Origin of the sequence: Nocardia mexicana NBRC 108244, assembly GCF_001613165.1 — a bacterium.
Taxonomy (GTDB): Bacteria; Actinomycetota; Actinomycetes; order Mycobacteriales; family Mycobacteriaceae; genus Nocardia; species Nocardia mexicana.
Genome location: NZ_BDBV01000100.1, coordinates 1 through 56,921, shown reverse-complemented (window position 1 = coordinate 56,921; position 56,921 = coordinate 1). Strand labels below are relative to the sequence as shown.

The 56,921-nt window shown below is 68.8% G+C and carries 41 protein-coding genes and 1 pseudogene; 21 read left to right on the top strand and 21 right to left on the bottom strand.

Features of this window, described 5'->3' with window-relative positions:
• Nucleotides 1-12 precede the first annotated feature (12 nt).
• Nucleotides 13-501, top strand: a complete 489-nt coding sequence (locus NM1_RS33590; protein WP_068029513.1) for a DUF488 domain-containing protein — start codon at nucleotides 13-15, stop codon at nucleotides 499-501.
• 162 nt (nucleotides 502-663) lie between these two features.
• A complete protein-coding gene (locus NM1_RS33585; RefSeq protein WP_068029510.1) occupies nucleotides 664-1,455 on the top strand; it encodes an IclR family transcriptional regulator in 792 nt (263 codons plus the stop codon).
• Between the two features lie 52 nt (nucleotides 1,456-1,507).
• Here the strand turns inward: NM1_RS33585 and NM1_RS33580 are convergent, their stop codons facing one another.
• Nucleotides 1,508-2,338 (bottom strand): helix-turn-helix transcriptional regulator, encoded by an 831-nt coding sequence (locus NM1_RS33580; protein ID WP_068029507.1) that lies wholly within the window; start codon nucleotides 2,336-2,338, stop codon nucleotides 1,508-1,510.
• A gap of 101 nt (nucleotides 2,339-2,439) precedes the next feature.
• On the opposite strand from NM1_RS33580, the gene NM1_RS33575 reads away from it, so the two are divergent.
• From NM1_RS33575 to NM1_RS33565, 3 genes are read left to right on the top strand one after another with little or no spacing between them, the layout of a single operon-like run.
• Nucleotides 2,440-3,162: an SDR family oxidoreductase gene (locus NM1_RS33575; RefSeq protein ID WP_068029504.1), complete on the top strand. Its 723-nt coding sequence runs from the start codon at nucleotides 2,440-2,442 to the stop codon at nucleotides 3,160-3,162.
• 20 nt (nucleotides 3,163-3,182) lie between these two features.
• Entirely contained in the window at nucleotides 3,183-3,956 is a 774-nt protein-coding gene (locus NM1_RS33570; RefSeq protein ID WP_246011613.1) for an SDR family NAD(P)-dependent oxidoreductase, read from the top strand.
• Nucleotides 3,953-4,738, top strand: a complete 786-nt coding sequence (locus NM1_RS33565; RefSeq protein ID WP_246011614.1) for an SDR family NAD(P)-dependent oxidoreductase — start codon at nucleotides 3,953-3,955, stop codon at nucleotides 4,736-4,738. Before NM1_RS33570 ends, NM1_RS33565 begins: the two co-directional genes overlap by 4 nt.
• A 10-nt stretch (nucleotides 4,739-4,748) precedes the next feature.
• Here the strand turns inward: NM1_RS33565 and NM1_RS33560 are convergent, their stop codons facing one another.
• The 3 genes from NM1_RS33560 to NM1_RS33550 all read right to left on the bottom strand — a co-directional run bounded on the left by NM1_RS33560 (nucleotide 4,749) and on the right by NM1_RS33550 (nucleotide 7,977).
• On the bottom strand, nucleotides 4,749-6,188 hold the full coding sequence (locus NM1_RS33560) for a short-chain fatty acid transporter (RefSeq protein ID WP_068029516.1): 1,440 nt from the start codon (nucleotides 6,186-6,188) through the stop codon (nucleotides 4,749-4,751).
• 147 nt (nucleotides 6,189-6,335) lie between these two features.
• Nucleotides 6,336-7,538: a lipid-transfer protein gene (locus tag NM1_RS33555; RefSeq protein WP_068029496.1), complete on the bottom strand. Its 1,203-nt coding sequence runs from the start codon at nucleotides 7,536-7,538 to the stop codon at nucleotides 6,336-6,338.
• The gene (locus NM1_RS33550; RefSeq protein WP_425454318.1) at nucleotides 7,531-7,977 is read right to left on the bottom strand and encodes a Zn-ribbon domain-containing OB-fold protein; all 447 of its coding nucleotides are present in this window, start codon (nucleotides 7,975-7,977) and stop codon (nucleotides 7,531-7,533) included. Before NM1_RS33550 ends, NM1_RS33555 begins: the two co-directional genes overlap by 8 nt.
• Nucleotides 7,978-8,109: 132 nt before the next feature.
• Between NM1_RS33550 and NM1_RS33545 the strand changes: the two genes are divergently transcribed.
• Nucleotides 8,110-8,886 (top strand): hypothetical protein, encoded by a 777-nt coding sequence (locus NM1_RS33545; RefSeq protein ID WP_068029490.1) that lies wholly within the window; start codon nucleotides 8,110-8,112, stop codon nucleotides 8,884-8,886.
• A 127-nt stretch (nucleotides 8,887-9,013) separates the two neighbouring features.
• Complete coding sequence (locus tag NM1_RS33540; RefSeq protein ID WP_068029487.1) at nucleotides 9,014-9,433, top strand: anti-sigma factor antagonist; 420 nt, start codon at nucleotides 9,014-9,016, stop codon at nucleotides 9,431-9,433.
• 7 nt (nucleotides 9,434-9,440) lie between these two features.
• On the opposite strand, the gene NM1_RS33535 is transcribed toward NM1_RS33540, so the two are convergent.
• Complete coding sequence (locus tag NM1_RS33535) at nucleotides 9,441-9,989, bottom strand: hemerythrin domain-containing protein (protein WP_068029484.1); 549 nt, start codon at nucleotides 9,987-9,989, stop codon at nucleotides 9,441-9,443.
• Between the two features lie 175 nt (nucleotides 9,990-10,164).
• Between NM1_RS33535 and NM1_RS33530 the strand changes: the two genes are divergently transcribed.
• Nucleotides 10,165-10,383: an EF-hand domain-containing protein gene (locus NM1_RS33530; protein WP_068029480.1), complete on the top strand. Its 219-nt coding sequence runs from the start codon at nucleotides 10,165-10,167 to the stop codon at nucleotides 10,381-10,383.
• Between the two features lie 13 nt (nucleotides 10,384-10,396).
• On the opposite strand, the gene NM1_RS33525 is transcribed toward NM1_RS33530, so the two are convergent.
• The gene (locus NM1_RS33525; RefSeq protein WP_068029477.1) at nucleotides 10,397-11,695 is read right to left on the bottom strand and encodes a 2-hydroxycarboxylate transporter family protein; all 1,299 of its coding nucleotides are present in this window, start codon (nucleotides 11,693-11,695) and stop codon (nucleotides 10,397-10,399) included.
• Between the two features lies 1 nt (nucleotide 11,696).
• Nucleotides 11,697-12,782, bottom strand: coding sequence for a tartrate dehydrogenase (locus tag NM1_RS33520; RefSeq protein WP_068029473.1), 1,086 nt, complete (start codon nucleotides 12,780-12,782; stop codon nucleotides 11,697-11,699).
• Nucleotides 12,783-12,916: 134 nt separating this feature from the next.
• Between NM1_RS33520 and NM1_RS33515 the strand changes: the two genes are divergently transcribed.
• Nucleotides 12,917-13,825 (top strand): LysR family transcriptional regulator, encoded by a 909-nt coding sequence (locus NM1_RS33515; RefSeq protein ID WP_068029471.1) that lies wholly within the window; start codon nucleotides 12,917-12,919, stop codon nucleotides 13,823-13,825.
• Nucleotides 13,826-13,841: 16 nt separating this feature from the next.
• Here NM1_RS33515 and NM1_RS44730 read toward each other — a convergent pair whose 3' ends face one another.
• Nucleotides 13,842-14,645, bottom strand: a complete 804-nt coding sequence (locus NM1_RS44730; protein ID WP_246011619.1) for an MSCRAMM family protein — start codon at nucleotides 14,643-14,645, stop codon at nucleotides 13,842-13,844.
• A gap of 144 nt (nucleotides 14,646-14,789) precedes the next feature.
• Nucleotides 14,790-17,102: pseudogene (locus NM1_RS33510) on the bottom strand (MMPL family transporter); the annotation flags it as partial.
• 218 nt (nucleotides 17,103-17,320) lie between these two features.
• Here NM1_RS33510 and NM1_RS33505 point away from each other — a divergent pair.
• The gene (locus NM1_RS33505; protein WP_068029464.1) at nucleotides 17,321-18,109 is read left to right on the top strand and encodes a helix-turn-helix transcriptional regulator; all 789 of its coding nucleotides are present in this window, start codon (nucleotides 17,321-17,323) and stop codon (nucleotides 18,107-18,109) included.
• Between the two features lie 182 nt (nucleotides 18,110-18,291).
• Nucleotides 18,292-19,479, top strand: coding sequence for a 4-hydroxybenzoate 3-monooxygenase (locus NM1_RS33500; RefSeq protein ID WP_068029462.1), 1,188 nt, complete (start codon nucleotides 18,292-18,294; stop codon nucleotides 19,477-19,479).
• On the opposite strand, the gene NM1_RS33495 is transcribed toward NM1_RS33500, so the two are convergent.
• Nucleotides 19,440-21,035: an MFS transporter gene (locus tag NM1_RS33495; protein WP_068029459.1), complete on the bottom strand. Its 1,596-nt coding sequence runs from the start codon at nucleotides 21,033-21,035 to the stop codon at nucleotides 19,440-19,442. The two genes, NM1_RS33500 and NM1_RS33495, sit on opposite strands and share 40 nt — an antisense overlap.
• A gap of 256 nt (nucleotides 21,036-21,291) precedes the next feature.
• Nucleotides 21,292-22,284 (bottom strand): NAD(P)/FAD-dependent oxidoreductase, encoded by a 993-nt coding sequence (locus NM1_RS33490; RefSeq protein ID WP_068029456.1) that lies wholly within the window; start codon nucleotides 22,282-22,284, stop codon nucleotides 21,292-21,294.
• A 92-nt stretch (nucleotides 22,285-22,376) separates the two neighbouring features.
• Between NM1_RS33490 and NM1_RS33485 the strand changes: the two genes are divergently transcribed.
• Nucleotides 22,377-22,973 (top strand): helix-turn-helix domain-containing protein, encoded by a 597-nt coding sequence (locus NM1_RS33485; protein WP_068029452.1) that lies wholly within the window; start codon nucleotides 22,377-22,379, stop codon nucleotides 22,971-22,973.
• Between the two features lie 814 nt (nucleotides 22,974-23,787).
• Here the strand turns inward: NM1_RS33485 and NM1_RS33480 are convergent.
• Both NM1_RS33480 and NM1_RS33475 read right to left on the bottom strand, forming a co-directional pair.
• Entirely contained in the window at nucleotides 23,788-24,909 is a 1,122-nt protein-coding gene (locus NM1_RS33480; protein WP_068029449.1) for a hypothetical protein, read from the bottom strand.
• Nucleotides 24,910-25,269: 360 nt separating this feature from the next.
• A complete protein-coding gene (locus tag NM1_RS33475; RefSeq protein WP_169814363.1) occupies nucleotides 25,270-25,848 on the bottom strand; it encodes a response regulator transcription factor in 579 nt (192 codons plus the stop codon).
• A gap of 211 nt (nucleotides 25,849-26,059) precedes the next feature.
• Between NM1_RS33475 and NM1_RS33470 the strand changes: the two genes are divergently transcribed.
• Entirely contained in the window at nucleotides 26,060-26,917 is an 858-nt protein-coding gene (locus NM1_RS33470) for a hypothetical protein (protein ID WP_068029443.1), read from the top strand.
• Nucleotides 26,918-26,927: 10 nt separating this feature from the next.
• On the opposite strand, the gene NM1_RS33465 is transcribed toward NM1_RS33470, so the two are convergent.
• The 8 genes from NM1_RS33465 to NM1_RS33430 form a co-directional block, all read right to left on the bottom strand.
• A complete protein-coding gene (locus tag NM1_RS33465; RefSeq protein WP_068029440.1) occupies nucleotides 26,928-28,250 on the bottom strand; it encodes a cation:proton antiporter in 1,323 nt (440 codons plus the stop codon).
• 6 nt (nucleotides 28,251-28,256) lie between these two features.
• Complete coding sequence (locus NM1_RS33460; RefSeq protein ID WP_068029437.1) at nucleotides 28,257-29,213, bottom strand: UbiA prenyltransferase family protein; 957 nt, start codon at nucleotides 29,211-29,213, stop codon at nucleotides 28,257-28,259.
• Complete coding sequence (locus NM1_RS33455; RefSeq protein ID WP_068029434.1) at nucleotides 29,210-31,444, bottom strand: MMPL family transporter; 2,235 nt, start codon at nucleotides 31,442-31,444, stop codon at nucleotides 29,210-29,212. The genes NM1_RS33460 and NM1_RS33455 overlap by 4 nt, the downstream gene beginning before the upstream one ends.
• Nucleotides 31,445-31,464: 20 nt before the next feature.
• Nucleotides 31,465-32,316, bottom strand: a complete 852-nt coding sequence (locus NM1_RS33450) for an MBL fold metallo-hydrolase (protein WP_068029432.1) — start codon at nucleotides 32,314-32,316, stop codon at nucleotides 31,465-31,467.
• Nucleotides 32,313-33,998, bottom strand: coding sequence for a fatty acyl-AMP ligase (locus tag NM1_RS33445; protein ID WP_068029428.1), 1,686 nt, complete (start codon nucleotides 33,996-33,998; stop codon nucleotides 32,313-32,315). The genes NM1_RS33450 and NM1_RS33445 overlap by 4 nt, the downstream gene beginning before the upstream one ends.
• Nucleotides 33,995-39,823 carry an aminotransferase class III-fold pyridoxal phosphate-dependent enzyme gene (locus NM1_RS33440; protein ID WP_068029424.1) on the bottom strand — a complete coding sequence of 1,943 codons (5,829 nt, stop codon included), beginning with the start codon at nucleotides 39,821-39,823 and terminating at the stop codon, nucleotides 33,995-33,997. Before NM1_RS33440 ends, NM1_RS33445 begins: the two co-directional genes overlap by 4 nt.
• Before the next feature lie 212 nt (nucleotides 39,824-40,035).
• Nucleotides 40,036-40,284 (bottom strand): phosphopantetheine-binding protein, encoded by a 249-nt coding sequence (locus NM1_RS33435; protein ID WP_147289112.1) that lies wholly within the window; start codon nucleotides 40,282-40,284, stop codon nucleotides 40,036-40,038.
• Entirely contained in the window at nucleotides 40,269-42,989 is a 2,721-nt protein-coding gene (locus tag NM1_RS33430) for a phosphoenolpyruvate synthase (RefSeq protein WP_068029417.1), read from the bottom strand. Before NM1_RS33430 ends, NM1_RS33435 begins: the two co-directional genes overlap by 16 nt.
• Before the next feature lie 548 nt (nucleotides 42,990-43,537).
• Here NM1_RS33430 and NM1_RS33425 point away from each other — a divergent pair.
• The 8 genes from NM1_RS33425 to NM1_RS33390 form a co-directional block, all read left to right on the top strand.
• On the top strand, nucleotides 43,538-46,921 hold the full coding sequence (locus NM1_RS33425; protein WP_068029416.1) for an AMP-binding protein: 3,384 nt from the start codon (nucleotides 43,538-43,540) through the stop codon (nucleotides 46,919-46,921).
• Nucleotides 46,922-46,926: 5 nt separating this feature from the next.
• The gene (locus NM1_RS33420) at nucleotides 46,927-47,196 is read left to right on the top strand and encodes an acyl carrier protein (RefSeq protein ID WP_084520290.1); all 270 of its coding nucleotides are present in this window, start codon (nucleotides 46,927-46,929) and stop codon (nucleotides 47,194-47,196) included.
• The gene (locus NM1_RS33415; RefSeq protein WP_068029410.1) at nucleotides 47,193-48,284 is read left to right on the top strand and encodes an SDR family oxidoreductase; all 1,092 of its coding nucleotides are present in this window, start codon (nucleotides 47,193-47,195) and stop codon (nucleotides 48,282-48,284) included. The genes NM1_RS33420 and NM1_RS33415 overlap by 4 nt, the downstream gene beginning before the upstream one ends.
• Nucleotides 48,285-48,306: 22 nt before the next feature.
• Entirely contained in the window at nucleotides 48,307-49,461 is a 1,155-nt protein-coding gene (locus NM1_RS33410; RefSeq protein WP_068029408.1) for an acyl-CoA dehydrogenase family protein, read from the top strand.
• 15 nt (nucleotides 49,462-49,476) lie between these two features.
• The gene (locus NM1_RS33405; RefSeq protein ID WP_068029406.1) at nucleotides 49,477-50,979 is read left to right on the top strand and encodes a flavin-containing monooxygenase; all 1,503 of its coding nucleotides are present in this window, start codon (nucleotides 49,477-49,479) and stop codon (nucleotides 50,977-50,979) included.
• 299 nt (nucleotides 50,980-51,278) lie between these two features.
• Nucleotides 51,279-52,520 carry an oxygenase MpaB family protein gene (locus tag NM1_RS33400; protein ID WP_068029403.1) on the top strand — a complete coding sequence of 414 codons (1,242 nt, stop codon included), beginning with the start codon at nucleotides 51,279-51,281 and terminating at the stop codon, nucleotides 52,518-52,520.
• A 113-nt stretch (nucleotides 52,521-52,633) separates the two neighbouring features.
• Complete coding sequence (locus NM1_RS33395; RefSeq protein WP_068029400.1) at nucleotides 52,634-54,592, top strand: GMC family oxidoreductase N-terminal domain-containing protein; 1,959 nt, start codon at nucleotides 52,634-52,636, stop codon at nucleotides 54,590-54,592.
• A gap of 105 nt (nucleotides 54,593-54,697) precedes the next feature.
• On the top strand, nucleotides 54,698-56,921 hold a 2,224-nt coding region (locus tag NM1_RS33390; protein ID WP_068029397.1), incomplete at its 3' end, for a sensor histidine kinase.

The window sequence follows — 56,921 nt, the reverse complement described above, 5'->3', positions numbered from 1 at the left end:
TGTGGAGGTGCCGTGACGAGGCGCATCGCGACGATCGGCGTGTACGGCTTCACGGCCGACGCGTTCGTCGAGAAGCTCACCGGCGAGGGCGTGGGGCTGCTGCTCGATCTCCGTCAGCGCCGCGGCGTCCGGGGCCCCGACTACTCCTGGGCGAACTCGGCGCGGCTCCAGCGCACACTCGCCGCGGCGGACATCGGCTACCTGCACGTGAAGGAACTCGCCCCGACCACGGAACTGCGCCAACTGCAGTACCGCGAGGACGATCGCCAGGGCGTCGGCAAGCGCAACCGCATCGCGCTCGCACCCGAGTACACGGACCGCTACACCCGAGAGATCCTCTCCCCCTTCAACCTTCGCGCTCTCGCCGCCAACCTCCCGACCGACTCGGCCACCGCCCTCTTCTGCGTCGAACGCGACCCGCAGGCCTGCCACCGCTCCCTCGTAGCCACCCACCTCCACACCGAACACGGCCTGCCGCTCACCCACCTCCGCCCGCACTGACGCAGACACCGATGCACCGGTCGAATCGATCAGTACGGCACATACCCAGTCGTGGGTTAGGCGATGCGGTCGCCTATGTCCAGAAAGTGGAGGCTGAGCAGCCGCGGCTTGCTGCGGAGATGGAGGCCAGATTCAAGGAAGGGCGGTCCTAGACTGTCCTGTGTGACAGGACAGAAAGCCCAGAATTCGGCGGGGTATCGGGAGCGGAACTCCACCGCCGACCGGGCGCTCGACATCCTGCAATTGTTCTCCGAGGACAGGCTGGTGCTCAGCGGGGCGGAGATCTCGCAGCACCTCGGGGTCGCCCGGTCTACGGCGTACCGCTATCTGCAGACGCTGGTCAGCAGCGGGTTCATGGAGGATGCGCCGGGCGGGTTCCGGTTGGGGCCGCGCATCTTTCACCTCGCCCGGCTGGCCCGCGCCGGGATCGGGCTGTCGGAGATCTCGCTGCCGGTGATGCGCGACCTCGCCGCGCAGACCGGGGAGACGGTGCTGCTCACCCGCCGGTCCGGGCACGTCGTGGTGTGCCTGGAGCGGGTCGAGGCGAGTCAGCCGGTGCGGCTGTCCTACGACCGCGGCCAGGTGCTGCCCATCAATGCGGGCGCGGCGGCGGAGGTGCTGCTCGCCTGGGCGTCGTCGGAGGAGATCGATGCGGTGCTCGCCGAAGCGCCGCTGCGGCGGTTCACCCCGAAGACGCTGGTCGATCCGAAGCGCTTGAAGAAACGCCTCGCGGAGATCCGCAAGGACGGATTCGCGGTCTCCCGTTCGGAACTCGACGAGAATGTGGTCGGCGTCGCCGCGCCCATCCGCGATTCCGCCGGCGCCGTCCGCGCCGCGGTCAGCATCGCGGCACTGTCGGCCCGGCTGCCGGTCGAGGACACCGGCCTGACCGCCGAAAGGGTATGCGCGGCCGCCACGGAGATCGGCTCCCAACTGTCGCTGATCGAGGGCTGAGTGGCGCCCAGTATGACCAGCTCGGCCTGTGGTTTCCGAAAATAGGTTTCGCTCAGGGGTTTTCGCGTGCGGTAGCGGCCAGGGAGCCGAGCAGGGCGAGGGCTTCCGCGCTGCTCGAGCCGGGTTCGGCGTGGTAGACGACGAGTGCCTGACCGGGGCGGGAGCGGACGTCGAGCGTCTGCATGGTCAGGGTCAGTCGGCCCACGGCACGATGGTCGAACCGCTTGCGTTCCAAGGTTTTTCCGCGCGCGTCGTGATTGGTCCAGAGGTCGGCGAAGGCGGGGCTGCGGTCGAGTAGTTCGGAGAGCACCTGGCGGATCCGGGGGTCTTCGGGGGACTCGCCGTACCCGATCCGGAAGCCCGCCACGGAATTGCGAGCGACTTCGTGCCAGTCGACGTAGAAGGTGCGCGCCGCCGGGTCACCGAATACGACGTGCATGAGGTTGCGCGAGTGGGTCCAGTCGTGGAACAGCGCGTCGGCGATCGCATTGGAGGCGAGCACGTCGTAGGCGCGGTTGTAGACGATGGCGGGGTTGTCGGGCCAGGCGTCCATGAGCTGCAGCAGGCTCGGGTCGACGTGTTCGCGCACGGCGGCCGCACGCGCCCGCGGGGCGAGCCCGGCCAGCCGGAAAAGGTGCTGCCGACCGTCCTCGTCCAGGCGCAGCGCGGTAGCCAGGGCATCGACCACCTGAGCCGAGGGCCCACGTTCGCGCCCCTGTTCCAGCCGCACGTAGTAGTCGACGCTGACCCCGACCAGCAGGGCCACCTCCTCGCGTCGCAGCCCCGGAACCCGGCGGCGCCCGGTATCCGGCAGGCCGACCTCGTCCGGCCGGAGCCGCGCACGGCGGGCCCGCAGGTATTCGCCGAGTTCGGAAGGTGCCATACCGGCATGGTAGGCCGCCGCCGGCGCGACATCCTGGGTGCGTTACTCCCACGAGAACGGCGGCCTCCCGCCCCGGCGTTGTCCCGGACATCGTGGTCGGCATGGACAACACACCGAAGACGGTGCTCGTGACCGGAGCCAGCAGCGGAATCGGCGAGGCCGTCGCCGCTCGCCTGGCCGGAGCGGGACATCACGTCGTCGCGGGCGCGCGGCGCACCGACCGGCTGCACGCCCTCGCCGAACGCACCCCCGGCAACCTGCACCCGATCCGGCTCGACGTCACCGACCCGGCCGACATGACCGCGTTCGTCGAGGCCGCGCACGACCGGACCGGACGCGTCGACGTCCTCGTGAACAACGCCGGGGTCATGCCGCTGTCCCGGCTGGATTCGCTGCTGATCGACGAATGGAACCGGATGATAGACGTGAACATTCGCGGCCTGCTGCACGGAATCGCCTCGGCCCTACCGTATTTCACCCGGCAGCAATCCGGTCACTTCGTCACGATCGCCAGCGTCGGCGCCCACCAGGTGGTTCCGACCGGCGCGGTGTACTGCGGCACCAAGTACGCCGCCTGGGCGATCACCGAAGGACTGCGGCAGGAGTGCCACCCCTCGATCCGGGTCACCACCATCTCCCCCGGCGTGGTCACCTCCGAACTCGCCGACTCCATCACCGAACCCGGTGCGGCCCAGGCAATGCGCACCTACCGAGCCCACGCCATCGCCCCGGACGCCATAGCCGCGGCCGTCACCTACGCCATCGACCAGCCCGCCGACGTCGACGTGAACGAGATCGTCGTCCGCCCGGCCCGGCAACGCTGATGATCATCGAAAGGAGCATCGTGACCACTTCGAACACAACCGTCCCCGAGTCCTGGGACCTGACCGGTCGCGTCGCCGTCGTCACCGGGGCCGCGCGCGGCATCGGCCGCGCGACCGCCGTCCTGCTGCGTGCGCGCGGCGCCCGGCTGGTCGTCACCGATCGCCGGAATTCCGTGGAGGAGCTCGCGGCCGACGATCCGGACCACATCGCCGCACTCGTCGGCGACGTCGCCGACGAGGAAATGGCAAGCACTACAATGCAATCGGCCATCGATCGCTTCGGCCGCCTCGACATTCTCGTGAACAACGCCGGACGCACCCTGAACAAGCCGATCACCGACACCGGCGCCGAGGAATTCGACGAGATCGCGCGGATCAACGCGCGCGGCAATTTCCTGCAGGCCCGCGAGGCGTTTCGCGTGATGCAATCCCAGGGGGGTGGGGTAATCGTCTCGGTCGCATCGGTCTCGTCCGTCGTCGCCTTCCCGACCCAAACCGCCTACGCCGCGTCGAAAGGCGCACTGGCGCAGATCAGCCGCGTGCTCGCGGTCGAGGGTGGTCCACACGGGATCCGTTCCAACGCCGTGCTTCCCGGCGTGATCGACACCGACATCATGGAGGGCGTGGTCGACAACGGCCGCGAGATGCTCGCCTCCTTCGGCACCGCCCACCCGATCGGCCGCATCGGGCGCCCCGAAGAGGTCGCCGAGGCCGTCGCCTTCCTGTGCTGCGACGCCGCGAGCTTCATCACCGGCGCGCTGGTCGCCGTCGACGGCGGATGGACCGCGCAGTGAACACACGTGTCGGCGCGGGAGCGCAAATCAACGGACGGCTCACCGGCAAGGTCGCGCTGATCACCGGCGCGACCGGCGGTATCGGGCTCGCCACCGCCGAACTCTTCGCCCGCGAGGGCGCGCGGCTGGTCGTCGCCGACATCGACGGCGGCGCAGTCGACGTGCTCGCGGCGCGACTGCGGGCCGACGGCGCCGAGATCATGGGCGCGGAGCTGGATGTTTCCGCGGCCGACCAGTGGGCGCGAGTCGTCGAATCGACGCAGCGGAGATTCGGGGGTCTCGACATTCTGATCAATATCGCGGGAGTGGTGGACTGGGGCGGGATCGAGGACGCCGAGCGGGAACAGTGGGATCGCGTGATCGCGGTCAACCAGACCGGTACGTGGCTCGGCATGAAAACGGCCATGCCGCTGCTGCGCCGGTCGGGTTCCGCCTCGATCGTCAATACCTCGTCGGTCCTGGGCATCATCGGCAGTGGCGCGGCCGCCGCGTATCAAGCGTCCAAGGGAGCGGTACGGCTGCTGACCAAGACCGCGGCCGTCGAGTACGCCACCAGGGGCGTACGGGTCAATTCCGTGCACCCGGGGGTCATAGCGACACCGATGATCCGGGAGATCCTCGACGAACAGGGCGATCGACAGCCGGATATCGTGCGCACGCCCATGCGCCGCGCGGGTCTCGCGGGCGAAGTCGCGTACGCCATGCTGTTCCTCGCCAGCGCCGAATCCTCCTATGTGACAGGCGCGGAACTCGTCGTCGACGGCGGCCTCACCGCACACTGATCATCCGATGTCACGGGGCGGCGGGCAGGATCGGGGGCACGTAGTCGAAGGTCATGCCGAGCAACCAGACCAGCAGCAGGACCACCGGCAGGTGGAACAGGAACTGCAGGAACGTGAATCCGACCAGGTCGCGGGCCCGCAGCCGCAGCACCGCGAGCAGCGGGAGCATGAAGAACGGGTTGATGAGGTTCGGCAGCGCCTCGGCCACGTTGTAGATCTGGACCGTCCAGCCGAGATTCATCTGGACGTCGGTGGACGCCTGCATGACGTAGGGGGCCTCCACCAGCCATTTGCCACCGCCGGAGGGGACGAAGACACCCAGCACGACGGTGTAGAGGGCGATCACGACGGCGAACGCCCCGCCTCCGCCGATGCTGGTGAAGAACTCCGCCAGATGTTCGGAGACGGTATGCCCGCCAACACCTTTCGCCTTCGTCAGAATCGCGGCCATGGCGGCGTACAGCGGGAACTGGACGAGGATCCCGGCCGTGGCGGGCACCGCGAGGGAGACCGCCTGCAGGAACTTGCGCGGGGTGCCGTGCAGCACCAGACCCAGCATCAGGAAGACGAGCAGATAGCCGTTCAGATTGCTGGCCACGGTGAGCACGGGCTTGGCCGCGAGCTGAGATATCAACCAGCCCAACGTCATCAACCCGGCCAGGATCGGCAGGATCCGGCTGTACTCGAGCCACTCCCCCGGCCGGGACCGCGGCGCCGCCTCCGCCGGCTGGTCGTCCAGATCGACGTCCAGGTCCTGGGCGGTCTTGACCGCAGCATCCTTGGGCGCCGAGAAGTGCGCGATCACAACCGTCAAAGCCATGATGATCGCGCACATGAGCAGCGACTGCCACGTGAAGATCGTGGTCCCGAAATCGAGCACGCCGGTGATCTTCAGCAGCGCCGCGGGCAGCGACGAGGCGGTGGCCTGCAGCTGCGCGGCCGAGGACGAAATCCCCAGCGCCCACACCGCACCCAGCCCCATGAACGCCGCCGCACCCAGCGCCCGGTAGTCCACGCGCAGATCGGTGCGCCGGGCGATCGCGCGGGCCAGCAGGCCGCCGAACACCAGACTGAGCCCCCAGTTCAGGAACGAGATCGACATCGACAGGAACGCAACGAAACTCACCGCACTGCTCGCGCTGCGCGGCACGGTCGCCAGCCGGTCGATGAGCCGCGCGACGGGCGGCGAGGTCGCGATGACGTATCCGGTGAGCACCACCATCGCCATCTGCAGCGTGAAGGCGGTCAGATCCCAGAAGCCGTCGCCGAACACGGTCACGACCGTGCGCGGCGACGACCCGTTGGCCAGCGCCGCGACCGCCACCAGCACGACACCCGCCAGCGCCACGACATAGGCGTCCGGAAACCACTTCTCGGTCCACCGCGCGAGCGACTGCGCAACCCGCGCCAGGCCCTTCTCGGAGCTGCCTTCTTCGATCATGGACGTCATGTAGTTGTTCCTCATCCCTCATGCATCGCCGCGACGCTATGTGACGCGTCACACATGCCTGATCGGTGAGGTTAGATGCCCGGACAGGGACGGGCAATGACGAAGTCCGCAGGTACCGTCTGCAACAATGCAGATACCGGGTCCCGGTCAGCGGGTGGCGATCACCGCCGAGCCGTGACCGAACAGACCCTGGTTCACCGCGATACCCGCACGGGCGCCGTCGACCTGACGGCCGTCGGCCTGACCGCGCAACTGCCACGTGAGTTCGCAGATCTGCGCGATCGCCTGCGCGGGAATCGCCTCACCGAAACAAGCCAGCCCGCCACTCGGATTCACCGGCACGCGTCCACCCAATGTCGTTGCGCCGCTGCGCAACAGCTCCTCCGCACCGCCCGTCTCACAGAGCCCGATATCTTCGTACCAGTCCAGCTCCAGTGCGGTGGACAGGTCGTAGACCTCCGCGAAGGAAAGGTCGGCGGGCCCGATTCCGGCCTCCTCGTACGCGGCATGCGCGATGGCGGAACGGAATACGCGCGGTGGCGCCTCCACCGCCACGGCGGAATCCGTCGCGAAATCGGGGAGGTCGAGCACGGTCTTCGGGAATGTCGGCGTAACCGTCGACAGCGCCCGGATGCGCACCGGATCGGCGATGCCGCGGCGTTTCGCGTACTCCGTCGACGTCAGCACCAGAGCCGCACCGCCGTCGCTGGTGGCGCAGATGTCCAACAGCCGCAACGGATCCGACACGATCGCCGACGCCGCGACCTCCTCCGCCGAGACCTCCTTGCGGTAGCGGGCATACGGATTGTTCAGCCCGTGCTTGGCGTTCTTCACCTTGACCGCGGCGAAATCGTCCAGCGTCGCACCGTGCAGCGCCATCCGGCGGCGGGCGTACAGCGCGAAATAGATCGGGTTGGTGGCGCCGAGCAGATGGAAGCGCAACCAGTCCGGATCGTCGCGGCGTTCACCGCCGACCGGCTGGAAGAAACCCTTCGGGGTGGCATCCGCGCCGACCACCAGCGCCACGTCGGTCAGCCCGGCCAGGATCTGGGCGCGGGCGTTGGCGATGGCCTGCGCACCCGAGGCGCAGGCGGCGTAGCTGCTCGAGATCCGCGCCCCCGACCAGCCCAGCGCCTGGGCGAACGTCGCGCCCGAGACGAAACCGGGGTATCCGTTGCGGATCGTGTCCGCTCCGGCGATGTACCCGACGTCGCGGTGGTCCACCCCGGCATCTGCCAGCGCCGCACGCGCCGCGACCAGCCCGTACTCGACGAAATTGCGGCCCCACTTGCCCCACTGGTGCATACCCGCACCGAGGACCGCGATGTCACGTTCGTTCGCGTCAGGCATCGACGGGCCTCCACATCCACACCGTGTGCTCCGCTTCCTCGTCCTCGTAGAGCACGCCGAGGGTCAGCTCGACCGGCATGCCGACGGCCAGGTCGTCGACCGTGAGGCCGCGCACCACCTGCCCGAGAATCACCATCTGCTCGACCTCGAGTTCCACCGCCGCAACGACATACGGCTCGAACGGATCGGGCGAGACGTAGGGCGGGGGCGGCTTGTACCGGGCATCCGCGTACGACCAGATCCGGCCGCGCGTCGAGAACAGGTACTCGGCCAGCTCGGAGCCGTCCTTCGCGCTCGCACACTGCGGGTTGCGGCAGGCCAGCGTGTTCCGCGGGAAATACGGTGTGCCGCACACGTCGCAGCGGCTCCCCACGAGACGTACCGCGCCGTCGTCCGCGGTGAACCAACCGGCCACGGCGGGGCGTTGTTCTTTCTGCACGCACCCGACCGTATAGGAACACGTTCTATTTTGGGGCGGAAATCCGGTCCGGCGATGCGCGTGCGGAGGTACGGTGGGTGCGGATCGAGGCCACGACGACGCCTCGAGTCGACCTGGAGTACCGCAACGCCGATGGGCACCGAAACCATTGACCCGCAGTCGATCCGCAATGTCACGATCATCGGGGACCCCGACGAGACGACAGGCGTCGCACACCGGCTGCTTCGCTTCGCCGGGCCCGGTTCCGGCGCCGCGACCACGGTCCGCTGGGCGACGGGACGGGTCGATCACACGATTCGCATTGCGGAGTTGTCGACCCACGCTCCCCTCGCGGACCTGCAGCGGCGCATCCGCGTGGCCGACGGAGTGATCGCGGTCGCGAACGCCGCCGTGCCGAGCGCCCCGCTCGCGACGACACTGCGGGTGGCCGACGACCACCAGGTCGCGCGAATGTGCCTGGTGACCGGGCTGGATCAGCCCGCCGCCGACTTCGACCGCTGTGTCCGGGCGATCGCCGATACGCGGGGCGCGGTGCCGCTGACGCTGCAGCTACCGCTCGGCACCGGCCCCGAGTTCGGCGATGTCATCGACCTGCTCACGATGTGGGCGCTCGAACCGATGGCCGAGCAGTTCTACGGAAACCGCTGGCAGGACGCCGAGCGTCGGTACCGCGAGCTGGTGGCCGCGGTGACGGAGGACCCCGCCGCGTCGAATCTCGAACCGCGAGCGATCCCGCCCGAGCAGTTACACCACCGCATCCGCCGTCTCACACACCTCGGCGAGGCGGTGCCCGTCCTGTGCGACGCGACGCCGACGCGTGACGACGTCGCCCCGCTCCTGGATGCCATCGTCCGGTATCTGCCATCCCCCATGCATGTCTGCCAACCGGAACACGCCCTCGACTATTGACCGGCGACCCCCTGTACGGAACCGGCGTGTCCATGTTACGAAGGTTGTACGGGCCGATCTCGAAACCCGCCGGGATCGACTCCCGTCGCTCGGCGGAACCGAGCGCCGCGACAATCGGGAGCGCACCATGCGCACTACTGTCGACCATTTCCTGACCCGCCCGCGTACCACGATCCCGTTCACGCACGAACCACCCGACGCCCGGACCAGGCTGCACGCCACCACCCGGCGCCGCGGCCGGGCCACCATCGTGTGCCCCCGTGGCGCGGCCGACGCCTACACGCTGCTGACCTGGAAGCATATGTTGCGCGAGGCCGCCGACACGACCGATCCGCCGGGCCCGCTCGTGATCGACACCGACCGGCTGGAATTTCTCAGCTGCCGCGCGCTGGGAGTGCTTGCGGACGAAGCCGATCGGTGCCGCCGCCACTGCATCGACCTGCGCCTGGCCGGGTCCCAACCGGCGGTCGCGCGCCTGGTGGAAGCCGCGGGCCTGCATGTGCGGCTGCCCGTGTTTGAGGAAGTCGACGCGGCCGCACCGCGGTGACGGCGGGTCAACGCGCGCGGCGGTGCACCGCGTCGCGGAGGCGGTCGGTCAGACCCAGCACCGGGGCGACGAGACCGCGCGCCAGTGGCGTTCGCCGCGCGCTCGGGTGCGGGCGGGTGGGCGCCATGCGTTCCGCCTCCAGCACCGATCGCCCCAGCTCCGTCCGGGTCTCGGCGGGGAGCGCCAGGAACCCCGGGTACTCCTGCTGTTCCTCCTGCGCGCAGTGCAGCAGGGCCGCGCTCGCGAAATCACCGAAGTCCAGGTCGAATCGCGGATCGTCGACGCCGCGCTCGTACAGCATCGCGAGATCGCGCTCGAGCCCGTTCTCCTGCAGCATCAGCTGGTCCACCACATCGGCGGGGACGCCGTGACCGCGCGCGGCCGGATGCGCCACCTGATGTTCGGAGAACTCGTGGGCGGCGAAGGCGCGCACCAGATCGTCGAACTGGGCGCGCCTGTCGCCCTCGCCGCACCGAATCCGGTCCAGCAGTTGCTTGATTCGGGCGTGCCGCGTGGTCAACAGGCCGACGATATCGGATTCGATCTCTGGATACATTGTCCCTCAACAGCTCTCGCGTCATTCGAGTACGGGCGGGCGCTGTTCGGCTACCCGTGGAGGGCCCGGGCAAACACCCGCACCGGACGCGGCTCACGGCCCGGCGAGTTCCGGTACGGCAGGGGTGGGATACTCCTGTGGCCGGTTCGGTCGTAGCAGAGTGAAGGAGTAGGTCGTGGGTGCGTTTACCGTGGCGGAGGCGAAGGCGGTATTCCAGAAGGTCGATGTCAGCGGAGACGGCTACATCACCCTCGAGGAGTACGCGAAAGCTGTTGAGGCATACGGGTTCTCGTCCGAGTCGGCCAAGGAGTCCGCGCTCGCGATTCTGGCACGGACCGATCTGGACGGCGACAAGCGGATCAGCCTCGAGGAGTTCCTCACGCTGGTGAGCTGATCGGCCGCCCGGCTCAGTGGACGAGGCGGATCAGCCACGCCGCCGAGATCACCGTGGACACTCCGCCGATCCGGGTGGAGATCTGGGCGAACGGCATGAGGTTCATGCGATTCGACGCGGACAGGATCGCCACGTCACCGGTCCCGCCGAGGCCGCTGTGGCACACGGTGACCAGCGCGGCGTCGATCGGGTACATGGCAATGAACCGCCCGACCACGAACCCGGTCACCGCCATGGCCAGGACCACGGCCGCACAGGCGAGCACATAGCCCGGGGACAGCACCCCGAGGACATTGGCCAGCGGCAGGTACAGCATGCCGAGACCGACCATCGTCGGATAGATGAAGTACCGCGAGATGATCGCGTAGACGGCCCGCGCGTCGGTCTCCACCGCGGCCGGGAAGACGTCGAACAGCTTGCACAGCACCGAGAGAATGATCACCAGGATCGGGGCGGGCAGGTGCACGACCCGCTCGAGCAGCGTCGCCAGCACGAACAGCCCGGTGATGGTCAGCACGCCGAATGCGTAATTCGGCTCCCGCGTGGGTGTTTCGGCGGGCGCGCTCGCCAGCGCCGGATCCGGCGACCTGACCAGTTGCCCGCCGCCGTCCAGATTCGGACGGCGCTCGCCGAGCCTGCGGAGCATGCCCGCGGTGACGATGGCGACGATATTGCCGATGATCGCGGCCGGAATCAGTTCGGCCAGATAGCTTCCCGGCTCGCCACCGAGGGCCGAGGCATACGCCGAGGACAGCGGAATGACACCCTCGCCGATCCCGCCACCGATGATCGGCACCACGATGTAGAACAGCGCCCGGTGGAACTCGTATCCGAATGCCATCGCCGTGCCGAGCCCCGCGGCCACGGCGACCACGGTACCGGCGATCAGCGGTGGGAATATCCGAATCAGCCCGCCGATCATCAGCCTTCGGCTCATTCCCAGGATGCTGCCGACCACCAGGGTGCTGATCACGAAGTACAGGAAGTTCGCTTGCTTCATCAGTACCGTGACGGCCTCGAGGGTGTTCTGCTCGAAGGCGCCGAGATACACCAGGATCGACGGCCCCATCAGGCAGATGAGCGCTCCGCCACCGATTTTCGAGACGATCGGCAGCCGGTTGCCGAGCGGCCCCAGCAGCGAACCGAGGCCCACGATCACCGCCAGCCCGCCGATCATGTTCTCCGGCACCGCGTCGAAGTAGCCCGCGGCCAGCACGGCGGCGGTCAGCCCGACCGGCACGATCAGCGGCACCCCGTCCAGCCGCGGTACACCGCGTCGCAGGGTCTGCCCGGTCTTGTCCTTCAGGCTCATGTCAACTCGCCGCGTTCCCGAGCTGGGCGGATACGGCCTTGCCAAGCGATGCGGTGGTGCCCACGCCGCCCAGATCGGGCGTCAGCGCCGTAATGCCGTCCACCAGAACGGATTCCACCGCGTCGAGTACGGCCGCGGCGGCATCGTGCTCGCCGAAATGGTCGAGCATCATGGCGCCACTCCAGATCTGGCCGATGGGGTTCGCGATGCCCTGCCCGGCGATATCGGGTGCGGAGCCGTGCACCGGCTCGAACAGGCTCGGAAAACGCTTCTCCGGGTTGATATTTCCGCTCGGCGCGATGCCGATGGTCCCGGCGCACGCCGGTCCCAGGTCGGACAGTATGTCCCCGAACAGATTGCTCGCCACCACCACGTCGAACCAGTCGGGGTGCAGGACGAAATTCGCTGTGAGGATATCGATATGGAATTTGTCGGTTCGCACCTCGGGGAACTCGGCCGCCACGGCGACCACCCGTTCGTCCCAGTAGGGCATCGATATGGAGATGCCATTGCTCTTGGTCGCCGATGTCAGATGCCGCTTCGGCCTGCGGCGCGCAAGTTCGAAGGCGTACTTCAGGATTCGGTCGACACCCGTGCGGGTCATGACCGTCTCCTGAACGACCGTCTCCCGCTCGGTGCCCTCGAAAATCCGGCCGCCTATGCTGGAATACTCGCCCTCCGTATTCTCGCGCACGACGTAGAAGTCGATATCCCCCGGCACCCGCCCCGCCAGCGGGCCGGTGATACCGGGTAGCAGCCGCACCGGCCGCAGGCTCACATACTGATCGAAGTGCCGCCGGAATTGCAGCAGGCTCCCCCACAGCGAGATGTGGTCCGGCACCACATCGGGCCATCCGACGGCACCGAAGAAGATCGCGTCGAATCGCCCCAGTTCCTCGAACCAGCCGTCCGGCAGCATCTTTCCGGTAGCGACATAGTGATCCGCGCACGCGTAGTCGAACTGCTCGAATTCGAGCGCGAAATCGAATTCGGCGGCCGCGGCCCGCAGCGCGCGCAGCCCCTCCGGAACGACCTCCTTACCTATTCCGTCGCCGGGAACGACCGCGATCCGATACGTTGCGCCCATCGTGGTGAATCTCCTTCGCTCGGATGGAATTTCGTTTGTGCGATGGATCACAACGGTAGGCTGCGATATCCAGGCGGCGATAGCGCAGAACGCGCAAGAGAGTTTTTCCGATTCGGAAACAACGAGGAGGTCCGGTGCGAGGCGGGCACAGCGACGACATCCTGTTCTTCGACATTCTGGCCCGATGCCGCAGCCTCACCGAGGCGGCGCGGGAGCTCGGCGTCTCGGTCTCGGCGGTCAGTAAGAGGCTGGCCCAGATCGAGGCTCGACTGGGGGTACCGCTGATCCAGCGCACCACCCGGCGGCTCGTCCTCACCCCCGAGGGCCGCCGCTACGCGACCGGAGCGGCGGTGATCGCCGGCCAACTGGAGGAACTCGAGGACTCGATCTCCGAGCAGCACGACGAGCTACGCGGCCGGGTACACGTGCGCTCCACCATCGGCCTGGGCCGCGCGCATATCGCCGCGCTGGTCGCCGAATTCGTCACCGCGCACCCCGGAATCCACATCGATCTCGAACTGTCCGCGATGCCGCTCAACATCGCGGGCACCGGATTCGATATCGACATCCACGTCGGCGCCCTGCACGATTCCCGTCTCACCACCACGCGACTGTGCCGCAACCGCCGAGTCGTCTGTGCCGCACCGGATTACGTCCGCCGCCACGGACTGCCCGGCGACCTCACCGATCTGGAACGCCACAACTGCCTCGTGCTGAAGGAGAACGACAGCGACTATTCCCTGTGGCGATTCGCACCCGGGGGAAACGACACCGCCGTCCGGGTCACCGGCAACCTCGTCAGCAACGACGGCGGCGTCATCACGCGCTGGTGCCTGGAGGGACGCGGGCTCGTCATGCGTTCGCTGTGGCATGTCGGGCCGCTGCTGCGCGACGGCACCCTGATCAACGCCCTGCCCGACATCCCGACGCCCAGTGCCGACATCTACGCGGTGTACGCGGCGTCAGCGGCGCTCCCCCGCCGCACCCGCGCCGTCATCGATCATCTGAAACACGGTCTGCAAGAACGGATCCCGTTCACCTAGGCGTGGGTGAATCGGCTCACGACAACCCCGCGTGTTCCTCGGCGTCGAAGCCCAGCCGCACGTCGTGGTCGATCTCGCCGGCGGTGACGGTCACCCGCCCGGTGACCGGAGGATAACCGCGGGCCACGACCGTGTACTCGCCCTCGGGCAGGTCGGCCACCGCGTAGCGGCCGTCCATATCGGTGCGGGCGGTACCGACGGCCGCGCCGGACCGGTCGAGCACCGTGACCTCGGCGTCGTACACCGAGCCGCCGTCGGCGCGCACCGTTCCGGACAGCATCGCCATGGGAGCCAGCTCGACATCGAAACGCAAGCGGCCGCTGGCGGGCACGGTCAGCGTCGTCGCGGTGGGCCGTGCCCCCGCGGCGACCGCCACGAGAGTGTAGGTCCCCGCCACGACGCCATGGCAGGCGTATTCGCCGTCCGCCGCCGACACGGCGGCGCCGACCACCTCGCCCCGCAGGTCGGTCACGGTGACCGTGGCTCCGGACACCGGTTCGCGCACGGATGTGCGCACCACACCGGACAATTCGCCGGACCCCTGCAGCGTGAGGTCGATACGCTGGGCGCCGTCCACGGTGGTGACGTTGACCGCGGCCGGTTGATGCCCGTTCGCCGAGACGATCAGGACGTAGGCGCCCGGCGCGGGCGGCTCGATGGTGTAGGAGCCCCCGCTGTCGCCGGTCGCTCGCGAAACCTGGTGTCCGCGTGGGTCGATCAGCGTCAGCGCCGCATCCGGCACCGGCTGCCCGTCCTCACGGTGAACGCGGCCACCGATCGCTCGGCCGTTGGCCGAGGCGACTACCTGCCCGGTGGCCATATCCGAAACCCGATGCGCCCCACCATCGTCCGGTGCCGCATGCCGACCGCCGAGCACCGGCTCACGCTCCACGAGGGCCGACGCCGAGACCGCAGGCTCGGGCATCGCCCCGGCCTCGGCGACCGGCGCCGACTCGGCGTGATCGGGCGCGCCGGCGACGTCCTGGTCGCGCTGCTGCAGCGCCCGCAGCTTCGTCCCCTCGACATCGATATCCGGCAGGATGCGGTCGAACCACTTCGGAATCCACCAGGACCATTTGCCCATGATCACCAGCAGGGCCGGGACCAGCACCATGCGCACCAGGAAGGCGTCGACGGCGACACCGGCGGCCAGCGCGAAGCCCATCGACTTGGCGGTGGCGTCGGATTCCAGCAGGAACGACCCGAACACCGAGATCATGATGATCGCCGCCGAGGTGACCACGCGGGCGCCGTGGTGGTATCCGGCGATCATGGCGTCCTTCGGCGATTTGCCGTGCACGAACTCCTCGCGCATCCGGGTCACCAGGAATACCTGATAGTCCATGGCGAGCCCGAATACCAAGCCGATCAACATGATCGGCAGGAAGCTGACGATCGGCTGCGGATCGGAGATCAGGCCGAAGGCGCCCTCCTGGAAGATCAGCACCGTGGCGCCGAAGGTCGCCGCCATGGAGAGCAGGAAGCCCAGAGCCGCGGTGAACGGGACCAGGATCGACCGGAATACCAGGATCAGCAGCACGAAGGCGGCTCCGGCCACGATCGCCAGGTAGGGGACGATCTTGCCGAGCAGGACGTGGTCCATATCGGCATAGATGGCGGTGGTGCCGGTGATGCCGTATTCGATGCCGTACTGCGCCGTGAGCTGACCTTCGGCATCGCGCGCATCGCGCACGAGATCCTTGGTGCCCTGGTCGTTCGGCCCCGCCTTCGGAACGCCGGTGAGCATCGCGCCCAGCCCGTTCTCGCTGAGCCGCGGCGCGGTGACGTAGTCCATCTCCGGGAAGGCCGCCAGCCGGTCGCGCAGCGCGGTGACGGCCGCTTCGCGCTGTCCCGCAGGGACATTCGCCAGATCGGCGGCCACCATCAGCTTGCCGTTGCTGCCCTCGCCGAAGCCCTCGGTGCGGATGTCGTAGGCCTGCCGGACCGTCGAGTCGGTCGGGAAGCTGTCCTCGCCCGGCAGACCCAGCTGCAAATTCAGCGCGGGAGTGGCCAATGCGGCCAGCGCCGCCACGGCGATCGCCAGCGCGACCCACGGCGCCTTGCCGATCAGTCGCCCGACCCGCATGCCGTTGGTGACCGAGGTGTTGTCCTCGGGGTCGTGCCGGGCGACCAGCGGCAGTTTCGGCTTGAACAGGAAGCGGCCGAACGCGCCCAGCAGGGCGGGCATCAGAGTGACGGCCGTGAGCACGGCGAAGACGGCCGCGATGGCCCCGCCGAGGCCCATGAAGGTCAGGAACTTCACGCCGACGACGCCGAGCGCGCTCAGCGCGATGATCACGGTGAGACCGGCGAACACCACCGCCGAACCCGCGGTGCCGACCGCGGTCCCGGCCGCCTCCTCCGGGGTGTCGGCGACGTTCAACTCGTGTTTGTATCGCGAGACGATGAACAGCGCGTAGTCGATGGACAGCGCGATACCGATCATCGACGCCAAAAACGTTGTGAAGCTGGGCACCTCGATGACCGCCGTCCCCAGCATGATCACCGCGGTGGCGGCGCCCAGGCCGACGATGGCGGTGATGATCGGGACGAACGCGGCCACGATGGCGCCGAAGGCGATCACCATGACGACCAGCGCCACGCCCATGCCGATCATCTCGGCCTGGCCGCTGGGCTGCTCCTGCTTCTGCGCAATGGCGCCGCCCAGCTCGACGGTCAGCCCCTGCTCGCGGGCGGGCCCGGCCACCTTGTACGCGGCCTCGCGCTCGGCATCGGTGATATCCATGGCCGACTCGATGTCGAACGGCACCGAGAGCACGGCGACGGTGGCGGGCGCCTCGGAGTTCAGCACATTGAGCGGGGCGCCGGAGCATACGGCGGGGTCGGCGGTCTTCAGGCAGCCCATTCGCTCGGCCGCGTCGACCGGATTCATCAGCGTCGCAGCGTCTTTGTCGGTGACGAGCCGATGGCTGTCCGCACCGTCGCCGATCGACAGCGTCTTCAGATCGGCGATCAACCTGTCGATGGCGGCGCGGTTGCCCGGGTCGGTCAGCTTCGTCCCCTCCGGCGCCCGGATGACGTAGTCGCCGCCGACGGCGTCGATGCTGAACTGTTCGGACATGCCGGGGAACTGCTTGTCCAGGATCTCCGTAGCGCGTTCCGACGGCAGCGACGGCATGCTGAACTCATCGCTCATCGGCTTGCTCACCCCGAAGCCGAAGCCGGAGAGCAGCACGAAGAGCACCAGCCACACGGGCAGAACTATCCACTTGCGGCGGAAGGCGAACTTCCCCCATCGGTACAGATAGACGGACACGAGTGGATGCTCCTCAAGCTGATCGGATTGCGCTGGGGTAAGGCCGTAGACAGCACCCGCCGCGGCCGCTCAACACGCGAACCGCCTCCACCGGACACCCTCTACCTACCGTGCGGCAGGTAGCCTACAGAGTCATAAGCGGAGGAGCAACCTCTACTTCCGAGCAGAGTAACAACCCATCAGACCCGCGAGCCTGACCACCGGCAGACTGGTACCTGATGCCGAAAACTCGCCAGGCCACTTCCCGGCATTCGATACCCGAGGCCATGCCCAGCGGGGCCGGGTGGCTGCCGCACGGCTACCGTCTCGAACCCCATACCCACGTCGAGGGGCAGCTGGTCTACGCGGCGGCCGGGACGATGGCGACCACGACCGAGCGCGGCACCTGGGTCGCACCGGCGAACCGCGTGACGTGGACGCCGCCCGGCTTCGCCCATTCCCATCGCTTCTACGGACGCACGGACGCCCGCATCCTGACCATTCCTATCGACCTGTGCGGCGAACTCGTGGACCACCCCAGCGTTTTCGCCGTCGGTCCGCTGCTGCGCGAGGCCGTCTTGACGCTGACCGACGACCGGCCGGAGACCCGCCCCGGCGCCCACCGACGACTGCTCACCGTGGTGATCGATGAACTCTGCGACACCGCCGAGCAATCGCTGCACCTGCCCGAACCCGGCGACGACCGCCTGCGCGCCGTCACCGACCTCCTGCACGCCGATCCCGCGCGCCCCGAGACGCTCGCCGAACTGGGGCACGCCGCCGGAGCCAGCGCACGCACGCTGAGCCGCCTGTTCCACACCGAGCTCGGCATGAGCTTCCACCGGTGGCGCACCACCCTGCGCATCCACCACGCCCTGGCCCACCTCACCGGCGGCATGTCGGTCACCGACACGGCCATGGCGTGCGGGTGGTCGAACCCCTCCGGTTTCATCGACGCCTTCGCCGAGGTCGTCGGGCAGACTCCCGGAAGTTATCAGGCCGAGCTGCGCAACGGCCCCACGCCGTAGCGACCGGCTCGAGGAACCCGGCGCGAGTTTGGCGAGTTTTCGGTATCGGCTGTCCATTTGCCGGTTGGGCGCGGGTGCGGGCGAGACGACAGTGGTCGGTACGCCGCACCATCCGGGTGGGGCACGGGCGTTCACGCTTGCGCGCGTTCCGCCCGCCGTCTCTGTAAGGAGCTCGAAAACCCATGGCCAACAAGGGCAAAGACACAACCGTCGTCATCGTCGGAGCCGGAGTCGCCGGGCTGGCACTCGGTAATTTCCTGCTGCGCAAGGGCATTGCGTGCATCGTGCTGGAAAAGCACACTCGCGAATACGTCGAGCAGCGGCAGCGGGCCGGATCCCTCGACGCCGGCGGCGTTCGCCGACTGCGTGATCGGGGGCTGGGCGAGGTCGTGGAGGGCCACAGCCACGATGCTGCCGCTTCCGGTGTGCCGCTGCTGATCGAGGGAGAGCAGCGGCAGTGGAGGATGGGCGACTCGGAGGACGCCGACGGTGCCTTCTGTCCGCAGCAGATCCTCGTCCGCAACCTCATCGAGGTCTTCCTCCGCGACGGTGGGGACCTGCGCTTCGGCGCCGACGACGTATCGCTGCACGACGTCGACACCGAGCGCCCGCTGGTTCGCTACCGCGACGCCGACGGCGTGACGAAGACCGTCGGCTGTGACTTCGTCGCGGGCAGCGACGGGTTCCACGGCGTCACCCGGACGGCCGTTCCCGCCGACGTCCTCACCTGTGCCACGCACGTGTTCGGGTACGCCTGGCTCACGGTCATGACGGAGGTGCCCGCGGATCCCCCGGCGGTGCTTGCGGTGCACTCCCGCGGCTTCGCCGCACGAATCACCCGCGGCCCGAATGCGAGTCGCGTCTACCTGCAGTGCCCGCTCACCGACACCGTCGAGCGGTGGCCGGACGAGCGCGTCTGGAGCGAACTGGCGGCCCGCTTCGGCGAGCCGGTCGTCGCAGGGCCGATCGTGAGCAAGGAGGTCGTGCCGCTGCGCGGAGTGGTGTTCAGCCCCATGAGTTACGGCAACCTGTACCTGCTCGGCGACGCGGCGCACCTCATCTCGCCGATGAGCGCGGAGGGCATGAGTCTCGCCCTGCACGACGCCGACGTGTTCGCCCGCGCCGTCACCCACCTGGTGGAGAACCACGATTCCAGCCTGCTCGAGGGCTACTCCGACACCTGCCTGGACCACACGTGGCAGCGGCAGGCCTCGGCGGTCCGGGTGACCGAGATGATGCACGACTCCGGCGACCCGTCCTACGAAGGGGAATTCCGTCGGCAGATCGCCCGGAAGAACCTGGAAGCCATCCTGGAGCCGGTCGCGGCGAGTCATCGGGCGGACACTGCCGCGGCGGCCTCCGTGTCGTAATCGTCTGTAGGAGTACGGTTCTCGGGGCCGCGGGCGACGATATAGAGGAACAGGACGCCCATGACGACCACGCCCGCCCACATCGCCTGCTGCCAGCCGTCGACGAAGGACTGCTGGGCCGCGTCCACGATAACCTGCCCGTGAGTGCCTGCGCCGCTGGCGGTTTCGATCGCATGGGCAACGCCTCCGCGTGCGGAGTCCGCCGCATCCCGAGGGATGCCGTCGAGCCTGTCGTCGATGGCGCCGCGGTAACCGGCGGACAGGAGCGCACCCAGCAGCGCTACTCCGAGTGCCGTACCGAATTCGCGAGTGACGTCGTTGACCGCGGAGGCCACGCCCTGCTTCGCGCGTGGCAGGGAACCGGTGATCGCCTCCGTGGCGGGCGTCATCGCGAGGCCCATGCCGAGGCCGATGGCAATCATGCCGGGGAGGATGGACAGGTACCCGCCCTGCACCGAAACGAGCACGGCCATGAGCGCAAGTCCGATGCCTGCCAACGCGATTCCGATGGCCATGGTGGCACGGGAACCGATGCGGGCGGCCAGTTTCGGGGCGAGGCCGGAGGTCATCATCATCAGGACGGCCATGGGCATCTGGGCGAGCGTGGACAGCAGGCCCGACCAGCCCAGCACGGCCTGGAAGTACGGGAACAGGACCACGGCGATGCCCGCCTGGACGCCGAAGACAGTCAGCAGGGTGATCGAGCCGCCCGCCAGGCCGCGCTCGCGGAACAGGCGCACATCCAGCAGGGAAGCGTTGCGGCGGCGCAGTTCCCAGGCCACGAACGCGACCGTGGCGACGAGACCGACGGCGAGGCCGGTCAGGGTGACGAGGTCGCTCCAGCCGCGCTCCGGTCCCTCCTGGAGGACGAAGACGAGCCCGACCACGGCCACGCCGGAGGTCAGCGCACCGAACAGGTCGAACGCGTGGCCGGAATGCTCGCGGGAGTCGGGAACCGACCGCAGCGTCATGACCAGGGCCACGATGGTCAGGGCCACGGGCAGCACGAACAGCCAGCGCCAGGTCGCGACGTCGGCGAGCAGCGCGGAAAGGAACATGCCGAGGATGCCGCCGCCGCCCGCGACGCCGGTCCACACGCCGATCGCCTTGCCGCGCTCCTCCTCGGGAAAAGTGGAGGTGATCACGGCCAGGGTGATCGGCATGATCATCGCCGCGCCCACGCCGCTGAGAGTCCTTGCGACAAGCATGATTTCGGCGTTCGGGGCCAGGCCCGCCGCGACGTTCGCGATGCCGAAGACACCCAGCCCCGCGACGAGCACGGGCTTGCGGCCCAGCCGGTCGCCGAGCGCCCCGAGCGGGAGCAGCAGCGCGGCCAGGACGAGGGTGTAGATGTTGATGATCCACAGGACGGTGGTCTGCGAGGCGCCGAAATCGACGGCCAGATGGGTCTGGACCACGTTCAGGCCCGAGACCGAGGCGATGACGGCCATCAGCGCGACGGAGACGGCGACCAGGATTGCGCGCAGTCGACGCGCGTCCGGCACTCCGCTGTCCTCGAATTCGCTTGGCGTGGGCGCGGATTGGTGCTTACTCATGCGGGTCCTCTCGAGATGACATGTGGGATCGACGGCGGACCGAGCTCGGTCGCCGGGCTTTCGGCCTGGGCGGTCACAAATCGTTGCGACACGGCAATTTCCGTCGCGAACACTCGGACGGTGTCCGTCCAGACCGGAGGTCAGTCCCCCGACGGAGCGAACTCGGTCGCCCGGGCCGGACCGCGACGCGGTCGCGCAGTGCACCGTGCGGGAGCACGGCGGCCGGGAGCACGGCGCGTGGGTCAGGCTGTGGCGGTTACGTTTTCGCCGCGACGACGGCCGCGTCGGTGTCGGCCGTGGCCAGCAGGGCGTTGATGTGCGAGCCTGCCAGCGCACCGGCCGCGGCGGAGGCGCCCACCTGGGCGGTCAGGTCGGTGGCGTTGCCGACCACCCATACGCCGGGGACGTCGGTGGCCCCGGCCATACCGGAGGCGAAGCGGCGGCCCATGCCCTCGGGCAGGTCCTCCATGGGCAGGCCGAGGCCGTCCAGTCCCTCGGTGCGGGCCTCCATTCCGGCGACGACCGCCAGCACTCGGCGTTCGATCAGCCGACCGTCCGCCAGACGGATCCCGGCGATGCGGCCGTCGAGGTCGTCGACGACTGCGGCGACCGGGGTGTCGACGACGCGGATTCCGCGCGCCGCGAATCGTGCACGGGTGTCCGCATCCAGGACGGTGTCGCGGGTGAAGTACACGAGATCGTCGGTCAACTGCCGGAACAGCAGGGCGTGGTGGATCGAGGCGGGCCCGACGGCGAGGATCCCGATCGGCTCGTCACGTACCTCCCAGCCGTGGCAGTACGGGCAGTGGATCACGCTGCGGCCCCAGTGCTTTGCCAATCCGGGCACCTCCGGCAACACGTCTCGCAGTCCGGTGGCCACCAGCAGCCGGCGCGCCGACACCGTCCGGCCGTCCCGCAGCGTGACAGTGAACCGCAGGTCGTCGGACGGAGCGGCAGGCTCGGCCGAGACGACCTCGCCGAAGACCACCAGACCCCCGTAGGAGCGGACCTGCCGCCGCCCGTTCTCCAGAAGTTCGAGCGGCGGAGTGCCGTCCAGACCGATGAAGCCGTGCATGGCCTCGGCGGGTGCGTTGCGGGGCGTGCCGCTGTCGACCACCACCACGGTGCGGCGGGAGCGGGCGAGCATCAGTGCGCCGTTGAGGCCGGCCGCGCCGCCGCCGATCACCACGGTGTCGACGGTCTCGCCCGGCAGGGTGTCGCTCGCATACTCGGCAGTCGTGGCAGCCATGACCTCACCCTTTCCCGGTGCTCCAGCCGGCTGTTCCGGGCCGCTACCGAAACGCTAACCCCGCTTTGCACTGCAGGCATACACTTTTGCCTATGACGCAAGAGGACGGTGAGCTGGACAGCCTCGTGCGCAAACGCATCCGCGCGCTGCGGGTGGCGCAGGGCTGGTCGCTGGAGGAATTGGCCACCCGCGCCAACGTCAGCCAGTCCACGCTGTCCCGCATCGAGAACGGTCAGCGCCGCCTCGCGCTCGATCAGCTGGTCACCCTGGCCCGTGCTCTCGACACATCACTGGACCAGTTGGTGGAGACGGCCTCCGACGATGTGGTCATCAGTCCGATGATCGACGGTGCGCACGGGCTGATGCGCTGGCCCATCAAGGGCGATCCGGGCATGACGGTCATGCGCCAGCGGATGACCGAACCACCGCCGGACAACCCCGCCCGCATGCGCGCCCACCCCGGCCGCGAATGGCTCGTCGTCCTCTCCGGCACCGCGATCCTCATGCTGGGCCACCGCCGCTTCCGCGTCGAGACCAACCAGGCCGCCGAGTTCCCCACCATGCTCCCGCACGCCATCGGCACCGCGGGCGGCCCCTGCGAGATCCTGGGCATCTTCGACCGCGACGCCCGCCGCGGACACCAGCGCGACAACACCACCCCGCGCACCGACGGCGGAGAGCCCGCCTGATCCGCACCCTGTGGGACAAATCGACCGTGAGATCGCCTGGCCGCAGCCACAATTGGGTTTCCGAGAGTTGCCACCGAGAGGAGCGGCGGTCAGCAGATCGCTCGGTTGCGTCCGTTAGCCGACTTCCCGCACGTCGCGACGGAGGCACGCGGGCCGACACACGCATTGCACCGATAATGCCGGTCCGTGCGACAGCACTGCGGTTAGATGCGTCTCGAGATGATGACCTATGACGCTCTTCATCATGCGATGCGGGACGGATCTGCGGACGCCCTGGCACAGGTGCTGCTCACCGAGATCGCCTGTGGGCGTCTGCATGCGCCCGCGCTTCGGCATCCGCTGGGATTCATCTGCATAAAGTTGGTCCGGGACGCGAATCGCGGTGCGTGCGTGCATGTCTGGGACAACGCATTTCCCCGGTCCGCACCGACGACCTCGGAGATTCATTCACACAGCTGGGACCTGCTGAGCCGCGTGCTCTATGGCTCGGTCCGAAACAACGTGTTCGAGGTCGCCGTCGCCGAGGCGGACGCGACCCATCGGGTCGCGGAAATTCACAGCAGAGGGCACGTCGACCGGATCAGTCCGACCGCGCGGGCGGTGACGGCGACCGAGGGGACATCGGAACTTCATCCGCACGGCGCAACATACAGGCTGGAAGCCGGTCGTTTTCACACCACCGTGGTCGAAGGCAGCGCCGCGACATTGGCCCTGGGCGAAGGAGTCCCCGGGCTGACCGATCTGTCGCTGATCGCATTGAGCGGTCCCACGCTGTCGACGCACACGGTCACCAGAGAATTGTGCGACCGATCGCTCACCCGACGGGTTGCTCGGCAGGTGTTGCAGCACCTCCGGGACGCCTCGTGCCCCGGTGGCGATCGGGTCGCGCATCATCGCCCGCACCACGCTGCGAACGATTCCTGTCGCGCAGAGCCTTCTCGATGATGGTCTCGACATCGTTGTCGGTATAGTCTTCGGGCAAGTCGAGCTCCAGGCATCGGAACAATCTTCTCGCCGCCTCGACGCAGGGTTCGGGTGTCAGCGAAATATCATGAGCCCTTTCCAGACGCACCCGCCTGCATTCGCTGAAGCTCGCACGCAACTCGATGTCCCAGGAGTGGTAGAAGGTTCTGCCCTTCTCGAAAATCATCGCCGGGAACCGAGGCCCCTGGTGTGTCACTATGAGGCAGCTCGAGGACAGATCGAATCGAAATATGGACACCGAAGACGTCAGCGCAATCTCGATATCGAGAATGTGGTCCCTCCGCTGCTTGTACCAGCAGGCCGCCAGTATGGTCGAGTAGAGCTCGATCTGAGTACCCCGGACATCCCAGGTGAGCGCGTCGTCGTCGGCTCCGTCGGCCAGGGAACGATAAAGGCGCGCATACCGTTTGCATGCCTCGATATCGGCGGGATCCAGAATCTCCATCCGCACATGCAATGACCTTCCCCGGTCGGCGGCCTGCTGGCAGCAGTCGGGCAGGGTCACAACGCGCGTGTGCGCGCCGGTGCCGCCCTTGAAGTACCAGTAATCGGTGTTCTTCCGTGCCTGCGCCAGCGCCTCGGTCAGCTCCGCACCCGCCGCGAACCGCACCTCCGCCAGGCCGTCGAGCGTCTGTTGCGTACTGGTCAGCAATCCGTCCATCGCGCTGACACGGTCGAATCTGTCGTTCAACCGATTCAAACTACCGGCGGTCTCGACAATGGCGTCGTGCATTACCCCCGCGGCCGTCTCCTGACGCCAGCGGTCACGCAACATCGCGAACGACACGACACCGAGAGTGAGCGGAATGACCTTGCTCACGAGGTCGGCGGGAATCAGGTCGACGATCCCCAGCACGCTCATGGTTACCGCGAGTACGAGGGCGACTGTGCCCTCCGCGTTGTTCTTGACCCACAGCAGGTCCGCGTGCACCTTCGCCGAAAACCGCCCCATCTGTTCTCACCTTCACGCCGGGCCGACGTTGCTGATTTCAGAATAGCCGCCGGACAGGTTGAAGTATCCAATCCCTTTCCGGCGCAATGGGTTACCGTCGCGCAGCGGGATTTTTCCACACCGGAATGGCAAACGCCGTGTAGCAACGGCCAATTCTGGCGGCGGCACACGCAAATGACCCGGCCCGACCGGAACTCGCTGTCACAAATCGGCCACCAGCCCATAACAGCAAACCATCGCGGCCCCTCCGGCCGCGCGGATACATTGAGTATCCGGGGCCGACCGCCCCGGCGAGCCCCACCTGAACCCCTTGCAGGTGGGGCTCGGTGCGTCGCGGCCTGCGCCGCACGCGGGCGTCGGCTACGGGAGGCCGGCTCGGACGGCTATGACCGCCGCCTGCATTCGGCTGGTGACCTCGAGTTTGCGGAGGATTCCGCTGACGTGCTCCTTGACGGTGTAGTTGCTGATGGACAGCTGGCGGCTCATCTCCTGGTTCGAACAGCCCTCCACCAGGAGTCGGAGAATCTCCAGTTCCCGGCGGGTCAGTGCGGTGAGGCGGCGCGACAGCTCCGCGGCGTGCGGCGGGTCGTCCGGTCCGCCGTACTGCGCGGCGGTGGTGATGACGCCGGACGCCAGGCATTGCAGCGCCCGGCCCACCGCCCCGGTGTCGAAGCTCATCGCGATCACGGCGTCGGCCAGCCCGCCCAGGTCCCGATCCGCATCACCGTTGTCCAGCACGGCGATCGGCGGCCGCGGCCGCAGCAGGCGCGCCTGCGCGACGAGCGTGCGGACCGCGTGATCGTGCCCGACCGCGGAGTCGATCAGGACCAGTTCCGGCCGGTAATCGGCGAGTTGCCCGAGCATTCTCCCGGCCGGGCCGCTGCCCGCGACGGCCAGCCCGCCGGTGCCCGCCACGATATCCGCCACCGTTTTGCGCACCGCCACGGACTGTGACACGAGCACCAATCGCTTCGCGGGCAACCCGCGCGCTGTAGCCGAATCTCCACGAGACACACCAGATCTCCTCGAGCGAGGATCGAAATGTGTTGCACTGCAGTAACATTCAACACTACTGGAGTTGTGCATCAGTCCCCCGTGCGGTAAAAATCATGCGAAACATTGTGTGGCCCAACGCAGAAAGGAGGCCCCGATGCCCACGCGCCGTGTCGCCGTCGTCGGGATCGACGGAGCAGGAAAATCGTCGGTGCTGGCCGAGCTGCGGCGGCAGGCCCCGGCCTCCGCGGCCGCGGTCCCGGTCACCTTCGCCGCACTGACCTGCCCGGATTTCCACGACACCCGCGATGTCCCGCTGGCGGACCTGTCGCGGGATATGCGCGCCTTCAGCGTCGGTTGTGACGAACTCGGCAGCCTCGAGCTCAAGGCCACCGCCATGTACCTGCAGATGACGCTGTTCGGTCCGGTGGAACGCCATATCCTCGACACCTTCGCGCCCGAGGTGCTCGTCTTCGAACGCCACCCGCTGATCGAGCTGCAGGTCTACGGCCCGCTGTACACCGCCCTCGCCCGGCCCGGCTGGGTCACAACGGAATTGGCGCAGGGCGCGGCCCGGGTGCTGGACCGGCACCGGCCCGGCGCCTTCGACGACATCCAGGCCTGGGTGCGCGCCGAAGCGCGACGACTCGGCACCGATACCGACGTGTGGACCCAGCTGACCGAGATCGGCGACATCCTCGGCCGCGGACTCGCCGACAATATCGCCGCGTTCTCCGCCCGGCTGCGCACCACCCTGCCCGACACCGTGCTGTGGCTGGACGCGCCGCCCGACCAGGCCGCGGCCCGCTGCGCCGCGCGGGCGGGCGACGGGCAGCGCGAAATGCACGAGACCGCGGAGCGGTTGACGGCCCTGCGGCACAGCTACCTGGCCACGCAGGAACTGTTCGCCCGCGAATACCCGGATATCGAATTCCATCGAATCGATACCGCGGACGAGGTCGACCTCGCCGAATCGGTCCGCGCCTGCGTCGCCGAGGGCAAGTTGTTCGAGTAGGCGACCGGAATCACGAAACAGCATGTGCCACCGCCCTTTCCGGTTCCTCCGTAGGCAACCACCCGCGCCGCAGCGCCAGCTGCAGCCACCACCCCGCCAGCAGTGAGGTGAGCACCGCGGCCAGAACCAGGGTGGTGAACAGCTTCTCGCTGACGATCCCGGCGTCGAGGGCGACGGTGGCCAGCACGATGCCGGGGCCGCCTCGGGCATTGAGCGCCACGGCGTAGTTGGCCGACTCCATCGCGCGGGCGCCGCCGATGCGCCCGCCGAAATAGCTGCCCGCGCCCTTCACCACCCAGGTCACGGCTATGAATCCGACGGTCAGCAACACGTCGAAGTGATGGATCAGATCCAGCTTCAGCCCGACCACCGCGAAGTAGAGCGGGATGAAGAACGCGGTCGCGAATCCGCGGATCGGCCCCTCGAACTCGGCCGCCCGCCGGTCGCGACCGACGGCCAGGCCGACCGCGAAAGTGCCCAGGATCGGGGTGATTCCGAGAAACAGGCACACGCACGCGGCGATCAGCACCAGTATCAGGACCCGGCCCACCGGCCCGAGCACCGAGGTCGATATCCGCCGCACCGCGGCCACCGCGGGATGCTCACGGACCGCGGGCATGCGCATCAGCAGCAGCCCGGCCGCGAGGCATCCCGCGGTGACGGCGAGGTCGAATACCGCTATGCCGACGTGTGATTCGATGCCGAACAGCGATACCGCCCCGAACGCCTCCGAGTCCCCGGCGTGCACCATCGCGACCGCCACGGCGATCACCACATTCAGCACGATGTCCTCGAGCACGGCGATCGAGATGACCGTCCGAGCGAATGCGGTGTCGAGTATCCGCAGGTCCAACAGGATCCGGGAGATGACGGGAATGCTGGCCACGGCCGCGGCCACCGCGATGATCAGGCTCAGCGCCGTGGGGTCGTGCGCGGGGCCCTGCAGCGGCGACAGGTCGATCACCCGGGTGGCGAGCAGTCCCGCGGCGAACGGCACGGCCAGTCCGGTGATCGCGATCGCCCCGATCACGCGGCGGTTCCCGCCGGTGAAGACGGTACGCATCTCGGCTCCGGCCAGGAACATCAGCAACAGCATGCCCAGCTGGTAGGTGACCTCGATCGCGGTGTGCACCGGCCCCTCTTCGGGAAACAACCACTGCGACAGGCCGGGCGCGAGCGCACCCAGCAGCGTCGGCCCGAGCAGCAGCCCGCCGAGAATCTCACCGATGACGGGCGGACATCGCAACCGGCCCAGCACCAGTGCCGAGATCTTCGCCGCGACGAGCAGCGCCGCCAGCGCCAGCAGGATCCGAAACAGCGTGTCGTCGGCCACTATCGGTTACCCCGTGACCCACAGCGTCACCGCGACCACGATCTGCGCGGTGAACGCCGACACCATCGCCCACGACGCGACCGTGCTGGCCGCGAACCGGTTCGGTTCGACGGCGAACCGCACGGCCGCGCCGAATGCGCCGATCGTGGTGAGCGCCAGGGCCAGATCCGCACCCCACGCGCCGTGCCCGAGGACGTGCAGCAGCACCGAGGCGAAGACGGCCGTCACCGCCGCCAGCACCACCAGCACGAGCACCGAACCGCGCAGGCCGAACGAGTGATTCCAGCGACCGGGCTTGGTGTAGTCGACCACCGTCGTGCGCAGGTCGTCCGGCGTGCGCGACTTGCGCCCGACCTCCACGGTCCAGGTGCCGAACCAGGCCATCACGGCCAGCCAGATCGCATGCGCACCGAGTGCGTGGTGCCCCGCACCGATCTGGGCCACCCAGATGGTCGCCAGCGGGGTCGCCGGAGCATGGGTCAGGGTCAGGACGACCCGGCGCGCCTCCAGATAGGAGCGAATGAAGAAGTACCGCAACATGAACAGCGACAGCACGAACAGCGCCAGCCACCACGCGGTGACCGGCCCGACGCCGCCGTCGACGGCGATCGAGACGGCCGTCGCCAGCAGTACGCACCCGATGCCGAGGTTCCGCAGCTGCGGCAGCGTCACCAGCCCGCGTTGCAGCACGCGCTCGGGATAGTGCACGTTGTCGTGCTCGAAGTCCTTGTGCTCGTCCATGATTCGCAGCATCAGATAGAACGCCACGAAGGCGGCGAAGCCCGCGATATCGGCCCATCCGACCGACATGCCGCGACCGCCGAGCACCTTGCCGACCAGCAGGCTCGACGCGTAGAGCGGGAACAGCACCGCCGGCTGCCAGGCCGGGAAGCGCTCGTTGAGGAAGGCGGCCAGCCGGAACGCGTACGGCGACCGCGGGGACAGGTCGGTGGTCGTGGTCATGATCTCACTCCGGCAAGCTCGGTCTCGGTTTCGGATTCGGTCAGCCCGATCCGTTTGTGCAAGGCCGCCAACGGTTTCGGCGACCACCAGTTGGCGCGGCTCATCAACCGCATCAGCGCGGGAACGAGCAGCAGGCGGATGATGGTGGCGTCGCTGATCACGGCCAGCGCCAGCCCGATGGCGAACAGTTTGGTCGACACCACCGACGAGGTCGCCAGGCACAGGAAGACGATCGCCATCAATCCCGCTGCGGCCGTGAAGATCCGGCCCGTGCGGGCCACGCCCATGGCGACCGAGTGCACGGTCGACCGCTCCTCGGGCGGCGCGGCCAGCCACTCCTCGCGGATGCGCGACAGCAGGAACACCTCGTAGTCCATGGACATGCCGAAGGCGACGCAGAACATCAGGATCGGGACGGCCATGTTGAGGTATCCGGCGCCGGTGAAGTCCAGCAGCCCCGACAGGTGCCCGTCCTGGAAGATCCACACCATGGCGCCGAAGGTGGCGGCCAGCGAGAACATGTTGAGCACCAGCGCCTTGAACGGCAGCACGACGCTGCCGGTGAACAGGAACAGCACGATCAGGGTGCTGAGCCCGATGATCGCCGCGGCCCACGGCAGGCGGGAGGCCAGCGCCTGCCCGGCGTCGTCGTTGGTGGCGGCGGCGCCGCCGAACAGGGCCTGTCCCGGCGCCGGGACGGCCCGTAGATCCGAAAGCTGTTGCGCGCCTTCCCTCGAGTACGGGTCGATACTCGACGACACCGAAACGTAGGTGCCATCCGGACCGCTCATCTCACCCGGTGGCGCCGCCGTGCGGTTGCCTCCCATGTAGATGCCCTCGCTCGACAGCACCACCGGTACGCCATCGACCGCCGACAGCTCCTTCGCGTACTCCCCCAACGCCGCTCGGTCGCCCTGGTAGCCGGGCAGCGCAATGGTGACCGTCGCCGCGTAGTTGGCCCTGAAGTCGTCGCGCAGTGCGTCACCGACCTGGCGGCTGTCGACGCGGTCGGGCAGCGCGCGGTCGTCGGGATACCCGAAGTTCACGCTCAGGAACGGCGCGGCCAACAGCAGCAGCACCACTACCGACCCCAGCGAGACCGCGATCGGGTGCCGCATCGTCGCGACGACGCTGCGGTACCACCGGCTGTCCTGCGGTGCCACCGACTTCGGTGCGCGCCCGAACAGCCGCAGCAGCGGAACCCGCAGATCCCAGGCGTTCACCCGGCTGCCGAGCAGCATCAGCGCGGCGGGCAGGATCACCAGCGCCGCCGCGGCGGCCGTCAACACCACCGAGATTCCGGCGTAGGCAAAGGATTTGAAGAAGAACGGCTGGAAGACCAGCAGGCCCGCCAGCGATACGATGACCGTCAGCGCCGAGTACGCGACCGTGCGACCGGCGGTCTGGATCGCACGCACGGTCGCCGCCCGAGTATCCAGGCCGCGGGCGGTCTCCTCGCGGAACCGGCTGACTATGAACAGGCTGTAGTCGATGGCCAGGGCCAGCCCCAGCGCGCTGGCCATATTCATCGCGAAGATGGAGACGTCGGTCAGCAGCGTGCAGATCTTCAGAATCCCCAGTGTCGCCACGATGGAGAACAATCCGATCGCCACCGGCAGCAGTGCGGCGATCACGCTGCCGAACACGAGCACCAGGGCCAGACCCGACAGCGGCACGGCGATCGCCTCGGCGGCGATCAGGTCCTCCGCCGACTTGTGGTTGATGTCGTAGGTCGACACCGCCAGGCCGCCCGCGCGCACCGAGACGCCGTCGCTGCTGCCCGAGATCGCCTCGGAGATCTTGCCCGCCGCGTCCTGGGCGGTGCTGTCGTCACCGGACAGGCTCGCCAGGATCAGCGCGCTCTTGCCGTCCTTGCTGCGCATCCCCAGCTGCAGATCCGGTCGCACCTCCCAGTACGACTGGGTGCCCACCACCTCGTCGAATCCCTGCAGCTGCTGGACAACTCGCTGTCCGGTCGCCTCCGCGGCCTTGTTGCCGACGATCCCGGCGTCGCTGTGCACCTGCACGATGTAGTTGGGGTTGCCCCCGGGGAAGTGGTCGATCATGAACTGGTTGGCCTGCGTCGACTCCATCTCGGGGGTGACGAAGCCGCCGGAACGCAGGTCCTTCTGCACGGTGCCGCCGAAGGCCCCGCACAGCACCACGATTCCGAGCGCTGCCAGCAGCACGACCCGCGGCCATCCGGTGGCGAGCCGTGCGATCGAATGCATCGTTGTAATTCCTTTCGGCGTCACCGTGCGGCGGCCAGGGCGGCCGCACGGGCGAAATCGACGGCGCAGTGGGCGGAGAAGACGGTGACCTCCGCACCGTGGTCGCGGGCCAGTTCGCGCAGGCGCAGGCGGTTGGCGGCGCGGGCACCGCGGTCGTGCACGGTGAAGTACTCGTGGAAAAACGCCATCGCCGGTCCGGCGCCCGGCCGCCCCGGGTGCACCTCCCCACCGGCGTCGTAGGCATCACCGGCGTGCAGCAGCCAGTGCCCACCGAGATCTATTGCCACACCGGCATGTCCGCGACTGTGCCCCGGCAGCGGAATCAGCAGGATCTCCGGCGGCAGCCCGTCCAGATCGCGGACCGCGCCGAAACCGTAGAACTCCGTGCCCGTTTCGGCATAGGCCCGCCAGCGCGGGCCGTGCCGAATCTGAACGCGCCGGTACCGCAGCATTTCCGCCGCCGTCTCGGGACGGCGCATCGCGGCCAGCTCGGTCGCGTACACGTGCACGGTGGCCTCGGGGAAGTCGGCGAGCCCTCCGGCGTGGTCGGCGTCGAGGTGGGTGACGATGACATGGCGGACGTCGGCGGGGTCGTAGCCGAGTTCCCGCACCTGGTGCGCGGCGGTGCGTGCCAGCGACAGATCGGGATTCCCGGCGGCGATGAATCCCTTTCCCACCCATTCGTTTCCGCGGTCGTGCGCCCGGGTGCCGAATCCGGTGTCGACCAGTATCAGCGTCTCATCGGTCTCGATCAGCAGGCAGTGGCAGACCAGGTGGGCGTGCAGCCGCAGGCCGAACCGGCCGTCCATCAGCCAGCCGCCCAGCGGGTGCATATTGCCGCAGTCGAGGTGATGGACGCGAGTGACGGTCATGATTCGGCCCCTAAAAACAGCTGTCGGGTGCGCGATCGCTGCACCTTGCCGCTGGTGGTCTTCGGAATGCTGTGGCGCGGCACCAGCCGGACCCCGGCCGCGAACACCCCGGTCCGGTGGCTGATGGTGGATCGGATCGCGTACCCGAGCCGCTCGTGCTCGCCGCCGTCGGCATCGGTCTCCACCACCAGGTGCAGCGATTCCGAATCTTCGTGGGCCGCACGGTGTCCCACGGCCACCACGCCGCCGGGACGCACGCCGGGCACCGCTTCGACAATCGACTCGAAGTCGGTCGGGAAGTAGTTGGCGCCGCGGATGATGATCATGTCCTTGCTGCGGCCGGTGATCCGCAGGCGGCCGTCGCGGAGGTAGCCCATATCGCCGGTGCGCCACCAGCCGTCGCCGGTCACCGCCGCGGCCGTCTCCTCCGGGAGGTCGAAGTATCCGGCGGTGCGGCCGGGCCCGCGGAAGTGGACGTGACCGACCGTCCCGTCGGCGACCGGCCGATCGTCGTCGCCGACGATCCGAATCCCGGTGCCGGGCATGGGAATTCCACAGTGGGTGACCGGCATGCCGTCGGCATCGGACTCGGCGACGTCCGATGCCTCACCCCGCGCCGAGAGCGCGTCGCGCGCCACCGTGTCGTGGCGCAGTCCGGCGCCGGGGCGCTCCGCGGCGACGGCCAGGGTGGCCTCGGCCATGCCGTAGCTGTTCATGACGCTCCGCGCGGGCAGGCCCCACTCGGCGAAACGGTCGGTGAAGCGCCGCACCGTCTCCGGGCGTACGGGCTCGCCGCCGCAGAACAGCATGCGCAGCGACGACAGGTCGACACCCTCCAGGTCGGTGTCGCGGATGCGTGCCGCGCAGTAGCCGAGCGCGAAATTCGGTGCGGAGGTCATGGTTCCGCGGTGGGTGGTGAGCAGGCGCAGCCATTCGGCGGGCGCGCGCAGGAAGCGGTCCGGCGGCATCAGGACGGTCGGTGTTCCGGCGTAGATCGGCACGCCGGTGCCGCAGACCAGGCCGAAGTCGTGATACAGCGGCAACCAGCTGACGAAGGTGTCCGCCGCGCCCCATGCGGTGAAGCGAACGATCTGCTCGCAGTTGGCGGCCAGGTTGGCATGCGAGATCATCACGCCCTTCGGCGTTCCGGTGGAACCCGAGGTGCACTGGATGAACGCGATGGACTCCGGATCGGGGTGCCGCACAGGCATCTCCGGGGCCGTCGCCGCCGTGGCGCGCGCGTGGAGCGCGGCGCCCTCCAGCAGCGCTGCGCCCGTGGCGGATTCGGCGAGCCCCGCGACGACGTCGGCGGTGCTCACGATCGCCGCGGGCCGCAGATAGGCGAGCAGTGCGCCGAATTTCTCGGTGAAACCGGCCTTTCCGCCGAGCCCGCCGGGTGTGGCGGTCGCGACCGGGATCGCGCCGAGCAGCTGTGCGCCGAGGAACGCCGTGACGAACTCCGGCCCGGTCGGCAACGCGATCAGCACCCGATCGCCCGCGCTCGCACCCGATTCGGCCAGCGCGGCCGCCGCACGAGACGCGTTGTGCACCAGCGCCTCATACGACAGCGCCACCGGTTCCGACCGGCCTCCGGCGAGCGTGATCGCGGTGTCGTCCGGGCGGCCGTCGGCATGCGCCAGCAGCGCCGCGAGGACACTCGGAAAACGGGGTTCGATGCTCACTGTTCACGCTCCCGCAGTTCGTCCAGCAGCCGGGCGGTGATCTCGTCCGGCGGCAGCGTGCCGTCCACAGGCAGCCACGGCAGCTCGTCGGCGAGCGTCGCCAGGATCTCGTGGCTGCGTTCCTGGAAGGAGACGAAGTCGACGTCGTCGCCGTAGCCGCTCTCGTAGTCGCTGCGATCGTCCTTGCGCGCCAGCGCCTCCTCCGGCGAGATCCGCAGGTAGAAGGTGTGATCAGGCTCCGGGAAACCCGCGGCCAGGGCGCGCAGCACCGCGGGATCGCCGCCGTGGGCGACCTCGGTGGCGAAGTACTTGTACCAGTAGGCGTCCATCAGCAGGATGTCGCCGCCCTTGGCGACGGCCAGATCCAGCGCCAGATGCAGGGCGTGGAACAGGAAGTGGGTGCGCGCCCACGGCGACAGCACGCGCAGGTACCGGTACACATCGCCGCGATCCCGGAACCGCTGCACCGCAGCGACTTCCGAGGCCTCCAGGGCATCCCAGATCGCCACCTCGGCGACGGTCGCCCCCTGCTCCTCGAACGCGGACCGCAGCCGGGCGATCTGCGTGGACTTACCGGCGCCGTCCAGGCCCACGACGCAGATCATGCGCTTGCCCGCACTCAACGGTTGCGGTGCGGGGATGTCGGGTCGGGTCGACCCCGCCGGATCCGCTCCCGGATCGAGGATCTCGACGGTGCCGCGCCCGCCGTCGACGCGGATACGCTGGCCCGAACGGATCCGGGAGGTCGCGTCCGGCACGTTCAGCACGGCCGGAATGCCGTACTCACGGCCGATCACCGCCGCATGCGACAGGATTCCGCCCACCTCCGTGACAACGCCCGACACCAAACCCAGCACCGGCGTCCAGCCCGGATCGGTGACCGGAGTGACCAGGATGTCACCCTGTCGCAACTCATCGATTCCCCGTAGTGACAACACGACTCGGGCGGTGCCCTCGACGACGCCGGAACTGCAGCCGACGCCGGTGATCTCGCCGCCGTCACCGGGCGCCGCGGTGGTGGTGACGCCGGATCCCAGTTCGTGCGGCGGCGTGAGTGCGCGATAGCCGCGGTACATCGCGCGCCGGTAGGCGAGATCGGCAGCGAGACCGGCGAGCTCGGAACGCCCGCGCGCCACCTCCACCAGTTCCGGCATCTGCAGCATGAAGACCTCGTCGGCGTCCGCGAGCCGCCCGTCGGCCGCCAGCCGCCTACCCGCCTCGACCAGGTAGGCCCGCACCACGGCGTAGCACTGGGCCGAGAACTCCCGCATGCGCTCCCGGTCGACCAGATACCGCCGCACGAGCGTGAGCTGCTTGTCGAGCGCCTTGCCGAACCGGATCCGGGTCGACGCGCTCCCCCGCACCCGCTCGCGCAGCGCCGCCACCGCGGCCTCGTAACGACGGCTCTGTTCGGCGGCGCCCGCCTCCGGGTCGGCCGGCGGCGTTCCGGCGGCCAGCATCGAGGCGATCATCGACCGCACCCGCTCCGGATCCTCGGACCAGCGCGGGCAGGTCAGCTCCAGCTCGACATCGGCGTGAAAGCCCTGGGCCGCAAGGAACTTCGCGAGGGTGCGATCCCACTCGGGAGTGTCCAGGCCCGCCGTGTCCGCCACCCGGTACAACTGGACGATGCCGCGCTGCAGCGCCATGTGGCTCACCTCGGTGAGTCCGGACATCAGGTCGATGACGGAGGTGGTGGCGCCGGTGGCGGCGTCGATCTTGCCGAGCAGCGTCTTGAAATCGCCCTGTACCAGCGTGTTGTGGTAAATCGTCGCGAAGTAGGTGCGCTCGGTGTCGGCGTGGAACTCCGAAAGGCATTCGGCCAGTTGCGGGAAGAACTCGGTGTCCGGGATGTCCCGCAGTGCCGCGACGCGATCCTGCCAGCGCCGGTAGCGCCCCGGCCACTCCGTGGCGAACGTCGCCACGGTGGCCGATTGGCGCTTCACGCTTCTCGGAAACGCCACGGCCGTGGGCAGCGCCCGGGCGAGGGTGCCCGGCGTGCTCGGTGTCGTATCCGGACCCGCAGCGCCGTACTCCTTGGTGACGCCCAGATCGCGATCGAAGTCACGCTCGTCGAACCCGGGAACCTTTGCCAGGCAGCGCTTGACGGCATCCACATTCCAGTAGGGACGGCCGTAGAACGACGAGATCCATTCGGGGACCTCGCCTTCGGGCTGCAACCGCAACGTCGTGAAGAAGTCCTGCATATTCGACTGAAAGGCGTTGCGGTACAGCGAGTACATCATCGGCGTGCACACCCGCGCGGAGACGCCGCCGTCGCGGAAGTCGGCGTCGGTGTACTGTTCGACGTCCTCGCGCCAGGAGATCGCGGTGATCGCGCGGGACTGCAGCAGCCACAGTTCGCCCGCCTCGTCGATCGCCCACTCCACATCCTGGGGGCGGCCCCGCTCGGCCTGCACGTCGAGCAGCAGCCGGGCCAGCGCCGCAGCCTCCTCGGCGTCGCACGCGACGGGCCCCGATCCCTCCGTCCGGTCCAGGACCGCGCCGTCACGCAGTCGCAGCCGCAACCGCAGCGGATTCACCTGCCCGGAGACCAGCCGTTCCCCCAGTCCCGCACAGCATTCCACGACGGCGTCGTCCTCGATCCCGGTGAGCGGGTCGATGGTGAATCCGACACCGGCGGTGCGCGCGTGCACCTGGCGCTGCACCAGGACCGACACCGCCGCGCGCGCCGGATCCAGCCCGGCCCGCCGCAGGTAGCTCGTCACCCGGTCGTTGTGCGCCGAATCGCGGCAGTCGCCGATGCGCTGCCGCAGCGTCGCCATGTCGGCGACCTCGAGATAGGTGTCGTACTGGCCCGCGAAGCTGGCGTCGTCGAGGTCCTCCAGAACCCCGCTGGAGCGGACCGCCACAGGGAAGCCGCCGAGCCGGTCGATCCAGTCGGCGAGGGCGGCGTCGTCGTGCTCGGCGAGGTCGAGTTCGGGGGCGACCACGAAGCCGGGCGGCACCGGGAATCCGGCGGCGCGCAGTTCGTGCAGTGTGGCCGCCTTGGCGCCGGCGACGGCCGGATCGAAGTCCGGATCGCCGAGAAAGCGGGGCAGGACGGGTATCACGGTGGGCTCTCCTGAGGTTGCGAGGCGGACGGGCTGGAACCGGTGCCGGGCCGCCAATGCCCCGGCGGCATACACTCCCGCCACCGTCAGCGCGCCGAAAGACATGCTGTCGGTGTCGGATTCGAATCCGAGCAAAATCGTTTCGGCCATGCAGGCGTAGACCAGGCCGGGCGCCAGATCGATACCGGCGAACCGCGGGGCGGGCCGGTGCGGAAGCCGAATCCGGCCGCCGGATACGACGGCGACATTCGGCATCTCCGCCACCGCGGCGTCCACGTCGCCGGGCACCGCCAGGTCGTACACGAGCACGGGATGGCCCCCGGCCAGGACCTCGGGGGTGAGAATCGGTGTGGCGGAATTGCTCGCGGTCACCACGACCCGGCACGAGCGCAGCGCCTCGAGGCTTTCGTCGATCACGATTTCGGGGCCGGAGAGCCGGTCCGCAAAGCGCCGCAGCCGCCCCGCCGAGCCCGGACGTCCGGTCAGCACCAGGCAATCGGCATGCGGCGCAAGCATTTCCGCCAGCACCGCGCCGATATTGCCGAGGGCGCCGACCACACCGACACGGCGTTCGCCCGGGGGCAGCGCGGCGAGTTCGGCGCGCAGGGTCTCGTAGGCACACGCGGCGGTGAGCGAATTTCCGGAGGTGACCCGCACCCGGTCCTCCACCACATCGCGTGCCGCGTCGGTGACGATCGAGGTGTATCCGCCCAGCCCGACGACCGAAGCTCCCGCGGCGACGGCATATTCGACCGCGTCGAGCACCAGGCCGCGCAGCCAGGCGCCGTGACCCGCCCGCCGGGCCTCGACCACCTGGGTCGCCGACACCGGCACCGCGATCACGCTCACCTCGACCTCGCCGTGGCCCGGCGAGGTCAGCACACGGCGCGCCACCTCGAACGGTGCGACCTCCCCGCGCAGCCGGTCCAGCGCCGCGGCACACTGCTCGTCGGACCAGGCGGACAGTTCCGGCGCCAGCGACCGCACGGTTCCCGGATGATCGAGGTTGGCCAGGAACGCCACCCGCCGACGGCCGCCGAATGCCGACGACGCGGGAGCGGTCACCCGCCTGTGTGAACCATCTTCCGACATACCGGAATCCGCTCCGGGCGGCGATGCGTTCGAGCCGACACGCGTGCCTCCCAGACGGGGTCGCGCAGCACTGCCCGCGTCGACGGGTGGGCGCCATGTTCCGGTGCGAGGCAACGTCACGTGTTCGAGCAGGGTCGCGTAGTCGCCGCGGGACAACAACTCCGCGATCTCATCGACGGCGGACGCCGTGCGCTCGCAGTCGTCTTCGCTCAGGTATATCGAGGGCTGCAGGCGCAGGGTGTTCGGTGCGGACAGTGTCGGGAGCACGCGGATGCCGTGCGTGTGCAGCATGCGGCCCGCGATGACGTAGCCGAGCCGGTCGGCGTGCAAGAACTCCCGGAGAAGGTTCGATTCCGGTTGTGGCACAGCGAATTCCACGCCGAGCAGCAGGCCGCGCCCCCGCACCTCGGTGATCACTCCCGGTCGGCGGGCGGCCACCTCGAGCAGGCGCTCGCGCAGCCGCTCCCCGGTCTCGGTGATGCGGTGCCGCTCGGCGCGATACAGCGCCAGCGCCGCCAGCGCGATGCGCGCGGAATGATCGTCGTCGCCGAAGGTGCCGGTGTGATAGCGGCCGAAGTCGTCGAGATAGTGCGTCGCGGACACCAGGAGCGCCGAGATCTTCGCCAGTCCGCCGCCCAGTGACTTCGAGAGCAGATAGTAGTCGGCCCGCACCCCACCGGCCTCCGAGGCGAAGAACGTTCCGGTGCGGCCCATTCCGCACTGGATCTCGTCGAACACCAGCGCCGCGCCGTGGCGGTCGGCCAGCTCGCGCAGGGCGCCGAGGGTGGCGGCCGGAACCTCGCGCACCCCGCCCTCGCCCTGTACGGGCTCGGCGAAACACGCCGCCACCGAGGAGACGGTGAGCTCCCGGGCTCGCGGGCTGCCGTCGGCGGCGAACTCGATCGTGGACAACGTCACCAGTTCGTCGTCGAGTTCGGACCGCAGCGCTTCCGGATCCGCTGTGCGCAACCGGATTCGGCGCGGCCCGCGCACCTGCAGCGCCGCGGGCACGTCACCGCTGTCGGTGAGGATGCCCGCGGCGGCCGTCTTGCCGTGGAAGGCGCCGGGCAGCGAGGCGAATACCGGCTCGGCCGTGCGCATCTCGGCAATCCCGGCGATCGACTCGGTCAGGACCTGCGCACAGGATCGAGTCGTGCCGTCCGGCAGGGGAACTCGCGTTCCGGCCATACCGTCGCGGCGGGCGCGGCGCAGTGCTCGCTGCAGATCGGTGAGGGTGTGATCCAGGCGGCGGCGCCACTGTGCGGCGGCGTGTTTGACCGCCGCCTCCACGGCCTCGGCGCCGGTGCTGCCCAGGGTGACGACATACTCGGTCCCCGTGGACTCCGCTGCCAGCGCGCCCAATTCGCGGGCCAGCTCCGCCGCGCCGGTGCGGACGCTGCCCTGCACATTGAACGGCGTGCCCTCGGCCAGCATGCGTGTCGCGACCGCTACCAGTTCCGGATGATTGTGCCCGAACAGGCCCGCGCCGAAACCGCCCACCAGATCGAGTACCCGCGGGTGACGTCCGGCCAGCTCCGGACCGGGGGTCAGGTGGTCGCCCGCGGCGCCCGTGTAGGCGACGTCCAGATTGAGGGCGCCCAGCAGCCTGGCCAGTGCCGGGCGGGTGTGGACGGCGAATGCGTCGTGTGGAGATGTCACGCGGGAAAGGACCTTTGGCTCGGATGAGGCGGCCCGGCGCGGGAACAACAGGGCGCCGCACGGTGGTGCGGGACCGCGGGTTCCGCCCGTCCCCCGGTATGCACCGGGACGACGAGACGAGGGCCGGGAAGACGAGAGGAGACCGGTGGGAGGAAAGGCGGACCACGGCCACGGTGCCGTGGGATCCGCGCCCGGACGGTGGATTCGGGTTCTCAGCGAGCGCTGAGGGCGTCGCTGCGGTGCCGCTCCAGCCAGTCGACGACATCCGACAGGGTCAGCAGCGTTGCCGCGTCCTCGTCGGGTATCTCGACATCGAACATGTGCTCGAGGTCGACGATGAGCTCAACCGACCGCACCGAGTCCAGCCCGTAGTTCAGCAGCGGCGCCCCGGGATCCAGATCCGGCGCCTGCAGACGGGTCCGGAACAATTCGCCGACGATGTCCATCACTGTGCGTTCCACGGCACACCCTCCGAAGTGGTTTCCCCCCTTGTGGTTTCGCCCGATTCGGGCTCATCCAGCCGTTCGACGATGCCCGAGCCGCCGTCGAGCCGTACGCACTCCCCGTCGCGCACGGTGGTCAGCAGTCCGGGCACCCCGACGACCGTCGGAATTCCGAGTTCGCGGGCGATCACCGCCGAGTGCGACAGCGTGCTGCCGCGCTCGATCAGCAACCCGCGCACACTGGGAAACAGTGGCGCCCAACCAGGGTCGGTGCGGTTCGCCACCAGAATCCGCCCCGAGACGTCCAGGTCGTCGCGCGGGTCGTGCACGATCCGCAGCTCGGCCTCGACGACGCCCGGCCAGCATCCGGTGCCGCGCAGGATCCGGCCCTGTGCCGCAACGGGATCCGGATGCGGTACCACCCGGCGTCCGTGCTGCGGCGGGCCCAGGGTCTCGAACTGGTTGGCGGGCAGCGCCTGTCGATGGCGGTCGTGGTATTCCGCCGCCCGCAGCCGGGCCAGCGCCGCGAGATCGGTGGTCACGGCGCGCCCCTCGACCAGATCGCCGATCTCGTCCTTGGTCAGGTAGAAGACCTGCCGCGGCTCGTCGAGCAGTCCGCCCGCGTGCAGCCGGGCACCGGCCTCCAGATAGATGGTCCGGGTCAGGCCGACCAGGCGAGTCCGGGTGAGGCGCATACTCTCTCGGGCCGAGACCGCGTCTCGTGCGCCGCGCAGGACGTTCTCCAACCGGCGGCGTCGCCGCGGCGGCAGCGTGTCGAACGCCCGCCGCTCCACCGCGTGCTGGTTGTCGCGTTGAGTGCGCTCCAGCAGGTCGGCGTCGATCGACTCGTCGGCGACATAGTTGCGCAGGATCTTCGCCAGGAACGAGCGGTCCTGCCGCAGCGAGACCGTCTCCAGCTTCTGCTCGCCCATGCAGCGGTCGCCGAATTGCTCGACGTAGGAGTCCAATTCGGCCGCGATCGCCGGGTCGGCCGCGGCCAGTGCCGCCACGGCCTCCTCCGGCGTGCCCGCCTCGAGGACGGCCACCAGGTCCGGGCTGCGGCGGATTTCGGCGGCCAGCCGCATCAGCCGCAGCGTCGGCTCCAGCGAGGCGAGCGAGGTCTGGGCCGCCAGCAGTCCGGCGACGATCTCGGCCGCCTCGTCGGTGCCCACCGTGGGCGCCAGCAGCCGCCGGGCCCGTCCCGCCTGATTGCTCAGGTAGAGATCGTTCAGATTCGGCACCGCCCACTGCCCGAACAGCTCGAGCACACGGTCGGCGAGGACGACGAGCTCGCTGAGGTCGTCCGCGGTCGCTACCTCGCGACCGATGGTGGCGATTTCCGCGCCGACCTCCCGCTGGAATCGTCGCACCAGCGATTCTCTCCGGCTCAGCCGCGCCGCGAGCCCGGCGGCAACCGGGAGCAACCCGGGTATTCGCCGGATCTTCTCCAGGCGCGACAGGTGGATTCCCTCGACGAAGTCGACGGGGTGTTCCAACCCCATCATCTTCTCGACATCGTCCTTATTCCGATCGAACCACGGGCCCAGGAGCAGCAGCCGGTACCAGTTGTTGATGTTGTAATAAACTCGGCCGTCCACCAGGCCTATCATGTTTCGCAGGACCGGGCGGTGACGGGCGATCACCCGCTCGTCGACCCGGACCAGCCGCAGCGTTTCCCGGAATACCACCTCGTACGCCGCGACCGCCCACGAGAATGTCAGCGGCGTCGTAACTCCATTGAAACTTTCCTGAATATTACTGTTGTCCCAGACCGTCCGCCATGCACCCAGGACGGAGTCATTCTTCGCGCGCGCGGTAATCGGACGCGTCTGCAGCAGCACCGGCCGACCGTCGCGGATCGTCCATTCGATGTCCTGCGGTGCTCCGAGGCTCTCCACAACCGCCAGGGCCTGGCTCGCCAGGCCGCGGGCAGCATCGGAATCGAGGCATCGGATCGTCCGCGCACCGTCCGGCACGGGTTCGGTCCGGGTACCCCCGGACGGGTCGCGGACCACCCGAACATCCTTGTCCGTCACCGTGACCGACAGCTCCCGGCCGTCGTGGGCCAGCACCAGATCATCGGTATTGCAGACGCCGTGCACGATGCCCTCGCCGAGTCCCCAGCAGGCACTGATCAGCAGCTCACCTTCGCCGCCGGTCGGATTCTCGGTGAAGAGCACACCGGAAACCTCGCCCTCGACCATCTGCTGGACGACCACGGCGATGGCGGGCAGTTCGTCGTGGGCTCCCCCGTCTCGCCGGTAGGCCAGCGCCCGGGTGTTGAATACCGAAGCCCAGCAACGCTTTACGGCATCCAGCACCGCATCGGCATCCGCCACGAACAGGTAGCTGTCGTGCATCCCGGCGAAGGACCGTTCCGCGCCGTCCTCGCCGACGGCGGAACTGCGCACCGCGAACGGACCCCGCGCCGCGAGCGCTCCGGCCACCGCGGCGGCCAGGTCCGGATCGACCGGCGCGTCGATGATGGCCTGACGCAACTGCTCTACGGCGCCGGAATCATCAACGGCCACGGCCTTTTCCGCGAGTTCGAGCAACTCCGCCCGCTCCAGGTGGGCGACGAATGCCTCGATCGGCAGCACGGACCACCACGGCACCTCGGCACCGGCGGCACCCAGCCGCGCCAACCCGACGGCCTTGCCGCCGACCCGGGCTTCTCCGGCGGTCAGCGCGGCCGCGGCGTCCAACAGCAAAGAGCCGGTCATGGGATCTCCTTTTCATGCACCGGAAACATGCAGGGCGCGCAAACACCTGGAAATCCGAAATGCATCTGTCCAAAATCTGCGCAATGCATGGAGGTGAACCCCGACCCAACTCTGCGAACCAGCAATCTGTCAAAAACCCTAACTGCGGCCCGGGGGACTGTCCAATCATCCCAATCGACTGTGATCCGCCACATGCCGATCACCCCCCTCTTTCGGGGGGTATCACCACGGCACCACCCCTCATTAGAGGGGTTAATTTTCGGCCCGGCCCCCAACTTTGGGGGCGCAGCATTTACTCCGGAAACAACAAACGCCGACGCCCCGCGCTCGCGGCGAATAGACAGTGCGCGAAGTCGCCGCTAGGCTCGGCGCCACCGAGAAGAATTCGGGCGACTCCGGGAAATCCCATCCTTTCGGAAACTTCGGCCTCGAAATCCCGTGAGCCAGGACACAACAATCCTTTCGGATGACCTGAGTCACACCGGGAATTCCGAATTCGACAACCATCGCGGTGACTTGTTCCCGCAAACAGCCCACGGTCGGAGACGATGTCTGAAGAACATGTGCTTGACTGGCTCACCCGTCCCGCCGCCGGCAAGGGCGTCCATCTTGCCGACGAGTCGGACGGCTGGCAGTTCCGCTCCTACGGCGAGCTCGCCACGCTCGCGCGCGGTCTCGCAACTCTGCTGCGGGACAGCGGCTTCCGTCCCGGAAGCAATGCGTCGATCATCCACCCGACGGGCTTCCCCGCCATCGCGGCGATCTACGCGGTCTGGGCCGCCGGCGGCACCGTCACCCTGATCGTCCCGCCCGGTTTCGGCGACGGCCCCGACTACGTCGAGCGCACCGCGGCCATCCTCGCCGCGGCCGATCCGCAACTGGTGCTCACCTCCCCGGGCCTGACCTCGGTGGTGTCCGGGGCGCTGACCGCGGCCGGGCTCGAACAGCAGCCGTTCGTGGTGGACGAGGACGCCGCGGCCGCCGCGGCCCCGATCGATCCGATCGCGCCCGCGGAACTCGCACTGCTGCAGTTCACTTCGGGCTCCAGCGGCACCCCCAAAGGTGTCCGGGTGAGCTGGGACAACCTGTCGGAGAACCTGGACCTCATCACCACCACCGTCGGCTGGCGCGACGGCGACGCGGGCGCCTCGTGGCTGCCGCTCTATCACGACATGGGCCTGGTGGGGGCGCTGCTGACCACGCTCACCTACCAGGGCGACTTCTATCTGATGCGCCCGGACCAGTTCGTGCGCAACCCGGCCCGTTGGCTGCGGGCCATGACGAAGGCCCAGCACACCGCCTCGCCGTCGTTCGGGCTCGGCTACGCCGCCAAGCGCGTCGAGGCCGCCGAGATCGCGGCCCTCGACCTGTCCGGGTGGCGCTCGCTCGTGGTGGGCGCCGAGCCGGTGGACGCCGCCCACCTGGCCGCATTCGCCGAAACGACAGCTCCGGCAGGCTTTTCCAGCACCGCATTCCTCCCGGCCTACGGCCTGGCCGAGTCCACCCTGCTGGTCACGGCCGCCTCGCCCGACACACCGGTGACGCTGGCCCGCATCGACACCGCCACACTGCGGCACGGCGAGCCGGTCCAGGTCCACGCGGTGGAAAAGTTCAGCGGCCCGAGACCTTCCGGGCAGGGTTGGGTGGCCGGTCTCGGGGTTCCGGATGCGACCGTCCCGGTGCGGATCGTGGACGGTGACGGCCGGACGGTACCCGAGGGCGTGCTCGGCGAGGTGGCGGTCCGCGGCGGCTCGGTGGCGCTCGGATACGGCGGGGAGACCGACGACACCCCGGGCAGCACCCGGTTCGTCGACGGCGAATTGTTCTCCGGCGATGCGGGTTTCGTCCTCGACGGCGAGCTGTTCGTGCTCGGCCGGATGGGATCGGCGTTGAAGATTCGCGGCCGCGCACTGTTCATGGAGGACGTCGAGACCAAGGTGGCCCGGGGCGCCGGACTCTCCAAGAGCCGGCTCACCGCGGTCGCCGTCACCGATCCGGGCGCGCAGGGCATCGCACTGTTCGTCGAGCGGGAGGCGGGCGACTGGCTGGCCGAGGCCCGCCGCATCCTGCGCGGCGAACTCGGTCCCGCGCACACGATCACGATCGTCACCGGTCCGCGCGGGCTCATCCGGCGCACCTCGAGCGGGAAGCCGCGCCGCAAGCATCTCTGGCAGCTCTTCGCGTCCGGCGGGCTGGGTGCCGGGGCCGTGGTGCACGCGCAGGCGTCCGGTGAGGAGGACCGCGCCGTCGACGCCGCCTCGGGCCGGCGGTTGCTGCTGTCTCGCGAATTCATCGAGCAGCTGCTGGGCCGGGCGATGGAGGTGGTCGCCATCGCACCGGAATCGACGGTGCTACTGGAAGGTTCGATCGCCGAGGGGTTCGGCAACGCCGGCTCGGACATCGACTTCCTGGTCGTCTCCCCCGGCGACGATATGACCCCGACCATGCCGACGATCCTGTTCCTGGACGGGCGCCGAATCGAGGTTCGCACCCGCTCGGTCGCCCAGGTGGCCGCGCAGCTCGACTATGCCGAGGCCGCCGGGGGCCGCCCCGATCGCGTCGACAAGGATCTGCTCAATCGAGTGCAGCGGTTCCACCGGGCAGTCGTCGTGCGCCGCGGTGAGGTCGACATCGACCGGCTGCGGTCCCGCCTGCCGTACCCGGAATTCTGTGCGTCGATGCGGACCTGGTGGGCCGCGCGGGCGGAGCAGTCGCTGCGCCAAGCGGTGGCGCTGGCCGCCGTCGGCGCGCACCCCCAGTCGCTGGGCTGGGCGCAGGACGGGCTGCTGCAGTCGGCGAAGGCCTGGTCGGCGTCGCGGGACGAGGGCTACCTCGAGACGAAATGGACCGTGCCACAGCTCGATCGGATCGGCGACGACCGGATCACCGCGCGCTATCGCGAGCTGTACGACGCCGCCGCTGACGAGGATGCCGATCCCGGGCTGCTCGACGACATCCTTGCCTTCGGCACCGAGCTCGGGGTGCCGGTCGTCAACGATCCGAAACAGGTGGTGCTCGCCCGGATTCCGAAGGTGACCACCTGGCAGATCGGCGATCAGGTGCATGTCGTGCGCAACGACGCCGAGGTGTTCGCGTTGTCCCCGACGGCCGGGCGGGTGTGGCGGTCGGTGGTCTTCGGACGCTCACTGGCCGAACTGCTCGGCAAGGTACCGGACGAAGGCGCCGCCGCGGTCGCGGAATTCGTCGAGGTCGGGCTCGTCGGATTGAAATGGCGTGGGGCGGGGCCGATTACGCCGTCGTACGCGATGTGCGACTTCGCCAAGCCGTTCACCCCCGCGCCCTGCGGCCTGGCGCCCGCCGTAACCCTGACCGGTGCCGCGCGCACACCGGAGCGATCGCTGTCACTGTCACCGCTGCCCGCACGCCGGTTCGTCGAGGCCGCGATGAACATGATCTGGTCGAATGTGGTGCTGGAGAACGCCCGCGAGGATCTGGTCGGCGCGTTGCAGAACCGGCAGGGCCCGGTCGCCGATATCGCCGCGCACCGGCTGCTGGTCGGTGCGATCCGAATGCTGGTGTCCGCCTTCGGCATCACCCCCCTGCCCGCGGACGTCGCGCCGCGGACGACGGTGACCCGGCTGATTCCCGATCAGCTCGACAACCGCGGGCGGATGCTGGAACTGGTGACCGCGGCCCAGCGCATCCGGTTCTCGCGCGTACTGGAGTCCGGCGCGGACGGTCACGAGGGCCTCGAGGTCTTCGACGCCATGGTCGGCGAGATCCGGACCGTGCTGCGCGCGGAGTTCCCGGCGTCCTTCGACTCCGGCGAACAGTGGCGCAAGACGCTGTCGCTCGGCTACGACTGGCTGCGCCTGGGCGGCTACCTGAATGCCGATCTGCCCATCGACGAGGCACGCGACCTGCTCACATCCGGTGGCGTGCAACCACATCTGAAGAACACGGGGAGATGACAACCATGACCGACACCATCGAGAGCGTCGACGCGAAGGTGCGGCGGCTCATCGCCGCCGCCGCGCCCAACCCGGTCGAGGCCGCCGACCTCACCGACGAGACACAGCTGATCGAGGACCTCGGATTCGAATCGCTGCGGCTGATGGAGATGACCATGCTGCTGGAACGCGCGTTCGGGCTGCCCAGCTATCAGCCGGAGGAGCTGTGGTCGGTGCTCAGCGTCGGCGACGTCGTCGCGCTGGTCTCCGGATCGCTGGCGGGAGCCGGGAAATGAGCGACCGCACCGCCGTTCTCGTCACGGGCGCCTCCGGACTGGTCGGCAGCGAGGTCGTTTCGCGCCTGGCGGCGCGGGGCAGGCCGAGTATCGCCGTCACCCACCGCAATCCACGCATCGCCCTCGGCGACGGCCGTGTCGTCGAGGCGGCGGAATTCGGCACGGCGGCACCGGTGACCTACGTGCGCGGCAATGTGCGCGAGCCGGGATTCGGCCTGTCCGAGGAGCTTTCGGACCGGCTCGGGCAGTCCGTCGGCGCCGTCGTGCACAGCGCGGCGACGACCGCCTTCGACGCACCGCAGCCGCTCTACGACGAGCTCAACGTGGCCGGGACGGCACACGCGATCGAACTGGCGCAGCGCTGGGACGTGCCGCTGATCTACATCAGCACCGCCTACGTCGCCGGAGTCCGGGACGGCGCCGTCGCGGAGAGCGACTACGACCGCGGGCAGAGCTTCGCGAACGGCTACGAGCGCAGCAAGTTCCAGGCCGAGGGGCTGGTGCGGGCGGCCGCCGGGCTGCGGTGGGCGATCGTGCGCCCGGCGATCGTCACCGGCGACGCCGAGACCGGCGTGATTCGCGACTACAAGAACATGTACACGATGGTCAAGATGATCGTCGAGGGCAAGCTCCGCACGCTGCCCGGCCGCTATACCGCCACGCTGGCGCTGGCCCCGCTGGACCATGTGGCCGACGTCGCCACCGCGGTGGTCGAACGGTTCGACGACGTCGAGGGACGTGTCTTCCACGCCACGGGTGCCGCGCCGCTCTCGCTGCGGGAGATATCCGACGTGCTCGCCGAGTACCCGTCGTTCGGGGTGCCGACCTTCGTTCCGACCGCGACCTTCGCCCTCGACGATCTGGACGATCTCGAGCGCGAGTACTACCGGCGCATCGGCGCACAGTACGTGAGCTATCTCGACCATCAGCCGGTGTTCGACGCCACGAACACCCGGGACCTGCTCGGGCTCACACCCCCGGAGACCGGCAAGGACTACCTGCGGGCCGTGCTCGACCACTGCCTGGAGTCCGGTTATCTCGGCGCGGCGCTACCGGACCTCGCCGAACTCATGTCCGAGATCAATTGAGCCCCAACGGCATACGGTAACCATGGAACGCACACTTTTCGACACCGACCACCGGCTGTTCGCCGAGTCCTATCAGAAATTCCTGGCCGAGCACGTGCGGCCGTTCCACGATACGTGGGAGCGGCAGGGCGTCGTCGATCGCGAGGTCTGGCGCGAGGCCGGTCGGCTGGGCTTCCTCGGCACCGAGGTGCCCGAGGAGTTCGGCGGCGGCGGTATCGACGACTTCCGCTTCAACGTCGTGGTCAACGAGGAGAGCGTCCGGAGCGGCTGCACCGGACTGGGTTTCGCGCTGCACAACGATGTCGTGCTGCCGTACCTGCTGCGGTACGGCAGCGCCGAGCAGCAGCGCCGCTGGCTGCCCGGCATGGTCAGCGGCGAGCTCATCACGGCCATCGCCATGACCGAACCGGGCGCGGGCAGCGACCTGCTGGGCATCACCACCCGTGCGGTGCGCGACGGCGACGACTGGATCCTCAACGGCACCAAGATGTTCATCACCAACGGCATCAACGCCGATCTGGTGATCGTTGTCGCACAGACCGATCCGGCCAAGGCGGGGCGCGGCTTCAGCCTGTTCGCCGTGGAGCGCGGCATGGCGGGCTTCGAACGCGGCCGGGCGCTGGACAAGATCGGGCAGCCCGCCCAGGACACCGCCGAACTGTTCTTCACCGACGTTCGAGTGCCCGCGGACAATCTGATCGGGCGCGAGGGCATGGCCTTCGCCTATCTGATGCAGAACCTGCCGCGGGAGCGGCTGTCCATCGCGGTCGGCGCGGTGGCCGCGATGGAGAACAGCCTGGACACGACCATCGACTATGTCCGTGGCCGCAGCGCATTCGGTAAACCGCTCGGCGAACTGCAGAACGTCCGGTTCACCCTCGCCGACCTGTCCACCAGCGCCACCCTCGCCCGGCTGTTCGTGGACCGCTGCGTCGAATCGCTCAATGCCGCAACGCTGTCGGCGCGCGACGCGGCGATGGTCAAGATGTGGACCACCGAGGAGGTGGTGCGCGTGGTGGACCGGTGCCTGCAACTGCACGGCGGCTACGGCTACATGCGCGAATACCCCATCGCCAAGGCCTATCTCGACACCCGGGTGCTGACCATCTACGGCGGCACCACCGAGGTCATGAAGGAATTCATCGGCCGCAGCCTGGGGCTCAATCACACGATCTGAAGTGGAGGGCAGACCATGGAGGCACCAGCGCGGGAACCCGACTACGAAGCGGTGGTGGTCGGCGCCGGGTTCGGCGGCATCGGCGCCGGGGTCGAATTGCGCCGGGCGGGCATCGACGACTTCCTCATCGTCGACAAGAACACCGACGTGGGCGGCACCTGGCACGTGAACACCTACCCCGGGGTCGCCGCCGATACGCCGTCGATCTACTACAGCTTCTCCTACGAGCGGCCCCGGCAGATGTCTCGGCTGTTCTCCCCCGGCGCCGAGGTCCAGCAGTATGCCCGGCAGGTCGTCGACCGCTACGGGCTGCGGCCGCACCTGCGCCTGGCAACCTCCGTGACCGAGGCTCGATGGGATGATCGGAACTCGCTCTGGCACTTGATGTTCGACGACGGTAACCGAGTAACCACGCGCTACTTCATCTCCGCCGTCGGCGCCCTCGACATCCCACGACTCCCCGATATCGACGGGCTCGACAGCTACGGCGGCAAGGTCGTGCACACGGCCCGCTGGGATCACGACTTCGACTACACGGGTAAGCGGATCGCCGTCATCGGCACCGGTTCCTCCGCGCTGCAGGTGATTCCGGAACTGGCCGAGCATGCCGAGCGGCTCACCGTCTTCCAGCGGCGCGGCATCTGGGTGCTACCCAAACGAGATCGCCCGCTGTCCCCGGCGACCAAGCGAGTCCTCGAACTCCCCGTGCTACGGCGCATGATTCGCACCGCCCTGGCGGGTGCCTCCGACCTGGCGCTGCTGGGAATCGCCCTGTACCACCGGCGGATCCCACGGCTGATCGACGCCTACCGAGCCGCATCGGAGCGGTTCTTCCGGCGTGAACTCACCGACCGGCCGGAACTGGTGGAGCGCCTGCTACCGAACTACTCCCCCGGCTGCAAGCGGTCCTCGGTATCGGACCGCTACCTCCGGGCGTTCACGCGCGACAATGTCGAACTCGTCACCTCGTCGATCACGAAGATCGTCGATGCCGGTATCCAAACCGCCGACGGCACACTGCATCCGGCGGACGTGGTGGTGTGCGCCACCGGTTTCCGGCTGATGGAGAAGGGATGTACGCCGTCGTTCCCGGTGTACGGGCGGGCGGGCGAGAACCTGCACGAGTTCTGGGACCGGTCGGGATTCCAGGCGTACCAGGGTGTTTCGATCCCCCGGTTCCCGAATATGTTCCTGATCACCGGGCCCTACGGGGTTGCGGCGGCGTCGCTGATCGCGATGGTGGAGTGCACGGCCCGGCACGCGGCACGGGCCATCGGTACCGCACGGCGGCGCGGCCTGCGGACCGTCGAGGTCCGGCAGCGCGCCCACGATCGATATCTCGCCCTGTGCCGCACCCGCGCTCCCCGCACGTTCTGGCTGACCCCGCACTGCGCCGACAGCAACACCTACTACGTCAACTATCAGGGCGAGGCCGCGGTCATGCGCCCGACCACACATATGTCGATGTGGTGGGGCAACAAGCACTTCCCGCTGCGCGACTACTCGTTCACGCACTGAGACCGGGGACTTCGGACGCACCTCACGAGGAGGCGGTCGCTCGCCGCTAAGTTATCGACCATTTTCGACGTAGGCGTGCACTGACGCCAGATGTTGGCCAACCTCGGGCCAGCAGTTGCCTGGTCAGGCTCGTTGAAGATCAACATGATCAGGCAAGACACCAACTCCGCGAAAGCCCGGACGGCGTACTCGCACCCATGTTAAGTTACCGATAATTCTCGCACGGAACCCGCTTTGCCGGGAGCGAGGATCGGCACCGCCGACGGTTTCAGCGGCGGCACTCGTTGAGGAGTAGCGACATGGATGGATTCGACAGACGCCACGTGTTGAAGACCGGAGGATTGCTGGGTGCCGTCGGCGCACTGGCGATCACGTCGCCCGCCCGGGCACAGCCGTGGAGCTGGTCGCCCGAGGGTTCGGTGGCGGGTGACGGCCCCGGAGCCGATCCGATGGGGGTATGGGACCCCGAATCCGATCAATTGGTGGCCTCGGTGCTCGACCGCGGCGATGCGCCCCGGGTCAACGAGCTGTTGAAGACCTGGACCAAGAACAATCAGCCGTTACCCGCCGGACTGCCGGACGACGTGCGCGACTTCGTGGAGTCCGCCCGGCGGCTTCCCCCGTGGACGGATCCGGCCGCACTCGCTGCCGCAGTGGAGTTCAACGAGAAGCGCGGCACCTACCTCGGCGTGCTGTACGCCATGGCCAGCGGCATGATGAGCACCGTCATCCCGAAGGAAGCGCGGGCGGTCTACTACTCCAAGGGCGGCTACGACCTGAAGGACCGCATCGCCAAGACCGCGAAACTCGGTTACGACATCGGGACCCCGAACGCCTACGCCCCCGATGGCGAGATGATCGTGACCTGCGTGAAAACCAGGCTGGCGCATTCCGGGGTGCGCCATCTGCTGCCCCGGTCACCGCACTGGGCGCACGTGGCCGACGAGGAGATCCCGATCAGCCAGCACGACATGATGGTCACGTGGCACAGCCTGTCCACCACCATCATGCGGAACCTGACCGCCTGGCGGGTACCCATCCCCGCAGCGGAATCCCAAGCCTACCTACACATTTGGCAACTGTGCGCGCATCTGCTCGGCATCCGCGACGAGTACATCCCGAACTCCTGGAACGAGGCGAACGCTCAGGCCACGCAGGTTCTGGAGCCGATACTCGCCCCCACCCCCGAGGGCGTCAACCTGGCCGACCGACTCCTGCGGCTGGGCGTGAATCTCGATCTCTCCCTGCTCAGCAAACCCATTCTCGGCGCGTTCACCCGCTTCGTACTCGGCGACAGGATCGCCGACTGGCTGGCCATCCCGAGGGAGCCGGTGTGGAGCCCGCTACTGCAGGTGAGCTGGGGACCGTTCATCGCCGTGCGCGAGGGCGTGCTCGGCGCCATCCCGCCCACCCAGGAGGCATACTGGCTCTTCGACGAGTTCCTGCGTCAGTTCACCCTCTACTACGCGGCCGAACTCCGCATGCCGATCAGCATCCAGATCCCGCTCATGAACCGGGATATGAGCCAACCGCCGCGCTGAGGACGCCGCTCGCCCGCCTGCGACTGCCAGCACGTGCGAGGTCGCGAAGAACGCGATAAGTTATCGCAAATTCTCGCCGCGTGGTAGAACTCAGGCGGAACGAAGGGGTTTTCATGGAACCAACGGCAAAACAGCGCGCAGCACTCGGCCTGATCTGCGACACCTTCGCCCCCGGCGACGGGCTGGCGCTCCCCTCGGCGAGCGAGCTCGGCGCCGTGGAGACCGTCTTGCGGATGCTCGCGCGTAATCCGCGCGAGGCCGAGGTCAAGCAGCTCGCAATGCTGTTGAACCTCTGGGACTCCAGGGTTTTCGGGCTGCTCACCGGCAGCGGGCCGCGGCGCTTCTCGGCGCTGTCGCAGGCCGAGCGGGAGCGGTCGCTGCTGCGGCTCGGCGATTCGCGGCTGGCGGCGAAGCGCACGCTGTTCCAGGCCCTGAAATCCGCGGCGCTGCTTGCCTACAACGCCACTCCCGGTCCCACCGGGGTCAATCCGCTGTGGAAGCAGATGGGCTACCCCGCTCCCCCGGGGCCGCTGCGCAGCGCGCCGCAACCCGCGCTGGCACCGCTGCGGCCCACCGAACCCACCACGCTCACCTGCGATGTGGTCGTCGTCGGCTCCGGGGCGGGCGGCGGCACGGCCGCCGCGGTACTGGCCGAGGCGGGCCTCGACGTCGTCGTGCTCGAACGCGGAAACTATTACGACGACCGCGATTTCGGCACCGGCGAGCTCGACGGCCTGCTGCGCCTGTACGCCCCCGGACCGCAGGCCACCGCCGAAGGCCAGCTCACCCTGGCCGCGGGCACCTGCCTGGGCGGCGGCACCGTCGTCAACTGGAGCACCTCCCTGCCCACCCCCGACGATGTCCGTGCGGAATGGTCCGACCTCGGCGTTCCCCGGTTCACGACAACCGAATACGACGACGCCCTGGCCGCCGTCCAGCGCCGGATCGGCGTGAACGGCGACCGTTCCCCCCTGTCGGCCCGCGACGCGATTCTCGAACGCGGCGCCACCGCACTCGGCTGGCAGGTCGATGCCCTGCCCCGCAACGTCTCCCGCAGCTGCGACGCCGGAACCGACTGCGGCAGTTGCGGCTACGGTTGCCGCCTCGGTGCCAAGCAATCGGTCACCAAGACCTGGCTCGCCGACGCGGCCGCGAAGGGCGCACGGCTGGTCGTCGACGCGAACGTGCGCAGCGTCGACGTGCGCAACGGCCGCGCCGAAGGCGTCACGGCAGTAACCTCCGACGGCGCCCGCATCGACGTGCGCGCGCGGGCGGTCGTGGTCGCCGCCGGTGCGATCCAGACCCCCGCGCTGCTGCGGCGATCGGGGTTGCGCAACAACAACATCGGCCGTTATCTGCGCCTGCATCCGGCCGCCGCCGTCTACGGCGTGTTCGAGGAGGAAGTCCGGCCCTGGGAGGGGGGCATGCAGGCCCGCATCTGCCGCCGGCACCGGGATCTCGACGGCAGCGGCTACGGCGTCATCTACGAGACCGGGCCCGTGCAACCGGGTCTCGCGGTCGGGTTCATGAACTGGCGCGGCGCCGACCAGCACCGCGCCACCATGCTCGAGCTCGCGCACACCGGAGTCGTCGGCATCATCACCCGCGACCGCGACCACGGCACGGTCACCGTCGATCGCGGCGGGGAGCCGATCGTGAAGTATCAGCTGTCCGATCGCGATCGCGCGCATCTGCGCACCGGAATCGGTGGCGCCGCACAAATTCTGGAGGCCGCGGGCGCCAAGCGCATCTTCTCGGGCCATCAGGCTGGCGCCTCCTACGAACCCGGCGTCCGCGGCTCGCACACCGAATTCGTCGCGGCCGCAGACGCCGCCGGTTACGGTCCCGGGCAATGTTCGATGGCGGCCCTGCACATCATGGGCTCGGCACGCATGGGCGGCTCACCGGACATGTCGGCGACGAATCCGGACGGCGCCACCTGGGAGGTCCCCAATATCGTGGTGGCCGACGCCTCGTGCTTCCCGACATCGTCGGGCGTCAATCCGATGGTGTCGATCGAGGCCATCGCCTATATGAATGCCGAACACCTTGCCGCCCAACTGAACCGCTAGCACCGGCCTTCTCACCCATGGGTATACGGCCGACGTCGCATACCCTCTCTTGCCAATGTATGTGAATCGCCGTTCTCCATGGCGGCGCTCTAGGAGGTTGGACCGGTGCGGTTTTCTCCGGCGAAGCTCGGCAATGCCCGCGGCCGACTGGGCGTCCGTACCCGCCTGCTGATCATCGTCCTCATCACCAGCGTCACCCTGCTCACCATCGGCGTCGGCGCGGCGGCCTATCTCGTCAGTAGCGGCCGGGACGCCCAGCGCTGGGCCGAATTGGCCAGCAGCACAACGACTCCCGCTATCCTGATGGTGACGGCGTTCGAGGAGGAGCGTCGCCTGTCGCTGCTGCACCTCGCGGGCGATACGGCGGCCACCGCGGGCCTGGTCACCGCGCGCCAGCGTTCCAACGATGCGCTGGCCGCGGTGGTGGCCAAGGGCGACGCCGCCCGGGAGATGAACCCCGACGGGTCCGCGTCCGACATCGAGGGCTACAACGCACTGTTCAATGCGGTTCCGCCGCTGCGCGGCCGGATCGACGCCCATCAGGTCCCGCCGGAGCAGGTGTTCGGGTTCTTCAGCAGCGTCATCGAGACCATCATCGCCGCCTCGATGCTCGCGGCCCGGGTGGCGCCCGACGCCGGGATCGCCATCGAATTGAGTTACGGCGTAGAGCCGCTACGTGCCGCCGAGGCACTGTCGAAGGCCGACACGCTGGGATCGGTGGCGCTCACAGCGGGCGGACTGACACCCGAGCAGTGGACCGAGTTCATGCGCTACGTCGGTGAATTCCGGGGCGAGGCAACATATTCCGGTGCCGTACTGAAACAACAGCGGCTCGATCAGCTGCGGGCGATCACCTCCGGTCCGGCATGGCAGCAGGTGCACTCGATGCAGGACGCCCTCGCGGTGCGCGGGCCGGGCCCGGTCGACGAGACCGCCGAGACCGGCGGATCGTCTCGCGCCCGCGGCACCCGGCCGGACCCGCTGCCGACCGGCATCGCGGACTGGCAGAACGCGTCCGCGCAGGTGACTTCCGCGCTGCTGCGACTCTGGGAGGACCAGAGCCGCGACGCCCACGTCACCGCCCGGGAAGAGGGCAACGACACCGCCACCAGATCCCTGCTCGGCGGTCTGGCCGTCCTGCTGATCACGGTCGCGGCCTTCCTCGCGGCGCTGGTGCTCGCCAACCGGTTCATCCGGCGGATGCGCCGCCTGCGCGCCGACACGCTGCACATCGCCGATGATCGACTGCCCGATCTCACCCGCCGCTTGAGCGAGGGGGAACGGGTCGACACCGCCGCCGAGGCCGCCCGCCTGGACTTCGGCACCGACGAACTCGGCCAGGTCGCCGACGCGTTCAACCGCGCCCATGTCGCGGCCGTCTCCGCCGCCGTCGGCGAATCGGCGATGCGCGCGGGGGTGAACGCCATCTTCCTCAACATCGCGCATCGCAGCCAGGTCGTGGCACACCGCCAGCTCGCGCTGCTCGACCAGGCCGAGCGCCGGCAGGAGGACCCCGAGCAGCTCGAACTGCTGTTCCAGCTCGATCATCTGGCGACCCGGGCCCGGCGCAATGCCGAAAACCTCACCATCCTCGGCGGCGAGCAGCCGGGCCGGCGCTGGCGCAAACCGGTGCCGCTGCTCGAAGTGGTGCGCAGCGCCGTATCGGAAAGCCTGGACTACACCCGGATTCAGACCGGCCGCATGCCCGAGACGCCGATCGCGAGCAACGCCGTCGCGGACACCATCCACCTGCTGGCCGAGCTGATGGACAACGCCACCGCGTTCTCCCCGCCGCAGTCGCGGGTCGAGGTCTCCGGCGCCGTGGTCGGCAAGGGCGTCGTCGTCGAGATCGTCGACCAGGGTCTCGGCATGCCGGACACCGAACTCGCCGAGCGCAATTCCATGCTCGCCGACCCACCGGACTTCAGCGTGGCGGCCCTGTCCAGCGATACTCGGCTGGGCATGTTCGTGGTCGCGAAACTGTCCACCCGGCACGGCATCTCGGTCCGGCTCAGCGAATCCGTCTACGGCGGCGTGCGCGCGGTGGTGCTGATCCCGTCGGCGCTCATCGAATCCGCGGCGCCGCAGGAGGATCCGCCCGGCGAGCCGCCGATCCGATCGGGATACCGAGCGGCATCGATCGGCGCGGCGGGCCGCGGTGAGCCGCCGGATATGCCCGCACCGGCACAGCACCGATCGGCGTGGTTCACCTCCGCATCGGATCCTCACGACGAGCCGATCCCGAACGGCGACAGCGGATCCGACCTCACCCCCGGCCGGCGCGCCGACCCCGCACCCGCCGGAGACGGCCGCCCGGCGCTACCGCGCC

Bases quoted from the DNA above. Each gene is read 5' to 3' on its own strand.
- NM1_RS33580 (WP_068029507.1), bottom strand. From the start codon at position 2,338: ATGGCACCTTCCGAACTCGGCGAATACCTGCGGGCCCGCCGTGCGCGG.
- NM1_RS33575 (WP_068029504.1), top strand. From the start codon at position 2,440: ATGGACAACACACCGAAGACGGTGCTCGTGACCGGAGCCAGCAGCGGA.
- NM1_RS33560 (WP_068029516.1), bottom strand. From the start codon at position 6,188: ATGACGTCCATGATCGAAGAAGGCAGCTCCGAGAAGGGCCTGGCGCGG.
- NM1_RS33555 (WP_068029496.1), bottom strand. From the start codon at position 7,538: ATGCCTGACGCGAACGAACGTGACATCGCGGTCCTCGGTGCGGGTATG.
- NM1_RS33545 (WP_068029490.1), top strand. From the start codon at position 8,110: ATGGGCACCGAAACCATTGACCCGCAGTCGATCCGCAATGTCACGATC.
- NM1_RS33540 (WP_068029487.1), top strand. From the start codon at position 9,014: ATGCGCACTACTGTCGACCATTTCCTGACCCGCCCGCGTACCACGATC.
- NM1_RS33535 (WP_068029484.1), bottom strand. From the start codon at position 9,989: ATGTATCCAGAGATCGAATCCGATATCGTCGGCCTGTTGACCACGCGG.
- NM1_RS33525 (WP_068029477.1), bottom strand. From the start codon at position 11,695: ATGAGCCTGAAGGACAAGACCGGGCAGACCCTGCGACGCGGTGTACCG.
- NM1_RS33520 (WP_068029473.1), bottom strand. From the start codon at position 12,782: ATGGGCGCAACGTATCGGATCGCGGTCGTTCCCGGCGACGGAATAGGT.
- NM1_RS44730 (WP_246011619.1), bottom strand. From the start codon at position 14,645: ATGGCCACCGGGCAGGTAGTCGCCTCGGCCAACGGCCGAGCGATCGGT.
- NM1_RS33505 (WP_068029464.1), top strand. From the start codon at position 17,321: ATGCCGAAAACTCGCCAGGCCACTTCCCGGCATTCGATACCCGAGGCC.
- NM1_RS33500 (WP_068029462.1), top strand. From the start codon at position 18,292: ATGGCCAACAAGGGCAAAGACACAACCGTCGTCATCGTCGGAGCCGGA.
- NM1_RS33495 (WP_068029459.1), bottom strand. From the start codon at position 21,035: ATGAGTAAGCACCAATCCGCGCCCACGCCAAGCGAATTCGAGGACAGC.
- NM1_RS33490 (WP_068029456.1), bottom strand. From the start codon at position 22,284: ATGGCTGCCACGACTGCCGAGTATGCGAGCGACACCCTGCCGGGCGAG.
- NM1_RS33485 (WP_068029452.1), top strand. From the start codon at position 22,377: ATGACGCAAGAGGACGGTGAGCTGGACAGCCTCGTGCGCAAACGCATC.
- NM1_RS33480 (WP_068029449.1), bottom strand. From the start codon at position 24,909: ATGGGGCGGTTTTCGGCGAAGGTGCACGCGGACCTGCTGTGGGTCAAG.
- NM1_RS33470 (WP_068029443.1), top strand. From the start codon at position 26,060: ATGCCCACGCGCCGTGTCGCCGTCGTCGGGATCGACGGAGCAGGAAAA.
- NM1_RS33460 (WP_068029437.1), bottom strand. From the start codon at position 29,213: ATGACCACGACCACCGACCTGTCCCCGCGGTCGCCGTACGCGTTCCGG.
- NM1_RS33455 (WP_068029434.1), bottom strand. From the start codon at position 31,444: ATGCATTCGATCGCACGGCTCGCCACCGGATGGCCGCGGGTCGTGCTG.
- NM1_RS33450 (WP_068029432.1), bottom strand. From the start codon at position 32,316: ATGACCGTCACTCGCGTCCATCACCTCGACTGCGGCAATATGCACCCG.
- NM1_RS33430 (WP_068029417.1), bottom strand. From the start codon at position 42,989: ATGACCGGCTCTTTGCTGTTGGACGCCGCGGCCGCGCTGACCGCCGGA.
- NM1_RS33425 (WP_068029416.1), top strand. From the start codon at position 43,538: ATGTCTGAAGAACATGTGCTTGACTGGCTCACCCGTCCCGCCGCCGGC.
- NM1_RS33420 (WP_084520290.1), top strand. From the start codon at position 46,927: ATGACCGACACCATCGAGAGCGTCGACGCGAAGGTGCGGCGGCTCATC.
- NM1_RS33415 (WP_068029410.1), top strand. From the start codon at position 47,193: ATGAGCGACCGCACCGCCGTTCTCGTCACGGGCGCCTCCGGACTGGTC.
- NM1_RS33410 (WP_068029408.1), top strand. From the start codon at position 48,307: ATGGAACGCACACTTTTCGACACCGACCACCGGCTGTTCGCCGAGTCC.
- NM1_RS33405 (WP_068029406.1), top strand. From the start codon at position 49,477: ATGGAGGCACCAGCGCGGGAACCCGACTACGAAGCGGTGGTGGTCGGC.
- NM1_RS33400 (WP_068029403.1), top strand. From the start codon at position 51,279: ATGGATGGATTCGACAGACGCCACGTGTTGAAGACCGGAGGATTGCTG.
- NM1_RS33395 (WP_068029400.1), top strand. From the start codon at position 52,634: ATGGAACCAACGGCAAAACAGCGCGCAGCACTCGGCCTGATCTGCGAC.